The 56935-nt window shown below is 71.8% G+C and carries 52 protein-coding genes (2 of these 52 only partly in view); 33 read left to right on the top strand and 19 right to left on the bottom strand.

Annotated elements, in window-relative coordinates; genetic code table 11:
• Nucleotides 1-379, top strand: the 3' portion of a protein-coding gene (locus ACFWEE_RS15965) for a MarR family winged helix-turn-helix transcriptional regulator (protein ID WP_386889538.1). The gene continues 128 nt to the left of window position 1, outside the view; only the last 379 of its 507 coding nucleotides appear in the window; its start codon lies beyond the left edge, outside the window; its stop codon occupies nucleotides 377-379.
• Nucleotides 380-437: 58 nt separating this feature from the next.
• Here ACFWEE_RS15965 and ACFWEE_RS15960 read toward each other — a convergent pair whose 3' ends face one another.
• The gene (locus ACFWEE_RS15960; protein ID WP_386889537.1) at nucleotides 438-1202 is read right to left on the bottom strand and encodes an IclR family transcriptional regulator; all 765 of its coding nucleotides are present in this window, start codon (nucleotides 1200-1202) and stop codon (nucleotides 438-440) included.
• 575 nt (nucleotides 1203-1777) lie between these two features.
• Here ACFWEE_RS15960 and ACFWEE_RS15955 point away from each other — a divergent pair.
• The 6 genes from ACFWEE_RS15955 (at nucleotide 1778) to ACFWEE_RS15930 (ending at nucleotide 8030) form a co-directional block, all read left to right on the top strand.
• On the top strand, nucleotides 1778-3409 hold the full coding sequence (locus ACFWEE_RS15955) for a sensor histidine kinase (RefSeq protein ID WP_386889536.1): 1632 nt from the start codon (nucleotides 1778-1780) through the stop codon (nucleotides 3407-3409).
• Nucleotides 3406-3813 (top strand): roadblock/LC7 domain-containing protein, encoded by a 408-nt coding sequence (locus ACFWEE_RS15950; RefSeq protein WP_275491019.1) that lies wholly within the window; start codon nucleotides 3406-3408, stop codon nucleotides 3811-3813. Before ACFWEE_RS15955 ends, ACFWEE_RS15950 begins: the two co-directional genes overlap by 4 nt.
• Complete coding sequence (locus ACFWEE_RS15945) at nucleotides 3810-4181, top strand: DUF742 domain-containing protein (protein ID WP_386889533.1); 372 nt, start codon at nucleotides 3810-3812, stop codon at nucleotides 4179-4181. The genes ACFWEE_RS15950 and ACFWEE_RS15945 overlap by 4 nt, the downstream gene beginning before the upstream one ends.
• On the top strand, nucleotides 4162-4776 hold the full coding sequence (locus tag ACFWEE_RS15940) for an ATP/GTP-binding protein (RefSeq protein WP_386889532.1): 615 nt from the start codon (nucleotides 4162-4164) through the stop codon (nucleotides 4774-4776). The genes ACFWEE_RS15945 and ACFWEE_RS15940 overlap by 20 nt, the downstream gene beginning before the upstream one ends.
• A 247-nt stretch (nucleotides 4777-5023) precedes the next feature.
• Nucleotides 5024-6532 (top strand): cytochrome P450, encoded by a 1509-nt coding sequence (locus ACFWEE_RS15935; protein ID WP_386889530.1) that lies wholly within the window; start codon nucleotides 5024-5026, stop codon nucleotides 6530-6532.
• A 151-nt stretch (nucleotides 6533-6683) separates the two neighbouring features.
• Entirely contained in the window at nucleotides 6684-8030 is a 1347-nt protein-coding gene (locus ACFWEE_RS15930) for a 6-phospho-beta-glucosidase (RefSeq protein WP_386889529.1), read from the top strand.
• Here the strand turns inward: ACFWEE_RS15930 and ACFWEE_RS15925 are convergent.
• From ACFWEE_RS15925 to ACFWEE_RS15915, 3 genes are all read right to left on the bottom strand, one after another.
• Entirely contained in the window at nucleotides 8012-11722 is a 3711-nt protein-coding gene (locus ACFWEE_RS15925; protein ID WP_386889527.1) for a DUF4132 domain-containing protein, read from the bottom strand. The two genes, ACFWEE_RS15930 and ACFWEE_RS15925, sit on opposite strands and share 19 nt — an antisense overlap.
• Nucleotides 11723-11871: 149 nt before the next feature.
• Nucleotides 11872-12336 (bottom strand): hypothetical protein, encoded by a 465-nt coding sequence (locus ACFWEE_RS15920; protein WP_386889526.1) that lies wholly within the window; start codon nucleotides 12334-12336, stop codon nucleotides 11872-11874.
• The gene (locus ACFWEE_RS15915; protein ID WP_386889525.1) at nucleotides 12330-12788 is read right to left on the bottom strand and encodes an ATP-binding protein; all 459 of its coding nucleotides are present in this window, start codon (nucleotides 12786-12788) and stop codon (nucleotides 12330-12332) included. The genes ACFWEE_RS15920 and ACFWEE_RS15915 overlap by 7 nt, the downstream gene beginning before the upstream one ends.
• Nucleotides 12789-12996: 208 nt before the next feature.
• Here ACFWEE_RS15915 and ACFWEE_RS15910 point away from each other — a divergent pair, with 208 nt between their 5' ends.
• From ACFWEE_RS15910 to ACFWEE_RS15900, 3 genes are all read left to right on the top strand, one after another.
• Complete coding sequence (locus tag ACFWEE_RS15910; RefSeq protein WP_386889523.1) at nucleotides 12997-13857, top strand: helix-turn-helix domain-containing protein; 861 nt, start codon at nucleotides 12997-12999, stop codon at nucleotides 13855-13857.
• A complete protein-coding gene (locus ACFWEE_RS15905) occupies nucleotides 13857-14093 on the top strand; it encodes a DUF397 domain-containing protein (RefSeq protein ID WP_386889521.1) in 237 nt (78 codons plus the stop codon). Before ACFWEE_RS15910 ends, ACFWEE_RS15905 begins: the two co-directional genes overlap by 1 nt.
• Nucleotides 14094-14173: 80 nt before the next feature.
• Nucleotides 14174-14620 carry a YchJ family protein gene (locus tag ACFWEE_RS15900; RefSeq protein WP_386889519.1) on the top strand — a complete coding sequence of 149 codons (447 nt, stop codon included), beginning with the start codon at nucleotides 14174-14176 and terminating at the stop codon, nucleotides 14618-14620.
• Nucleotides 14621-14672: 52 nt separating this feature from the next.
• On the opposite strand, the gene ACFWEE_RS15895 is transcribed toward ACFWEE_RS15900, so the two are convergent.
• Both ACFWEE_RS15895 and ACFWEE_RS15890 read right to left on the bottom strand, forming a co-directional pair.
• The gene (locus tag ACFWEE_RS15895; RefSeq protein WP_386889517.1) at nucleotides 14673-16769 is read right to left on the bottom strand and encodes an MDR family MFS transporter; all 2097 of its coding nucleotides are present in this window, start codon (nucleotides 16767-16769) and stop codon (nucleotides 14673-14675) included.
• Nucleotides 16770-16824: 55 nt separating this feature from the next.
• On the bottom strand, nucleotides 16825-17661 hold the full coding sequence (locus ACFWEE_RS15890; RefSeq protein ID WP_386889516.1) for a hypothetical protein: 837 nt from the start codon (nucleotides 17659-17661) through the stop codon (nucleotides 16825-16827).
• 80 nt (nucleotides 17662-17741) lie between these two features.
• Here ACFWEE_RS15890 and ACFWEE_RS15885 point away from each other — a divergent pair, with 80 nt between their 5' ends.
• Nucleotides 17742-18992 carry a cytochrome P450 gene (locus tag ACFWEE_RS15885; RefSeq protein WP_386889514.1) on the top strand — a complete coding sequence of 417 codons (1251 nt, stop codon included), beginning with the start codon at nucleotides 17742-17744 and terminating at the stop codon, nucleotides 18990-18992.
• Between the two features lie 47 nt (nucleotides 18993-19039).
• On the opposite strand, the gene ACFWEE_RS15880 is transcribed toward ACFWEE_RS15885, so the two are convergent.
• From ACFWEE_RS15880 to ACFWEE_RS15865, 4 genes are all read right to left on the bottom strand, one after another.
• Nucleotides 19040-20266 carry an acyl-CoA dehydrogenase family protein gene (locus ACFWEE_RS15880; protein WP_386889512.1) on the bottom strand — a complete coding sequence of 409 codons (1227 nt, stop codon included), beginning with the start codon at nucleotides 20264-20266 and terminating at the stop codon, nucleotides 19040-19042.
• A 4-nt stretch (nucleotides 20267-20270) separates the two neighbouring features.
• Nucleotides 20271-20744 (bottom strand): SCP2 sterol-binding domain-containing protein, encoded by a 474-nt coding sequence (locus tag ACFWEE_RS15875; RefSeq protein WP_386889510.1) that lies wholly within the window; start codon nucleotides 20742-20744, stop codon nucleotides 20271-20273.
• Between the two features lie 114 nt (nucleotides 20745-20858).
• Complete coding sequence (locus tag ACFWEE_RS15870) at nucleotides 20859-21122, bottom strand: hypothetical protein (RefSeq protein WP_386889508.1); 264 nt, start codon at nucleotides 21120-21122, stop codon at nucleotides 20859-20861.
• A gap of 197 nt (nucleotides 21123-21319) precedes the next feature.
• A complete protein-coding gene (locus ACFWEE_RS15865) occupies nucleotides 21320-22540 on the bottom strand; it encodes a helix-turn-helix domain-containing protein (RefSeq protein WP_386889507.1) in 1221 nt (406 codons plus the stop codon).
• 812 nt (nucleotides 22541-23352) lie between these two features.
• Between ACFWEE_RS15865 and ACFWEE_RS15860 the strand changes: the two genes are divergently transcribed.
• From ACFWEE_RS15860 to ACFWEE_RS15850, 3 genes are all read left to right on the top strand, one after another.
• The gene (locus tag ACFWEE_RS15860; protein ID WP_386889505.1) at nucleotides 23353-23928 is read left to right on the top strand and encodes a hypothetical protein; all 576 of its coding nucleotides are present in this window, start codon (nucleotides 23353-23355) and stop codon (nucleotides 23926-23928) included.
• 159 nt (nucleotides 23929-24087) lie between these two features.
• On the top strand, nucleotides 24088-25626 hold the full coding sequence (locus tag ACFWEE_RS15855; RefSeq protein ID WP_386889503.1) for a DUF6801 domain-containing protein: 1539 nt from the start codon (nucleotides 24088-24090) through the stop codon (nucleotides 25624-25626).
• A 21-nt stretch (nucleotides 25627-25647) separates the two neighbouring features.
• Complete coding sequence (locus ACFWEE_RS15850) at nucleotides 25648-26238, top strand: hypothetical protein (RefSeq protein WP_386889501.1); 591 nt, start codon at nucleotides 25648-25650, stop codon at nucleotides 26236-26238.
• Nucleotides 26239-26358: 120 nt separating this feature from the next.
• Here the strand turns inward: ACFWEE_RS15850 and ACFWEE_RS15845 are convergent, their stop codons facing one another.
• On the bottom strand, nucleotides 26359-27291 hold the full coding sequence (locus tag ACFWEE_RS15845) for a hypothetical protein (RefSeq protein ID WP_386889499.1): 933 nt from the start codon (nucleotides 27289-27291) through the stop codon (nucleotides 26359-26361).
• A 940-nt stretch (nucleotides 27292-28231) separates the two neighbouring features.
• On the opposite strand from ACFWEE_RS15845, the gene ACFWEE_RS15840 reads away from it, so the two are divergent.
• The 14 genes from ACFWEE_RS15840 (at nucleotide 28232) to ACFWEE_RS15775 (ending at nucleotide 41894) form a co-directional block, all read left to right on the top strand.
• The gene (locus ACFWEE_RS15840; RefSeq protein ID WP_386889497.1) at nucleotides 28232-29227 is read left to right on the top strand and encodes an ABC transporter ATP-binding protein; all 996 of its coding nucleotides are present in this window, start codon (nucleotides 28232-28234) and stop codon (nucleotides 29225-29227) included.
• Nucleotides 29224-30084 (top strand): MlaE family ABC transporter permease, encoded by an 861-nt coding sequence (locus ACFWEE_RS15835; RefSeq protein WP_386889495.1) that lies wholly within the window; start codon nucleotides 29224-29226, stop codon nucleotides 30082-30084. The genes ACFWEE_RS15840 and ACFWEE_RS15835 overlap by 4 nt, the downstream gene beginning before the upstream one ends.
• Nucleotides 30085-30087: 3 nt before the next feature.
• A complete protein-coding gene (locus ACFWEE_RS15830) occupies nucleotides 30088-30891 on the top strand; it encodes an ABC transporter permease (RefSeq protein ID WP_327179132.1) in 804 nt (267 codons plus the stop codon).
• Nucleotides 30891-32204: an MCE family protein gene (locus tag ACFWEE_RS15825; RefSeq protein WP_386889493.1), complete on the top strand. Its 1314-nt coding sequence runs from the start codon at nucleotides 30891-30893 to the stop codon at nucleotides 32202-32204. Before ACFWEE_RS15830 ends, ACFWEE_RS15825 begins: the two co-directional genes overlap by 1 nt.
• Nucleotides 32201-33232, top strand: a complete 1032-nt coding sequence (locus ACFWEE_RS15820) for an MCE family protein (RefSeq protein ID WP_386889492.1) — start codon at nucleotides 32201-32203, stop codon at nucleotides 33230-33232. Before ACFWEE_RS15825 ends, ACFWEE_RS15820 begins: the two co-directional genes overlap by 4 nt.
• Nucleotides 33229-34248, top strand: coding sequence for an MCE family protein (locus ACFWEE_RS15815; protein WP_386889490.1), 1020 nt, complete (start codon nucleotides 33229-33231; stop codon nucleotides 34246-34248). Before ACFWEE_RS15820 ends, ACFWEE_RS15815 begins: the two co-directional genes overlap by 4 nt.
• 2 nt (nucleotides 34249-34250) lie before the next feature.
• Nucleotides 34251-35453 (top strand): MCE family protein, encoded by a 1203-nt coding sequence (locus tag ACFWEE_RS15810; RefSeq protein WP_386889488.1) that lies wholly within the window; start codon nucleotides 34251-34253, stop codon nucleotides 35451-35453.
• The gene (locus ACFWEE_RS15805; protein WP_386889487.1) at nucleotides 35450-36607 is read left to right on the top strand and encodes an MCE family protein; all 1158 of its coding nucleotides are present in this window, start codon (nucleotides 35450-35452) and stop codon (nucleotides 36605-36607) included. The genes ACFWEE_RS15810 and ACFWEE_RS15805 overlap by 4 nt, the downstream gene beginning before the upstream one ends.
• On the top strand, nucleotides 36604-37872 hold the full coding sequence (locus ACFWEE_RS15800) for an MCE family protein (protein WP_386889485.1): 1269 nt from the start codon (nucleotides 36604-36606) through the stop codon (nucleotides 37870-37872). The genes ACFWEE_RS15805 and ACFWEE_RS15800 overlap by 4 nt, the downstream gene beginning before the upstream one ends.
• Nucleotides 37869-38390, top strand: coding sequence for a hypothetical protein (locus ACFWEE_RS15795; protein WP_386889483.1), 522 nt, complete (start codon nucleotides 37869-37871; stop codon nucleotides 38388-38390). The genes ACFWEE_RS15800 and ACFWEE_RS15795 overlap by 4 nt, the downstream gene beginning before the upstream one ends.
• Before the next feature lie 119 nt (nucleotides 38391-38509).
• Nucleotides 38510-39175 (top strand): hypothetical protein, encoded by a 666-nt coding sequence (locus ACFWEE_RS15790; RefSeq protein ID WP_386889553.1) that lies wholly within the window; start codon nucleotides 38510-38512, stop codon nucleotides 39173-39175.
• A gap of 56 nt (nucleotides 39176-39231) precedes the next feature.
• Entirely contained in the window at nucleotides 39232-39762 is a 531-nt protein-coding gene (locus tag ACFWEE_RS15785) for a hypothetical protein (protein WP_386889481.1), read from the top strand.
• Nucleotides 39763-39814: 52 nt separating this feature from the next.
• The gene (locus tag ACFWEE_RS15780; RefSeq protein WP_386889479.1) at nucleotides 39815-40600 is read left to right on the top strand and encodes a hypothetical protein; all 786 of its coding nucleotides are present in this window, start codon (nucleotides 39815-39817) and stop codon (nucleotides 40598-40600) included.
• A gap of 19 nt (nucleotides 40601-40619) precedes the next feature.
• A complete protein-coding gene (locus tag ACFWEE_RS15775; protein WP_386889478.1) occupies nucleotides 40620-41894 on the top strand; it encodes a hypothetical protein in 1275 nt (424 codons plus the stop codon).
• 57 nt (nucleotides 41895-41951) lie between these two features.
• Here ACFWEE_RS15775 and ACFWEE_RS15770 read toward each other — a convergent pair whose 3' ends face one another.
• Nucleotides 41952-42218 (bottom strand): hypothetical protein, encoded by a 267-nt coding sequence (locus tag ACFWEE_RS15770; RefSeq protein ID WP_386889476.1) that lies wholly within the window; start codon nucleotides 42216-42218, stop codon nucleotides 41952-41954.
• Between the two features lie 235 nt (nucleotides 42219-42453).
• Nucleotides 42454-43518: an ATP-dependent DNA ligase gene (locus ACFWEE_RS15765; protein WP_386889475.1), complete on the bottom strand. Its 1065-nt coding sequence runs from the start codon at nucleotides 43516-43518 to the stop codon at nucleotides 42454-42456.
• Nucleotides 43519-43594: 76 nt separating this feature from the next.
• On the opposite strand from ACFWEE_RS15765, the gene ligD reads away from it, so the two are divergent.
• On the top strand, nucleotides 43595-44623 hold the full coding sequence (gene ligD, locus ACFWEE_RS15760) for a non-homologous end-joining DNA ligase (RefSeq protein WP_386889473.1): 1029 nt from the start codon (nucleotides 43595-43597) through the stop codon (nucleotides 44621-44623).
• Nucleotides 44620-45786 (top strand): ABC transporter permease, encoded by a 1167-nt coding sequence (locus ACFWEE_RS15755; protein ID WP_386889472.1) that lies wholly within the window; start codon nucleotides 44620-44622, stop codon nucleotides 45784-45786. The genes ligD and ACFWEE_RS15755 overlap by 4 nt, the downstream gene beginning before the upstream one ends.
• 12 nt (nucleotides 45787-45798) lie before the next feature.
• Here ACFWEE_RS15755 and ACFWEE_RS15750 read toward each other — a convergent pair whose 3' ends face one another.
• Entirely contained in the window at nucleotides 45799-47985 is a 2187-nt protein-coding gene (locus ACFWEE_RS15750) for a DEAD/DEAH box helicase (RefSeq protein ID WP_386889471.1), read from the bottom strand.
• Between the two features lie 296 nt (nucleotides 47986-48281).
• Between ACFWEE_RS15750 and ACFWEE_RS15745 the strand changes: the two genes are divergently transcribed.
• Both ACFWEE_RS15745 and ACFWEE_RS15740 read left to right on the top strand, forming a co-directional pair.
• Nucleotides 48282-49076 (top strand): VOC family protein, encoded by a 795-nt coding sequence (locus ACFWEE_RS15745; RefSeq protein ID WP_386889470.1) that lies wholly within the window; start codon nucleotides 48282-48284, stop codon nucleotides 49074-49076.
• Between the two features lie 117 nt (nucleotides 49077-49193).
• Nucleotides 49194-49448: a WhiB family transcriptional regulator gene (locus ACFWEE_RS15740; protein WP_386889468.1), complete on the top strand. Its 255-nt coding sequence runs from the start codon at nucleotides 49194-49196 to the stop codon at nucleotides 49446-49448.
• Nucleotides 49449-49492: 44 nt separating this feature from the next.
• Here the strand turns inward: ACFWEE_RS15740 and ACFWEE_RS15735 are convergent, their stop codons facing one another.
• From ACFWEE_RS15735 to ACFWEE_RS15715, 5 genes are all read right to left on the bottom strand, one after another.
• A complete protein-coding gene (locus ACFWEE_RS15735; protein ID WP_386889467.1) occupies nucleotides 49493-50386 on the bottom strand; it encodes a chitosanase in 894 nt (297 codons plus the stop codon).
• A gap of 132 nt (nucleotides 50387-50518) precedes the next feature.
• Nucleotides 50519-52198, bottom strand: a complete 1680-nt coding sequence (locus tag ACFWEE_RS15730) for an ABC transporter family substrate-binding protein (protein ID WP_386889466.1) — start codon at nucleotides 52196-52198, stop codon at nucleotides 50519-50521.
• 103 nt (nucleotides 52199-52301) lie between these two features.
• On the bottom strand, nucleotides 52302-54395 hold the full coding sequence (locus tag ACFWEE_RS15725) for a dipeptide ABC transporter ATP-binding protein (RefSeq protein WP_386889465.1): 2094 nt from the start codon (nucleotides 54393-54395) through the stop codon (nucleotides 52302-52304).
• Nucleotides 54392-55315 carry an ABC transporter permease gene (locus ACFWEE_RS15720; protein WP_386889552.1) on the bottom strand — a complete coding sequence of 308 codons (924 nt, stop codon included), beginning with the start codon at nucleotides 55313-55315 and terminating at the stop codon, nucleotides 54392-54394. The genes ACFWEE_RS15725 and ACFWEE_RS15720 overlap by 4 nt, the downstream gene beginning before the upstream one ends.
• A gap of 13 nt (nucleotides 55316-55328) precedes the next feature.
• Entirely contained in the window at nucleotides 55329-56312 is a 984-nt protein-coding gene (locus ACFWEE_RS15715; protein WP_386889464.1) for an ABC transporter permease, read from the bottom strand.
• 404 nt (nucleotides 56313-56716) lie between these two features.
• On the opposite strand from ACFWEE_RS15715, the gene ACFWEE_RS15710 reads away from it, so the two are divergent.
• Nucleotides 56717-56935, top strand: partial view of a hypothetical protein gene (locus tag ACFWEE_RS15710; RefSeq protein WP_386889463.1) — the start only. 3183 nt of this gene lie beyond the right edge of the window; the window shows 219 of its 3402 coding nt (coding positions 1-219); its start codon is at nucleotides 56717-56719; its stop codon lies off the right edge, out of view.

The raw sequence follows: 56935 nt of genomic DNA, 5'->3' as shown, positions 1-56935 counted from the left end.
CGCCCCGCTGCGCGCCGCCGGACTCAACCGCGCGGAGTTCGACCTGCTCGGCGCGGTGCGCCGGACGGGCCGTGAACTCACCCCCGGTGAACTGGCCCGGGAGACCTTCTCCTCCGGGGCCGCCGTCACCAAACGGCTCCGCGCCCTCCAGGAGCGTGGTCTCGTCGAGCGCCGGGGCGACGACCGGGACCGCAGGGTCACCTACGTCGGCCTCACCGAGGAGGGGCGCGGCCTGGTCGACCGGCTGCTGCCCCAGCAGCTCGCGTACGAGCGCTCGGTGCTGGCCGGTCTGGACGAACCGGCGCGCGACCGGCTCAGCGCCCAGCTCAGCGAATTGCTGGTGCAGTTGGAGGGACGCCTCGGCGGTGCCGGGCGCTGAGCCGCCCCGCTTCATTCCCGATCGCCGGTGCCTGTGCTGTCCGCCGGTCCCGGTGCGGTCAGCCGGTGGCGGGCTGCTCCAGCGCCGCCGCCGACTGCCGCAGCCGCACCGCGTGTTCGGCCAGCTCGGTCTCGTCGCCCCGGTCGGCGGGGACCGAGGCCACCAGGGCGATCCGGTCGCGCGGGCCCGAACCGGCGAGCGGCACCGCGACGGCGTTCATGCCCGGCGCCGACTCGCCGCCGCTCAGCGCGTACCCCCGGTCACGGACCCGGTCCAGCTCCGCGAGCAGCGCGGTCCGCGAGACGGTGGTGCGCGCGGTGACCGCCTCCAGCTCCTCGTCCGGATAGAGGGCGTCGACCTGTCCGGGCGTCATCAGCGCGAGCAGCATCTTGCCCCCCGCCGTCGCGTGCGCCGGGTGGGTCAGCCCCGTCCCCGGCCGCACCCGCACCGGGTGCGGTGACTCCCGCCCGTCCGTGACGATGATCCGGTCCCCGATCAGCGCCACCGCCTGCACGGTCTCCCCGGTGCGCCGGACCGCGTCGTCCAGGACACGGGCCACCCGCTCCCGGACGGCCGTACCGAACCCCGCGGGGCGGCCCAGCCGCATCAGCTCCGGCCCCGCCGAGTAGCCCCGCCCCGAGGCGTCGCGCCCGGCGAACCCCCGGCCCTCCAGCGTGGCGAGCACCCGGTGCGCGGTGGAACGCCCGACGTCCAGCAGTTCGGCGGCCTCGCTGACGGTGAGCGTGTCATGGGTGAGGAACAGCCGCATCAGCCGCAGACCGGTGTCCAGCGACTCGATGGTGTAACCCGGCGCCGATGCCATGGGGTGCCCGCTCTCATCCGGTTCTCGCCGCGGGCGTGCGGAGGGCGCGACCGGCCCCATCGGCCGTCAAGCCGGGCGACTTTGCCCGCCACCCTTCCGCGGGGCGCGAATACGCCCCTTTCGATCCACTTCGAGTGTGTGTGCGTACGTACTGCTCTGCGGGACGGCCGGGGGAGGCCTCCCGGCGGCGAGCTTAGGGCCTCTCCCGCGCATCCCGTCGCAGCCCCCGCCGCGTTGGTCGCGAAAGCGCCGGGTCGCCCGGGGTGATTACGGTCGGTTCCCGTGGCGCTCCGTACGTCTTCGTACCACTGTGCGGGACGGAAGCCTCATTTCCCGCCCGCCCGACGTGATTCGTCACTGTCCGCGCACGTCCGGAAGCGTTGAGTGCGAAAACTGGCGAGTGTATTACCACCGGAGTCCGTGCGCAGGGCGTTGGGTGAATGTGCCGACCCCCTGTTCTGATCTGGCTAAGCTCACGCGCAGTGAAGCCGAGTTGGCAGCAATTCGCGCACATGTTCATGAGTGTCAGCACCTGTGGGCATACATCCCGGAATCAACCGCCAGAGGGTTTTTAGATGGTCCGTGTTGAATCACCACCGACCGACCGACGGATCCCCGTCGTCCGTGTACTCCTCCTGCCCGTCGCGCTGGTCGTCGGCGCCTCCGCGCTGGGCGTCACCCTGGTCACGGACGCCGCGCGGATACCACTCGCCGTGAGCGGCGCGCTCGGCGCCGTCGTGGTCGGTGCGCTCGCCGTCGCACTGAACAGGCGACGGTGCGAGACACGCGTCCTGCGCGCGAAGTACGAACAGCGCATCGCCCAGCTCGAATCGCGCATCGCCGCACACGACGAGGAGACCGTGCGGCTCACCAAGGAACTGATGCCCTCCGCCATCAGGATGCTGCGGGCGAGCAACTCGCCCGAAGAGGTCATGCGGGAGGTGGTGGACGGGGACGAGTCCTACCGCAACCTCCCCAAGGCGCTGCGGCGCCTGGTCTACACCGTCCTGCAGATCATCGACGACGAGGAGGCGCGGCGTGACTCCGCGCAGCGCGCCTTCGTCAGCGTCGCCCGGCGCGTGCAGGCCATCGTCCACCGCCAGGCGAGCGAACTGCGGGAGATGGAGGATCACTACGGGCGCAACCCCGAGGTCTTCGACGACCTGCTCCGCATCGACCACGGCACCGCGCTGATCGGCCGCCTCGCCGACTCCATCGCCGTGCTCGGCGGTGCCCGCCCCAGCCGTCAGTGGCCCAAGCCCGTACCGCTGTTCAGCGTGCTGCGGGGTGCGATGTCCCGCATCCTGGAGTACCAGCGCGTCGATCTGCACTCGATCGCCAAGGTCGCCATCGTCGGCACCTCGGTCGAACCGCTCATCCACGCCTGCGCCGAACTCCTCGACAACGCCACGCGTTACTCCCCGCCGCAGACCCGGGTGCACGTCACCGCGGTCGAGGTGCAGACGGGCATCGCGATCGAGATCGAGGACGGCGGCGTCAGCCTCAGCGAGGAGGCCCGCGCCCGGGCCGAGAACATGCTCGCCCAGGCCCAGGCCGGCATCAACATGAACGACCTCGGGGAATCCCCGCGCCTCGGCATGGCGGTCGTCGGCCGGCTGTCGCGCATGTACCAACTCCAGGTATCGCTGCGCCAGTCCGCGTACGGCGGCGTCCGGGCCGTACTCATCGTGCCCCGGGACATGATCACCACCGGACCCGCGCCCGGCATCGCCCACGGCATCGGCGCCACCTCGCGGCCCACCAGCTCGCTGGACATGTCGCAGCTCCAGCACGTCGTACCGCCCGCGGGAAAGCGGAAGGCCAGGGCCGCTGCCACCGGTCCGGTGCCCTCGGCAACCGCCTCGCCGGCCGCGTCCGCGCGCCCGGCCGCGCCCGCGGCGGCCATGGAGGACGAGGTCCCCGTGGTGACCGAGTGGACCGAGAACGGCCTGCCCCAGCGCCGCAGCCGGGGCCGCGCCCCGCTCGGCTCGCACAACCTCCCGCAGCAGGCCCCGGCACCGGTGACGGAAGGCGCCCCCGCGGCGCTCAACGGCGCCGCCCCGCACACCGCCGGCCGCGCGGGCGGCGAGGAGAAGCCCCCCGGCCTCTGGCTGGAGGCATTCACCAAGGCCGTCAACGGCGTGCCGCACGACCCGAAGAACGGCGAAGACTCTGACGACGCGTGGGACAAGGGAGACCTCAAGTGATCCAGCAGCGGGGAAACATGGACTGGATGCTCAAGGAACTGGCCGACGACGTTCCGAGCATCCACCAGATCGTGGTGCTCTCCTCGGACGGTCTGCGCATCGCCATGCACGGCGGAGACCCGGACGTCGGGGACCGGCTGGCCGCGGCCTGCGCCGGGCTGCAGAGCCTGGCCGCCGCCGTCGCCTCCGAAATCCCCTACAGCGACGGCCTGATGAAGCTCGTCGTCATCGAGGTGACCGGCGGGTTCTTCTACCTGATGGCGGCCGGCACCGGCGCCTACCTCGCGGTCCTGGCCGGTGAGACGGTCGACGCCGGGCTCGTCGGCGCGCGGATGCGCGACATGGTCGTCCGGATCGGGGCCCATCTGACCAGCCCGCCGCGCCACGACGGGCAGGCCGGATGAACGCTCCCCGACGGGAACGCCGCAATGCCGATCCGGCGCTCAACGATCCCGAGCGCCTGTACGTCATCACCGGCGATCTTGACGGCAGCGAGCGGGCGGCGCTCGACCTGGTCACCATGGTCGTCGCCCAGGCGGAACCCTCACCGACGTTCCGGCCCGAGCAGGCCGCGATCCTGCGGCTCTGCCAGGCACCCCTGTCGGTCGCCGAGATCTCCGCCTATCTCGGCCTCCCGTTCAGCGTCGTCACCTCACTCCTGACCGAATTACTCGCGACCGAACTGATCGAATCGCGCGCACCCATCGTCCGCGCCACTCTCCCCGACAGGTCCCTTCTCGAAGCGGTGATGCATGGACTTCAGAAGCTCTGACACGATCACCGGCCCCCGTACCGAGGACGTCCTGCCCACCACGGCCACCGCCGCGGTGAAGGTCGTGATCGTCGGTGGATTCGGGGTCGGCAAGACCACCATGGTCGGTTCGGTCAGCGAGATCCGGCCTCTGACGACCGAAGAGACCATGACGCAGGCCGGCGTCGGCGTCGACGACAACGCGGGGGTGGAGAGCAAGACCGCCACCACCGTCGCCATGGACTTCGGCCGGATCAGCCTCAGCGAGGAACTGATCCTCTACCTGTTCGGCACGCCCGGCCAGGAACGTTTCTGGTTCCTGTGGAACGGCCTCTTCGAGGGCGCTCTCGGCGCCGTCGTCCTGATCGACACCCGGCGCCTCGAAACCAGCTTCGACGTCATCGGACGTCTGGAGGAGCGCGGGGTGCCGTTCGTCGTCGCCGTCAACACCTTCCCCGACGCCCCGCACCATCCGGTCGAGACGTTGCGGCAGGCGCTGGACCTGCCCGACGAAGTCCCCATGATCGACTGCGACGCGCGGCTGCGGGCGTCCAGCCGGGACGTGCTGATGACGCTCATGCGCTACCTGCACAACCTGGCCGTACCCCTCGCCTGACCTCCCCGGGCGGCCGGTCGGATCATCCGGACGGCCGCCCCCGCGACCGAGCCGCGCGGCACCGGGGGTGTCCGGCGGATCCGGCAGGCCGCGGCGCGGCTCCGGTACGGCGCGTCACCCCGACGCGAAGCACCGGACCGGGCGTGCGAGCCCGCCGTGACCCGCCGGACACCCCCCTTCGGTCCGTGTCCCCTCCCCGCCCGCGCGGCCCCCGCGCGACCCCGAAAGCCTCATCACTGGAGCCACTGTGACAACCCCCTTCTCCCACGAACCCGGAGCCCCGGCGGGAGCCGTCCCGCCGCCCGGATGCCCCGCCCACGGCCTCGGTCCCGGCGGGCTGCGCCGCTACTACGGCGCCGAGGTGGAGAACGACATCGTCGGGCTGAACGAGAAGCTGCGCGCCGAACACGGCAGCGTCGCCCCGGTGCTGCTCCACGGTGACGTACCCGCCTGGCTCGTCCTCGGCCACAGCGAGAACCTCTACGTCACCCGGACCCCCTCGCAGTTCTCCCGCGACTCCCGGCGCTGGCGCGCCCTGCAGGACGGCAGCGTGGGCCCCGAGCACCCGCTCGCGCCGATCTTCACGTACCAGCCCGTCTGCGTCTTCGCGGACGGCGCGACCCACGAACGCCAGCGCGGCGCGATCACGGACAGCATGGGCCGGATCGACACCCGCGGCGTGCGGCGCCACATCAACCGCTTCAGCAACCGCCTCGTCAACGACTTCTGCCTCAAGGGCACCGCCGACATCGTCAGCCAGTTCGCCGAGCACCTTCCGATGATGGTCATGTGCGCGATCTTCGGCATGCCCGAGGAGTACGACGACCGGCTGGTGCAGGCCGCCCGCGACATGACCCGGGGCACCGAGACCGCCGTCACCAGCAACGCGTACGTCGTCGGCGTGCTCACCCGGCTCGTCGAGCGCAGGCGGGGCGCCCCGCAGTCCGACTTCGCCAGCTGGCTCGTCGAACACCCCGCCCGGATGAGCGACATCGAGGTCATCGAGCACCTCCGGCTGACGCTCATCGCGGCGTACGAGTCCACCGCCAACCTGATCGCCAACGTGATCCGGATGGTGCTGACCGACCCCCGCTTCCGGGCGCGGCTCAGCGGCGGCCACATGACCGTCCCCGAGGCGGTCGAGCAGACCCTCTGGGACGAGCCCCCCTTCTCCGCGGTCTTCGGCCGCTGGGCCGTCGGCGACACCGAGCTGGGCGGGAAGCAGATCAAGGCCGGCGACGCCATGCTCATCAGCATCGCGGGCGCCAACAGCGACCCCGCGGTACGGCCCGACCTCAGCGCCTCCATGGAGGGCAACCGCGCCCACCTCGCCTTCAGCGGCGGTCCGCACGAGTGCCCCGGCCAGGACATCGGCCGTGCCATCGCCGACGTCGGCGTGGACGCGCTGCTCATGCGGCTGCCCGACCTCGAACTCGCGGTGGACGAGAACGAACTGCGCTGGATGGGCAACATCATGTCGCGCCATCTGACCGAGCTCCCGGTCCAGTTCGCGCCCAGCCCGCAGCAGGAGATCGACGACGAACCCATGACGTCGATGGCCGCCCGCTCCGCCCCCCGCAACGACTGGGAGATCTCGTCGCCCTCGCCGGGCGCCCCCGGCCGGCCGGCGGGCGGGCAGGAGACCGCCGAGGCCCCGGCCGAAGGCGCCCCGGCCCCCGCGATCCCGGAGCAGCGCACCCAGAGCACCACGGGCCGCCTGTGGCAGGCCGTCTCCAGCTGGTGGAAGGGGTACTGACCGACGTTCACCGGGGCGTCCGGCGCCCGGGCGCCCCGGCGAACGCCCCGCGCCGAGCGGCCCCCCGGCGCGTGGGCGCGGTCGGAGTCCCGGCCCGCCGTCCCCCGCGTCCCGGCGGGCCGGGGAGCCCGGCCCCGTACCATCGAGCAGCGTGAAGCTGACAATTCTTGGCGGTGGCGGATTCCGGGTTCCCCTGGTGTACGGGGCACTGCTCGGCGATCACGCCGAAGGCCGCGTCTCCCGGGTCACCCTCCACGACACGGACCTGGACCGCCTCACGGCCGTCGCCCGGGTGCTGGACGAACAGGCCGGGGGAGTGCCGGACGCTCCCGCGGTCCTGGCCACCACCGACCTCGACGAGGCCCTGAAGGGCGCCGACTTCGTCTTCTCGGCGATCCGGGTCGGCGGCCTGGCCGGCCGCGCGGCCGACGAGCGGGTGGCCCTGGACGCGGGGGTGCTGGGGCAGGAGACGGTCGGGGCGGGCGGCATCGCGTACGGGCTGCGCACCGTTCCGGTCGCCGTCGACCTCGCCCGCCGCATCGCCCGGCTCGCCCCGGACGCCTGGGTCATCAACTTCACCAACCCCGCGGGCATGGTGACCGAAGCGATGTCCCGGCACCTGGGGAACCGGGTCGTCGGCATCTGCGACACGCCGGTGGGCCTCGGCCGCCGCATCGCCCGGGTCCTCGGCGCCGACCCCGACCACGCCTGGATCGACTACGCGGGCCTCAACCACCTCGGCTGGGTCCAGGGCCTGTACGTGAACGGGCGGAACGAGCTTCCCCGGCTGCTCGCCGACGACGCCCTGCTCGGCTCCTTCGAGGAGGGCAAGCTCTTCGGCACCGACCTGATCCGGTCGCTCGGTGCCGTGCCCAACGAGTACCTGCACTACTACTACTTCAACCGGGAGGCGGTCCGCGCCTATCAGCGGGCCGAGCTGACCCGCGGCGCCTTCCTCCGCGAGCAGCAGCAGGGCTTCTACGCGCGGATGCGTGAACCGGGCACCCCGGCCCTGGCCACCTGGGACCGCACCCGCGCCGAGCGCGAGGCGACCTACATGTCGGAGAACCGCGAGGTCGCGGGGGCCGGGGACCGCGCCGCGAGCGACCTGGAGTCCGGCGGCTACGAACAGGTGGCCCTCGCCCTCATGCGGGCCGTGTCCCGCAACGAGCGCACCTCGCTCATCCTCAACGTCCGCAACGCGGGCGTCCTTTCGGCGCTCGACGCGGACGCCGTCGTCGAAGTCCCCTGCCTGGTCGACGCGAACGGCGCCCACCCGGTGGCGGTGAGCCCGCTTCCGTACCACGCGGCCGGGCTCGTCACCTCGGTGAAGGCCGTCGAACGCGCCGTCCTCGAAGCGGCCGACAGCGGATCGCGCTCCGCCGCCGTACGGGCGTTCGCGCTGCACCCGCTCGTGGACTCCGTCAACGTCGCCCGCGAACTGGTCGACGCCTACACCCGGGTCCACCCCCAGCTGGCCTACCTCGACAAGCCCTGACCGGCCACCGTGGCGGTCCGGCCCGGCGCCCCGGCCGGACCGTCGGGGGCCGGACCGCCGTCCGCCGGGGCGCGCCGGACACCGCCGAGCGCCGTCAGGTCCGCGAGCGCCTCGGACGCGGTCACCGGGTCCAGGCCGCCGAAGAGGTGGGTGTACGTCCCGTGGGGCCAGTGGTCCCCGGGCCGCTCGCCGAGCCAGACCGCCTCCAGCCGCTGGTCGGGAAAGGCCTGCGGAGAGCCGGCCACGATGCCCTCGTAGAACCCGACGACGAGGTACAGCTCCTCGCCGAGGCGTTTGGAGATCCACCCCACCACCCCGGCGTCCTGCGGCGCGCCCCGCTCCCAGCCGCGCCGCTCCAGCCCCAGCACCTCGACGGTGGGCACGGTGACGCCCTCGAACCGGGCCAGCCGGTTGCCCGTCCGCTCCTCGTCCGTCAGGGCGAAGACCGGGCGCTCCAGCTGGGGGAACGGCTGGGACAACTCCCGGCGGGCGAAGAGCGTGGACCACGCGGCCCGCTCGTCGCCGAGGCGGAGCGGATGGGCCAGCCGCACGGACGCGTCGGCGGGCAGCACGTACCCGTCGTCGCGCACATCGGCGAACGTCCGGTCCTCCGCGACCCGGAAGGCGGTCGTGGTGCCCCGCGACTCGCTCAGCCACACCAGCCGCCGCACCAGATGACCCACCAGCGGATGGGCGACGAACAGCTCCTGGAACTCGCGCGCCGTCCAGCACCGGCCCGAGACCATCGCGGCCTCCAGCCGCTGCACCTGCCCGGAGGCGACCGCGCGTACGTCCTTCTTCAGCGCCAGGAACCGCTTGCGCGCCGCCGAGGCCAGCTCCCCGTCGTCCCGGGCCGCCGGGGCCGGCAGGTCCCTGCGGCGGTTCCCCGCCCCGTCCAGGACGTACGCGCCGAGGCGCTCGTCGAAGCCGACGGTGAAGCGGCGCGGGCCGTAGTCCACGACCGTCGAGCCGTCCGCGTCCAGCCCGAAGTCCGGCACCAGGCGGTCGGACAGCTGCTCGGCGGTGAGGCCCAGAACCGCGGCCACCTCGGCGATCTTCTCCTGGGCGCGCGTCTTCAGGGCCTTGAACTTCACCCGCTGACCGATGCCGTGCAGATGGAGCAGGGCCACCTCGCTGCCGATGGCCGCCAGCACGTCCAGCCCCTCGACCGCCCGGTGGTGCGCGCCCTCGCCCGGCCAGGCGCGGATGACCGGCGTGAGCCGCCGGACGGTCTCGTCGTCCCCGACCTCGCCCAAGGCGTACAGCGCCCAGGACTCCCTGGCCGGCAGACGCGCGTCGAGCCACTGCTCGAAGACCGCCCAGGCGAACCCGGCGAGCGAGGCGGGCGCGGCGGCCTCGCGCAGCGCCGCGACGCCCGGGTAGACCTCGCCCGGCCGGCAGAGCGCCAGCATCGTCAGGGCGTTGCGCACCACCTCGGCGGGCAGGGCCTCGCCGGTCCGCGTCAGGAGCTGCGGAAGCAGCCCCGGCTCCGCCCAGTTCGGCAGGACCGGCAGCTTCGCGGGCAGCGCGTGCTCCAGCGGATCGGCGACCAGCAGCACCTCCACGGAGCGCAGCGCGTCCGCGCCGTACCGGGCGGCGGCCTCACGCACCGTCGCCTCGCCGTGCACCGCCGCTATCTGGAGCAGCGCCCGCTCGGCCGCCCGCCGCGGGGCGCCGGGCTTGCCGACCGCGTCCGGCACCAGGAACACCGCGGCGGCGGCGCCGTGGCGCGCGAACCAGGTCCGGGTCGTCGCGGCGGTGGACTTCAGCCGGGCCGCCCAGTCCGCCATGTGACGGGCGACGGCCGCGTCGGCGAACGGCAGGAACAGCTCCGCCATGGTGCTCGGCTGGCGGGGGACCGTACGCAGCAGGAGCGGCAGCGCGTCGATCCCGAAACGGGCCACGATCGGCCTGAGGGTGTCCGCCCCGTCCCACAGGTCCGTCGGCGCCCAGGTGGCCAGGGCCGGTGCGATCCGCTCCACCGGCGCGTGCAGGAAGATCCATGCGGGCCGCAGCCCGGTGCTGCCCAGCCCTTCGAGCTGGGAGGAGATCACCTTCTCCCAGTCGCCGCCGTGCTGCGGGCGGGTGTACCAGGTGGAACAGCGCGCCCACGCCTCCTCCTCGCCCGGCAGCCAGCGCAGCTCCGGCGCGGGGAGCGCGGCCCCGCCGGTGCTCACCGGGGTGGCCGCGCCGGTGCGCGGGCGGGTCCACGGCGGCCGGGTGAGCACGGAGGGCAGGGAGGCGAGGGACGCCTCCGGGAAGCGGGACACCGGGTTCAGCAGCGGGCCGACGACCTCCGCCAGATCCGCGGGCAGCCCCGGCAGCAGGGCGGACACCAGCGGACGGTGGGTGTTGATGTGGGCGTGCAGCAACTGCCGCGAGGCACGCGACCTCGTGGCGGTGTTGTACCGGACGTCGGCGGAGAGCAGCCGCAGGGCCCGCACCGGGTAGCGGCGCATCGCGTCGAGCAGCGCCGCGCGGACCTGCTTCAGCTCCTTGTGGTGGAGCAGGACGTTGAACGCCTCGTCCGTGGGGAGTTCGGCGAGCGCGGCGGAGACCGCCTTGACTCCCTCGGCGTAGTGGTTGCCGTGGTCGAGGTACTTCCGGAGCATCGGCGCGACGGCCGTCCCGATGCCGTCGGCGAGCGTCGCGATCACGGCGAGGGTGTGGTCCGGACGGTACGACAGCCGCGCCAGCTGGTCGGCCGACGTCAGCGAGCAGAGCACCATGCGCTGCAGGACGTAGTGGTCCTCGGCGAGCACGGCCGGCTCCGACAGGAGGGCGTCGACCCACTCCCGCTCGCTCGGGGCCAGGAAGGCGGCGGCGATCCGCTGGTGGCTGTCCCGGCGTGCCGCGCCGAGCGCCGCCACGACCGCGCGGTAGGTCTCCTCGTCCGCCGCGGCGATGTGGGCGCGGGCCCGCGCCGCCACGTTCAGCGAGCCGTGGTGCCAGTGCAGGGACGAGGAGAGCGAGACGCGCTTGAGCGCGCCCTTCACCCGCCGCCCCAGGGCGTGGTAGCTGTGCGCCTTGATGGTCTGGAGCTCCTGGGCCGCGCGGGCGGCGAACGGCAGCCCGTGGTCGTCCACCCAGGTGTCCACCCAGCACGAGGGGGCCGTCTCGCCGAGGGAGACGACGGCCGCCAGCGCGGCTGCCCCGACCGGGGAGGGGCTGCCGGCGAGGTGGGCCCGGGTGGCGTCCACCAGGTCCGGGTCCGAGCCCGGCTCGGTGAGGATCAGCTCGATCCAGGCGGCTTCCCCCGCGATCCGCTCCCCGACCTGCGCCAGAGCCTCCTCGCCGGGCCGGTTCAGCGGCCGGACGCAGCCGCCGCGCCGGGTGTGGAGCACCCGGCGCCAGCTCAGCGGGAGTTCGAAGGTGTCCTCGTCCGGCAGCGTGGCCGCCGCGTCCGCACCCGCCGCAGCGGTTTTGCGCGCGCCGGCCGTCTCGCAGGATTCCGCGTACCCCGGCGCCGTCGGCGCGGACGCGCTCGCCGCCACCTCCTCGTACCCCTTGCGTTCCTTCTCCGCTATGGTCCTGCGCACGTGGGCGTGCGCGGCCTCCTCGGAGGCGTACTCCTTCGTCCGGGTGCGCCCCTCCGACCCGCAGCGGCCGTACCGCACGGTGACCGCGACGCCGACCGCCCCGGTCTCCCAGAACTTCGACGCAGTGCCCTCGACCAACTCCCAGCGCCGCATCCGCCCCGCCCCCTCAACCCCAGTACGGCCCGCCGAGCGGCGGGTCTCCCGATCGCTGTCTTCATTCTGGAACCGACCACTGACAGTGCCGTTCGGCGGCGGACCGCCGCCCGGGACCCACGGACCCGCGGACCGGGCCGGGGGAGCCCTCAGGGCGCGGTGACCGCCCGCCGGTGGCCCGGCGGCCCCCAGCTCGGCGTGACCCCGGCCACCTGGCACACCATCAGGAAAAGCGGAATCGGGGGCGTGTAGGGGGTGCGGCTGTCCTGCCCGTGGATGAGCCGGGGTCGTGGCACCGGTACGAAGCCCCCCGCGGCGTAGGCGACCGGCTCGGGCCAGTCCAGGTCCTGGTCGGAGCCCGCGGGCACGATCCACCACCACACGTCGGCCGCCTCGAACACGCAGCCGGTGCGGGGGAGGTGCGACATCAGGTGGAAGCCGTGCCGGGCCGGGACGCCCACCGCGTCGTACCCCAGGCTCGCGCACAGCTCCGGCGGCAGCGGCAGCCGGGCCCGCGCCAAACCCGCGCCGCTCCCGCCCCCGGCGGTGTCGCCCTCGACGGTCCGGGGAGCGTGACGGCCCCCGCGCAGCCGGACCAGCGCGTCCCTCAGCACGGCTGCCCCGCACCGTGCGCCAGCTCCGACCAGACGACCCGCCCGGACGCGTCCTCCGCGTCGTGGGAGCCCCACGCCTGGCTCAGGGCGTCGACCAGGAACAGGCCCCGGCCGTGCTCGTCGTCGGAGGAGGCGCGCAGCCTCGGGCCTCCGGTGAGCCGGCCCTGGTCCTGGACCGCTATCCGCAACAGATGGTCCAGACGCCGCAGTTCGCAGACGACCAGCGCGCTCGCGGTGTGCACCACGGCGTTGGTGACCAGCTCGGAGACGACGAGTGCGGCGGTGTCGCGCAGGTCGCCCCGGAGCTTCCAGACCGCGAGTCTCTCCCTGGTCAGCCTGCGCGCTCCGGCGGCCGACGCCGGTCTGGCCGGCAGGGCGAAGCGGAAACGGAGCGCCTCAGTCCCGGAAGGGGAGCCCGCGGGCCGGGGGATGAGCGCACTGCCAGGTGCCACGACCGAATCCTCACAGTGGGGTGCCGCGTCATGTCCGGACCTCGGCGCATCGGGAGAGGGGCGGACGTGACCAAGTGAATTGGTTTCGCCAACTCTCCCCCTGACGCGGACACTTGGCAAGGGGCACTCTGAAAATTGCAGAGTGCCCGTGTATTTGTCGTCACCCGCATGGCACACTGCTGACAGAAGAGACCATCGGAGGTCCGAAGTGAGCGAGCCTCGGTCAGCCCCGACCGTGGGGCAGGTCGTCCTCGGCAGGCGCCTGCAGGACCTGCGGGAGCGTGCCGGGCTCACCCGCGACCAGGCGGCCAAGGTGCTCCGCGTCGCGTCCGCCACGGTCCGCAGGATGGAGACGGCCGAGGTCGCCCTCAAGATCCCCTACGTGCAGGCCCTGTTGCGCGCCTACGGGATCGGCGAGGAGGAGAACGACGCCTTCGTCGAGCTCGCCGAAGAGGCCAACAAGCCCGGCTGGTGGCAGCGTTACCACGACGTACTGCCCGACTGGTTCAGCATGTACGTCAGCCTGGAGGGTGCGGCGAGCCTGCTGCGCATGTACGAACCGCACTTCGTGCCCGGTCTCCTCCAGACCGAGGACTACGCCCGCTCCGTGATGCTGAGCGGCGCGGTCGGCCAGTCCCGGCCCGAGGACATCGAGCGGCACGTCGCCCTGCGCATGGAGCGGCAGAGCCTGCTCGCCAAGGCGGACGCGCCGAGGCTCTGGGTCGTCATGGACGAGACGGTGCTGCGGCGGACGGTCGGCACCCCCGAGGCCATGCGCGCGCAGATCGACAAGCTCCTCGAAGCCTCCGAACAGACGCACATCACGCTGCAGATCGCGGAGTTCGCGACCGGCCACCACCCCGGGACCTACGGTCCGTTCGTGCTCTTCCGCTTCGGCATGCCCGAACTGCCCGACATGGTCTTCAGCGAGTACCTGACCGGCGCCGTCTACTTCGACACGCGCCCCGAGGTGGCTTCCTACCTCGAAGTCATGGACCGCATGGCGGCCCAGGCCGCGACTGCACGACGCACGAAGGACATCCTCCGGGATTTCCGCAAGGAGCTGTGATGAGCGACATCTACAACGGCATGCCGGCCACCGCCCTCGGTGCCGAGGGCTGGTCCAAGCCCTGGAGCGGCGGCAACGGCGGCAACTGCGTCGAGACCATGAAGCTGGCGGACGGCAGAGTCGCCGTCCGCCAGTCCGCGGACCCCGACGGCCCGGCGCTCATCTACTCCACCGGCGAGATGGCCGCCTTCATCCAGGGCGCCAAGACCGGTCAGGCCGACTTCCTGCTGACCTGACTCGACCCCGACCCGACCCCGACCCGAACTGACCCGACCGGCGACCACGGGCGCACGTCGCGACCGGCGACAATGGACGCATGTCACGACGCACCGCCCGCCGGAAACCGCCCGCCCCCTCCGCCCCGCGCATCACCCCGGACGCCCCCTGCCCCTGCGGGCTGCCCGCTCCGTACGGTGCCTGCTGCGGCCGGTACCACGCGGGCACGGCCGCCGCGCCCACCTGCGAGGCGCTGATGCGGTCCCGGTACGCGGCCTTCGCCGTCCGGGACGCCGGCTACCTGCTGCGCACCTGGCATCCGGCGACCCGGCCGCCGGCCGTCGAGTTCGACCCCGGCACCCGCTGGGAGCGGCTGGAGATCCTGGACACCACCGAGGGCAGCGCCTTCCACACGACGGGCACCGTCACCTTCCGCGCCCACTGGACCGAGGGCGGACGGCCCGGCAGCATGCACGAGCGGAGCACCTTCGTCCGCCACGAGGGGGCCTGGGTCTACGAGAAGGGCGTGTTCCCGGACGACGAGTGAGTGCGAGTCCCCAGGAGTGCGCCCGGCGGGTTCCGTCCGGCGCCGGGCGCGCTCAGACCGCCGTGCCCACCGGGGTCGGCGCGTGGTTCCGGGGGGCCGGGGCGAGTTCGGCCGCCAGGTCCTCCGCGAGGAGCTGCTTGGCGATGACGTCGACCGCCGCCCTCAGCTGCCGGTCGTCGGGCCGGGCGCCGTCCTCCTCCAGCCGTTCGTTGAGCCACCGGGCCCAGGCGGAGGTGATCGTGGCGGCCTCCCGACGGCCCGCCGCGGTGTGCTGGAAGAGGCGTCCGTCTCCGGTCAGATAGCCCTCGTCGATCATCCGGTCGAAGACCGGCACCAAGACCTCCGGGGGCAGCCGGTGGCGGGTCGCGATCAGCCCGAGACCGGCGTGCCCGACCATCCGCGTGAACAGGTCGACCTGCATGACGGCCCAGGCGCCCGCCATGTCCAGCCGGGTGTCGGACGCGTCGACGATCCGCCGTGCCGTGTCCGGGCGGGCACCCTGGAGGATCTTGGCCACCGCGAACTCCAGGACCCGGTCCGGGTTCCCGCTCGTGGGCTGCGCGAAGCCCTCGCCCATGTCGGTCGAACCGGCCCGCGCCGAGTCCCGCAGCTTGACCTCCTTCAGGAAGAGCGCCACCACGAACCCGATCAGCGCCACCGGCACCGTCCAGAGGAAGACGGTGTGGATGGTGTCCGCGTACGCCTGCGCGAGCGGTGCGGACTGCGCGTCGGGCAGGGCGTGCAGGCTCACCGGGTTCTGCGAGGCCGCGGTCAGCGTCGCGGGATCGCCGCCCGCCCGCGCGGCCTCGGCCACCCCCTGCCGGAGGTTCGGCCCCAGCGAGTTGGCGTAGATCGTGCCGAAGACCGCCGTACCGAAGGAGCTGCCGAGGGTACGGAAGAAGGTCACGCCCGAAGTGGCCGTACCCAGGTCCGCGTAGTCCACGGTGTTCTGCACCGCGATCGTCAGGACCTGCATCGACAGGCCGATGCCGAGGCCGAGCACGAACATGTAGACCGACTCCAGGAACACCCCGGTGTCCGGGCCCATCAGGGACATCAGATAGAGCCCGGCGGCCATCACCAGTGACCCCACGATGGGGAAGATCCGGTACCGGCCGGTCCTGCTGACGGTGTTGCCGCTGAAGATCGAGGCGATCAGCAGACCGATGACCATCGGCAGCGTCCGGACGCCGGAGATCGTCGCCGAGTTCGCGTCCACGTACTGGAGGTACGTGGGCAGGAAGGTCATCGCCCCGAGCATCGCGAAGCCGACGATGAAGCTCAGGATCGCGCAGACCGTGAAGACCGGGTTGTGGAAGAGCCGCATCGGCAGCATCGGTTCCTCGGCCCGGCTCTCCACCCGCACGAACAGGGCGAGCGCGACGAGGCCGCCGACGAAGAGGCCGATGATGACGGGGGAGCCCCAGGCGTACTCGTTGCCGCCCCAGCTCGTGCCGAGGATCAGCGCGCTCGCGCCGATCGCCACCAGGGCGATGCCCAGGTAGTCGATGACCGGGCGGCCGGCGGCCCGCACGGACGGGATGTTCCGGGCCGCCGCGATGACCACCAGGATCGCGATCGGCACGTTGACGTAGAACGCCCAGCGCCAGGTCAGATGGTCGGTGAACACCCCGCCGAGCAGCGGGCCGACGACGGTCGACACTCCGAACACGGCCCCGATCGCACCCTGGTACTTGCCGCGTTCGCGCAGCGGGATCACGTCGGCGATCAGCGCCATCGACGTCACCATGAGGCCGCCCGCGCCGATGCCCTGGAGCCCGCGCCAGATGATCAGCAGCAGCATGTTGGAGGCCAGGCCGCAGAGGAACGAGCCGGTGATGAAGACGATCGCCGAGACCTGGAAGACGAGCTTGCGCCCGAACAGGTCACCGAACTTGCCGACCAGCACCGTGGCGACCGTCTCGGCGAGCAGATAGGCGGTGACCACCCAGGACATGTGGGCCGCGCCGCCGAGGTCCGAGACGATCGTGGGGAGCGCCGTGCCCACGATCGTCTGGTCCAGCGCCGCGAGGAGGATCCCGAGCACGATCGTCGCGAAGACGATGTTGCGGCGGCGAGGGTCGAGGACGGGCGGCGGCGCGGCGGTGGTCGGCGCCACGGAAGCGCTCTCGCTGCTGGCTGTGGTCACCCTCGCACCCTCACACCGGCCCCGTACGCCCGCATGCCGGACGGAGCCGGACGAGTCAGCCGAGCACGGCCGCCACCGACTCGGCCATCCGGCTGACGAACGCCTCCCGCACCTCCTCGGAGACCCGGTCGAGCGAGAGGAACGGGTTGAGGTCCTCCAGCTCGACCAGGAGGAGCCCGCCCTCCACCGTCCGGCAGGCGTCCACGCGCTGGATGCCGTGGCTGAGGGTGTTCCACTCCACGAACGTACGGGCGAACTCCAGGTCCGCCGCGCTCGCCTCCCACGGCTCCAGCACCCAGCGCCGGTCCGGGTCGGGGGCGTACAGCGCGTACTGGAAGGCGTGGTCCACGAAGTAGAAGGACACCTCGTGGCGGAAGTCGATCCGGGGCTGCACCAGCAGGGTTCCGTCCTCCGCCGGGTCCAGCCCGGGCCGGGAGACGAAGCGCAGCCCCTCGGAGTCCGCGCCCAGCTTCGGCTTCACCGCGTACGACTCCGCCTCGGGCAGCCGCCCCAGATCGGCGGCCCGGTCCACGGTCGGGATCACCGGCAGCCCGGCCCGGTCCATGTCCACGAGGTACTGCTTGCCCGCCATGTCACCGCTGCCGTCCAGCGCGTTGTACACCGGTGTCCCCAGCTCCAGCGCCCGCCGCCGGAACGCCTCGTACGCCTCGGGGTAGTGCAGCACCGGCCCGCTGTTGCGCACGATCACGCCGTCGAAGCGGTCCAGCAGCGCCGCCGCGTCCCGGGGATGGCAGAGCGCGAGGTCGAAGCGGGCGCGGAGGCGGGAGGTGAGGAAGATGTCCTCGTCGCAGTAGCGCCTGCCGCGCGCCTCGTACGCCAGGTCGGTGACGAAGAGGACGGACGGGCGGCGGGCGCCGGAGATGAGGGTCATCGGTCTTCCCCAAGGGTGACGGAGCGGGTGGTGGATCAATAGCCTGGACGCCGATGACCGTTCTCGACCGAGGAGCGCACATGTCTTCCGCCCCGCGCGAGTCGCACGCATCGCCCGCGTCGCCACTGCCGGACATTCTCTCGCCCGCCTTCGCCGCCGACCCCTTCGGGGCCTACCGGACCATGCGTGAGCAGGCCCCGCTGATCCGGCACGAGGCGACCGACAGCTACCTCGTCTCCCGGTACGAGGACGTGGAGCGGGTCTTCCGCGACAAGGCCCACGAGTTCACCACCGAGAACTACGACTGGCAGCTCGAACCCGTCCACGGCCGCACCATCCTCCAGCTCAGCGGCCGGGACCACGCCGTGCGCCGCGCGCTGGTCGCCCCCGCCTTCCGCGGCTCCGACCTCCAGGAGAAGTTCCTGCCGGTGATCGAGCGCAACGCCCGCGAACTGATCGACGCCTTCCGGCACACCGGCGAGGCCGACCTCGTCACCGACTTCGCCACCCGCTTCCCCGTCCTGGTCATCGCCGACATGCTCGGCCTCGACCGGGCGGACCACGACCGCTTCCACGGCTGGTACACCTCCGTCATCGCCTTCCTCGGCAACCTCGCGGGCGACCCGCAGGTCGCCGCGGCGGGCGAGCGGACCCGGCAGGAGTTCGCCGCGTACATGATCCCGGTCATCCGGCGGCGCCGGGAGGAGCCCGGCGACGACCTGCTCTCCGCGCTCTGCGCCGCCGAGGTCGACGGGGTGCGCATGAGCGACGAGGACATCAAGGCCTTCTGCAGCCTGCTGCTCGCGGCCGGGGGCGAGACCACCGACAAGGCCATCGCCTCGGTCTTCGCCAACCTCCTCGCCCACCCCGACCAGCTCGCCGCGGTCCGCGCGGACCGCTCACTGATCGAGCGGGCGTTCGCCGAGACACTGCGCTTCACCCCGCCCGTCCACATGATCATGCGCCAGACGGCGACGGAGGTGGAGCTCAGCGGCGGCACGGTCCCGGCCGGGGCGACGGTCACCTGCCTGATCGGCTCCGCGGGCCGCGACGACGCCCGCTACCGCGACCCGGACCGCTTCGACCTCTTCCGTACGGACCTCACCAGCACCACCGCCTTCTCGGCCGCAGCCGACCACCTGGCCTTCGCGCTCGGCCGGCACTTCTGCGTCGGCGCGCTGCTCGCCAAGGCCGAGGTCGAGACCGGTGTCGGTCAACTCCTGGACGCGATGCCCGACCTGCGCCTCGCGGACGGCTTCACCCCGGTGGAGCGGGGCGTCTTCACCCGGGGGCCGGAGTCACTGCGGGTGCGGTTCACGCCGACCGTGTGAAACAAGAGGGCTCCGGTGGCGGGGCCGTGCCACCGGAGCCCGGTCGGTCAGCGGATGTGCCGCCCGGTGATGGCACGGGCGATCACCAGCCGCTGGATCTCGCTGGTGCCCTCGAAGATGGTGTAGATCTTCGCGTCCCGGTACATCCGCTCCACCGGGTGCTCCCGGCTGTAGCCCGCGCCGCCCAGGATCTGTACGGCCTTCTCCGTGGCGGCGACCGCGAGTTCGCCCGCGCGCAGCTTCGACATGGAGCCCTGTCCGGCATCGAAGGCCCGGTCGTTGCGGGCCATCCACGCGGCCTGCCAGATCAGCAGCCGTACCGCCTCGATCTCGGTACGGATGTCGGCCAGCGCGAACGCGATCGACTGGTTCTCCACGACGGGGCGGCCGAACGCCTCCCGCTGACCGGCGTACTCCAGGGCGTATTCGTACGCGGCGCGCGCGATGCCGAGCGCCTGGGCGCCGACGGTGGGGCGGCTGACCTCGAAGGTCGCCATCGCCGCCTGGCCCCTGGACGGTTTACGGGCCGCGTCGCCCTCGCGGGCGCGGGCGAGGCGGGCGTCCAGCTTTTCCTTGCCCCCGAGCAGGCAGTGGCCCGGCACCCGTACGTCGTCCAGGAACAGGTCGGCGGTGTGCGAGGCACGCAGGCCGAGCTTCTTGACCGTGCGGCCCGCCTCCAGTCCGGGGGTGCCGGGCGGCACGATGAAGGCGGCCTGACCCCGGGCGCCGAGCCCCGGTTCGACGGAGGCGACGACGACGTGGATCTCGGCGATCCCGCCGTTGGTGATCCACGCCTTCTGGCCGGAGAGCACCCACTCGTCCTTGGCCCCGTCGTACCGCGCCCGGGTGCGCATCGCCGAGACGTCGGAGCCTGCCTGCGGTTCGGAGACGGCGAAGGCGGCCACCTTCGGGTCGTCCTCGTCGCCGTAGCACTGCGGGACCCACTCGGCGAGCTGGTCGGGGGTGCCGGAGGCGAAGATCCCGGCGACCGCGAGCGAGGTGCCGAAGAGGGCCATGCCGATGCCCGCGTCGCCCCAGAAGAGCTCCTCGTTGGCGATCTGGAGGGAGAGGCCGGTCGGGTCCCCGTACATGTCGGCGAGCGACTCGAATCCGTACAGCCCGATCCGCGCGGCCTCCCGGATGACGGGCCAGGGAGTCTCCTCCCGGGCGTCCCACTCGGCCGCCGCGGGGCGCACCACCTCGGCGGCGAAGCCGTGCACCCAGTCGCGCAGATCCCGCTGTTCCTCGGTCAGGGCGAGGGAGAAGAAGCTCATCGGATCACGCCTTCGGGATGTCGAAGTAGCGGGTGAGGCCCGCGGCCAGACCGACGTCCCCGGCGATCTTCAGTTTGCGCATCATGAACATGGTGACCGGATTACCGTTGCCGGAGACCAGCTTGAGGAACTCGGCGTCGCCCACCACCAGCGTGGTGCGCGGTTCGGCCGCCGAACGGCCGTGTGTGACCGAACAGTTGCCGTCGGCGATGGCCGTCTCCCAGACCTCCTCGGGCTCACCGGTGATCTTCCAGCGGATCAGGGCCTTGAGCTCCCCGGCCGCGTCCGGCCGGAACTGCTGCCGCATCCGGTCGAAGACCGCGTGGAGTATCCGTGTCCGGAGTTCGCCGTGCATCACCTCGCCGAGCTGCTTGACGGACAGCCCCTTGACGATGCGGGCGAACTCCTCGGGCGAGACGGCCGAGAAGTCGAGCCGTGACAGCTCCTCGGTGAGCTCGCCGCTGCTGTGGTCGGCCACGCCAAATCCTTACTCCGGAGTAAACTTACTTTTGAGTAAGGTAAGGCCGTCCGTGTGGGGTTCGCAAGCCGCCGTCGGCAGGTGGGTGTCCGTGCGCGCGGGCGCGGGCGGTCGTCAGCGCCAGGGGCCCGGACGGACCGTCAGCCCCGGATGGTGAGCGGCGAGCACCTTGTTGGCGCGCGCCAGGTCTTCGAGTGCCTGTTCGCGGTCGGCCTGGTCCTCGACGCCCAGCAGCGGGCCGCGGAACCTGCGGACCTCGCGCGCCGCGCAGTCGGCGTCGAACTCGGCCTGCAGCACGTGTGCCGGGACGCAGGCGCCGATCAGCGCCGCGACGCTGTCCGGAATCGGAACGGGTACGAGGAGGTGTGAGGCGGGCATGGGGGTTCCCTCTCGGTCGGTCGGCAGGAGGCGCTACGGTCGTGGTCGCCCCGAAGGGCATCCCGCGTCTCCTGTGTACGGCACGCGGGTCCGGGTTTCTCGCCGGAACCGCTCTGTTGCCGCAACCGTTTGGGACTGACCGGCTATTTCCCCTTACTCAGGGGTAATTTGACTCGTCGCGCGGTTTGTGGTGGTTGTCACCGCCGTGGGGTGCCCTCGCCGCCGCGGGAGCGGAGGCGGAGCGCCCGCAGGACGGCCTCGGTGGAGAAACGGCTCTCGGGGTCGACCAGTTGCTCGCCGAACAGGGACTCCAGGCTCCGCATCCGGTAACGGACCGTCTGCGGGTGGACGTCGAGCAGTTCGCCCATGTGCGCCGCGGTGCCCCGGGTGTCGAGCCAGATGCGCAGCGTCTCGATCAGCCGCTCCCGGCGGGTGGCGCTGAGGGCGGAGACCGGGGCCAGCTCCCGCTTCGACAACTGGTCCAGCAGGGCCGTGTCGGAGAGCAGCCACAGGGTGATGAGGTGGTCCTCGGCCAGCACCAGCGGGGCGTCGTCGATCACTTGCGTGTCCACCAGCTCAAGGAGCCTGCGGGCCCAGCGGATCGAGTCCGGGGCGTGGGACGGCGGCACGGTCAGGCCGACCGCCGCGTGCGCGCCCAGCAGCGCGTGGTCGAGCATGCGTCTTCGCGCGTCGTCGATCGGGCCCGGGATGAGCATGTTGGGCTGAGGGTCCGTCAGGTCGGCCAGTACGTCGCGGTCCAGCGCGAGACGCCCCAGGTCGGGGGAGGGGCGCAGGGCGACCAGGGTCACCTCCTCCGGCATGGTCCAGCCCGTCTGCTCGCAGAGTTCGGCGATCGCGCTGCGGGGGGCCGGGCGGCCGGTGAGGATCAGGTGCAGCAGGCGGCGGCGGAGCGTCTCGGTGTGGTCGTCGGTGGCGGCCCGGACTTCCAAGTACCCCTCGCGGGAGAGGGATTCGAGCTCGTCGACATAGGTGAACAGGGCGTCCGCGAAGGTCAGCATCATGGTGGGGGAGAGGTTGTAGCGGCGCCCCACCTTCTTCGCCCTGCGTAAGGCGATACGGGCACCGAGGCGGTAGGCCCCCTGGAGCTGGTCGAGCCCCCTGCCCTCGTACGCCTCGAACCGGCCGAAGCGCCGGCACATCTCGTCCCGCAGCGGGGTGGGCGCGGACGGTCGCGCCACCTGTTCGACGAAGACGGAGATGCTCTGTTCCAGGCCGACCCGGATGCCCTCGCCGTGCGGGCTGTCGAGGAGCCGCGCGTACTCCGGGTAGGCGCGGGTGACCTCCAGGCCTATCTCGCGGATGAGGCTCGGGAGTTCGGGGCGGACGATCGCGGCGAACTCCTGGGGCAGTGGTCCCAGAGGTTCCCCGAGGTCCGAGGGCTGCGAGACTGCCGGCATGTTGCTTTACCCCTAGCTCTCCCGTGCCCCGACGGCGGCGAGCAGGGGGAGAGCGCTCCCACGTGCCGCCAGGTGCTTACCCGATGGAATCTTGAACATAGAGCACGTCCGAGCGTGTGGACACCGGTGCGACGACGGGAAGTACGCGGAGTGACTATGCCGGTGGCGACTTTGAGCCACGGGTGGCCCGGAATCCGTCAGTCCTCTTCCCGGAAGGGCTCGGACTCGACTCCGCGCGGGAATGCCACCACCGCCCGCGTGATAGCGCACACGAGCCGCAATTCCGCGGTGCTTTACCCGAACGGGAGAGATCCGAAGGCGCCGGCCCGCATTCTTCGGCGGCCCGTACGAATTCCGTCCGCGCGGCGGTCCGGACCGATCAATCATCAATCATCGCTCACGGGTGCGCCGCGCCGAGGCGCCATCAGGTCGTGCCTCCCGCTGACCGGTATCCCGCTCTGACATGGGAAGTTGTGAGCAACCGGGGTCCGGGACGGGCCGGTGGGCGCTGGTTACACGATCTCGCGGACCGCACGATTGCTCACTTCGCGACAAGAACCGGGCGGCACGCCGTCGGCGCTTGCTCGCCGACCAATAAAAGACCGGCCGAAAAACACTCTTCCGGAATTTCTTCAGCAAGGCTGTTGCGGAGGCACGTTACCCGCCCGTAGCGTCATCGGCGAACGCAAGCGGTCGAGCGGCCCGTCAGGGCGGGCCGCCACTTCACACCACCCTTGTCCCCCCGGATTACCGCCTCTTTCCGCGGACGAGTATGTCCGGATCGGGATACTCTCCCCCGAAGGGAATCCATCGTGAACACCCTTGCCCGCAGAGCCGCCGTCGTCCTCGCCGCCGGTGGCGCCGCCCTCGGCATGACCGTCTCGTCCGCCTCGGCCGGTGTCCAGGCACCGTGGACGGTCACCCCGTCCGGCGCCTACTCCGCCACCGCGTCCAGCCCGACGCTGAGCGTCCCGCTCGCCACGCTCATCTGCACGTCCAGCACCGCGACCGGCAACCTGGCGTCGAGCACCACCAACACGGTCGGCACCATCGGCACGATCAACTTCACCGGCTGCAACCTGGCGGGGCTGAGCTTCACCGTGACGATGAACGTCACGCCGTGGAACATCAACGCCACGTCCAAGAGCGGCAGCATCGTGACCGGCAACGTCAGCAACGTCTCGGCGAAGATCGCCGGCGTCGGCTGCACCGCGACCTTCGCGGGCACGGTCAACGGCACCTACAACAACACCACCTGGGTGCTGGGCCTGAACGGCACCGGCACGCTCAAGGCCACGGCCGCGAACTGCCTCGGCCTCATCAACGTCAACGACGCGGCTGCCTTCACGGGGAACTACCTGGTGAACACCCACCCGGTGATCTCCTAGTACTCCCACGGCACATGAGCCTCCGGGCCGACGGTGAGCAGCGACCCTGCCACCGTCGGTCCGGATCGTGCGTTCTGCGATCGGCCGGCGATGTCCGGCGGGCGAGGACCGCTCCGGAGCGGGCAGCATTCCACACTCCCAGCGAAAGACAGGGCCAGGATGAGCGAGAAGACCTCGGCGACCGCCTCGCGGCGATCCGTACGTCTGGCGTCCGTCGCGGCCGTCGCCACCATCGCCGGACTGCTGAGCGGTCCGGGGTCGGCGGCCGACGACGTGGACGCCAGTGCCGTGGTGACGTACGACTGCGATCTGCCCTCGGGAACGGTCCAGGTGCCGTTGGAGGTGCGGGGGACGTTTCCGGCCACCGGCGAGGTGGACGTGCCGATGTCACCCGCGGGCGTGAGCATGACGGCCGACTTCGAGGCCGCCGACCTTGCCCCGCTGTTGCCGGAGGGGGCCACCGAGGTCGTCAGCACCGCGACGCTCGACGTGGACGTCGTGCAGAACGACCAGACGGCCCAGGCGCAGTGGGCCCAGTTCGTCGCGCCCGCCACGCCGCTGGCCGGCGACGAGAACGGGAAGGTCCGGCTCGCGCACACGGGCGAGGTCCCCTCGGTCACCGTCAGCGCGGCCGGGGACGTCACCCTGACGGCAGGGCGGTTGACCCTCGGACTGGGCGTCCCGGCCCCTGAGGGCGAGGAGACGCCGGCCGAACCGGTGACCCTGACCTGTGACCGCTCCGAGGGGGAGGCGGGCCTGCTGACGACGGTCCAGGTACCCGACGCGGGCACGCCGGAGACGCCGGACCCGGGCGGGGAGACCGACCCCGGGGAGGGCGGTGGGGAAGACCCGGGCGACCCCGGGGAGGAGCCCCCGGTGGAGCCTCCCGTGGACGGGTCGGCCTTCTGCCCCGCGGACATGCCCCTGGGGGACCTGGACACGAGCGACGTCGACCCGATGCCGGCGGGCGCGCCACCGATCGTGATGAACTCGCCGTTCCCTCAGAAGGTCTGTGGGTACGCGGCGGGGTTGGCGACCGTCAAGAAGCTCAACGGATCCATGATCATCAATGATCCTGAGAAGAAGCCGGGAATGATCACCGCGACCGCCAACAGACGGACCACCGTCCGGATGCCGACGGCGGAGGGCGGCTACTACGTACAGCTCGACTCGACCGCCCGCATCGACCTTCCCGATGCCGAATCGACGTTCCTCGCGTTCGGCTTCCAGCCCGTCTCCGCCAAGGTGTCGTTCGATACCGGACCCATGACCATCTCCACCGGCTCGGTGATGCCGGTCGGGGAGATGATGAGCAACTTCGCGGTGGCCTCCTTCACCCAGTCGATGAGGTTGCACGACGTGAAGGTGAACGGTGTCCCCCTCGACGTGGGATCCGACTGCCGGACCTCGAAGCCGTACAAGGTGGTACTCCGCGGTGATTTCACGAAGGAGCCGCGCTACCTGAACGTGCTCATGGGCGGTGCGCTCAACGGAACACTGGACATTCCCGCGTTCTCCGGTTGCGGTACCGGCGGTGAGGATCTGGACGCGTTGTTCACCGCGTCGATCTCCGGGCCGGGAAACACCATCGCGATGAACCAGGCCAACATGTGCGTCCCGGACGCGGACCCGGAGTACTGGAACTGCCCGCCGCTGCTCCCCGGGCTGCCCGGAAGCCCCACGCCCGTCGTCGGCTGATCCCCTGAGGAGAACCGCACCATGAGAAGACGCAGGATGAACGCAGGCATGTTCGTGGCCGCGCTGTCTGCGGCGATGGCACTGACGACGACATCCGGGTCGGCGGCCTCTTCCGCCTCCTACGCGGTGACTCCGGGGGGCGCTTTCTCGGGACACGGCGTACCCGCGACCTGGGCTTGGCCCGCGATGTCGTTCTACTGCTCCGCGACCGACGTGGCCGGATCCTTCGTACCGGCGCCCGTCGGAAGCGTGGTCGGAACGGTGAGCTCCGTGGCGTTCAGCGGCTGCACGCTCGCCGGCATCGCCTACAGCGTCACCCTGACGTCGGGCGCCCGGCCGCTCACCGTGACCGGGGCCGTGCCAGGCCGGCCCACCTGGGTCGGCGTCTCCGTGAGCGGGCTGGCCTTCCGCATGACGGGAACCGGCTGCACGGCGAATTTCGGGGGCAGTCTGACCGGCCACTACGAGAACGACACCGGAGACCTGGTCGTCGACGGCTCCACCATGACGGTGAGCGCCGCCAACTGCCTGGGCCTGCTTCAGGCGGGCGATCCGACCGATTTCGACGCCGACTACGCCGTCACCCCGCACCAGACCATCCAGCTCGTGTGACGGGAGGACACGTACGACAGTGGGGCCACCCCCGAATCGGGGGTGGCCCCACTGTCGTACGGCCGTGCGGGAGGGGCAGGGCTGTCCTGACCAGGCCCGGCCCGATCAGGACGAAGGACCCTACTTCACGGCCGAGTGCCAGTACCGGGAGAGGTCCTTGCCCGCGTTCGGAGCGGCGGAGCCCGGGTCGTTGATGGTGACGACGCTCGTCTGCGCGTTGTTCAGCGTCACGCTGTTGGTGCCGGACGCGGCGGGCAGGCCCGTCTTGAGGTTGACGGCCCAGTTGAGCAGCCCGAGACCGCAACCGCTGGCGCCGGGGGCGGCGAAGGTGGTGTCCGACTGGGTGGCGCCCGTGAGGCTGATGCGGCCCAGCACGCCCTCGGGGTTGTCGGAGCCGTCCCCGTTGAACTGGGAGGAGCCGATCGTGGGCAGCGTCGCGTTCTTCGGGCGCAGCAGGATCGGGGCGGACGAGCTGCCGATGTAGCAGTTGTCGCCCAGCAGCGGGTTGGTCAGGTGGATGCGGACGGGCAGGGTGATGATCGGTGTGGTGGTGCCGAGGCCGGCCAGGAGCTGGAAGTCCGAGGGGTTGTTGACGGACTCGATGGTCGCCGTCACCCGGTTGAGGTTGACGTCGGCGAGGCTGTTGCAGATGCCGGTGATGACGAAGATGTCGCTCGGGCACATCAGCCCGAGGAGGCCTCCGGGGATGTCGGCGGGTGCGGCGACCAGCGCGCCCCCGGCCGGCGAGACCGCCGTCGACGTGTTGTTGGGGTGGGTCACCACGCCGAGCTGGAGGTCGCTCGCGCCGAACGGGACCACCGTGTTGCCGAGCTTGATGGTGCCGCTCGCGGAGTGCGAGGAGACGCAGACCGCGGTGTCGGTGGCGCCGTCGGCGGCCAGCATGGCGGCCGAGTCCACCGGGCACCGCGTGAAGGACGCCCAGTTGCCGTTGAGGGTCGTGGCGGCGGTGGCGGATCCCATGGACGCGAAGGCGCCCAGCGCGGTGAGGCCGGCCAGCAGTCCCATGCGCGTCCGGTTCGAAGTGGCTCTCATGTCATCCCCTTTGACGGCAGCCGCCGTACGGGCGGCGGCATGCGCGGAGTTGCTCGGAAAGCGCCCCGGAACGGGCGCCGAGAACGGGCGGTGCGTCCGCCGAGGGAAGCGGCTCCGGCGGCGACGAGAATCGCTACGGTGAAATGAGCGGTGAATCGGTGGGATCTGCTCCCGAGTGGCTCCGCTCTTATCACCGAGCCGTGACGTTACTGGCGGGTCACACCGGTGCACAATGGCGGCGTTTGACAATCCTCGAAGGCGGCCTTGTTCTCGTGCCCGGGTGAGTGCTTATCCGGCCATTCTTGTCAGATGGTGAGCGGACAGCGTGTCCCGGGAAATGCGGAGCCCGGGTTTCCGTTTGTGCGGGTCGCCCGGCCGGCGCATACCGCGCAGGGCGGGTGTGACGTGCGGGGATGCGGCCGGAGGGCGGGCCGGGCGAGGGGGAAATTGTCACCCGTGAACAGTTCTGACGGCCGGACTGCTCACTTCTCGCGCAGAAATACGGGGCCGTAGGTTTGGCCGGGAAAACTTGGACGACGTGTATTGCCTGCCAGGTTACTCGCCCGTAGCCTCGCCCCGTGAGCACCCGGCGAAGTGTGCGGGTCTCCGCCTTCACGTGCGGGATCGGAAAGACGGAGCGGCCCGCCGCACCGTCCTTCCCTCCCGGGAGCCCGCCGCCCCGCCACCCCCTGCGGCCCGGACTCCCGCCCCTCGGGGGCACCTCGACCCCGGCTCCCCGGGGCGGGGATTCCCCGCCTGCGCCGTCCGTGGTGAGTACGCAGCAAGGAACAAGATTGCCACCGGGTTTTGTCACTCGATGACAAGTGTGCCGATCTTTGGCCTCTTGACTGTTCGAGGGCTTGTCCTCGTGGCGTCCGTGAACTTAACGTGCGCCCCTCGGCGCATTTCTGTCACTTCGTGAGTGCATGCAGGAGGTGGGATGGGAATCGAAGTCGTCGTCGAAGGCCTTACCAAGTCTTTCGGCAGACAGAACATCTGGCAGGATGTTTCACTCACGCTTCCCGCCGGTGAGGTCAGCGTCATGCTCGGGCCGTCCGGCACCGGGAAGACCGTGTTCCTGAAATCCATCATCGGGCTCCTCAAGCCCGAACGGGGACGCGTCCTCATCAACGGTGTCGACATGGTGAACAGCCCCGAGCGGGACATCTACGAGACCCGCAAGCTCTTCGGGCTCATGTTCCAGGACGGCGCCCTGTTCGGCTCGATGTCCCTCTTCGACAACATCGCCTTCCCGCTGCGCGAGCACACGCGCAAGACGGAATCCGAGATCCGTCGCATCGTCATGGAGCGCATCGACATCGTCGGCCTCCTCGGGGCGGAGGGCAAGCTGCCCGGGGAGATCTCGGGCGGCATGCGCAAGCGGGCCGGCCTCGCGCGCGCCCTGGTCCTGGACCCGCAGATCATCCTCTGCGACGAGCCGGACTCCGGCCTCGACCCGGTGCGCACCGCCTACCTCTCGCAGCTCCTGATCGACCTCAACGCGCAGATCGACGCGACGATGCTGATCGTCACCCACAACCTGGACATCGCGGCCACCGTCCCCGACAACATGGGGATGCTCTTCTCCCGCAACCTCGTCACCTTCGGCCCGCGCGAGGTGCTGCTCACCAGCGACCTGCCGGTGGTCTCCCAGTTCCTCTCCGGCCGCCGCGAGGGGCCCATCGGCATGTCCGAGGAGAAGGACGCCGCCCTGCTCGCCGCGGAGGCCTCCGACGGCCACGGCCCCGGCGGCCACGCGGGCCAGGGCCCGCGCGGCGTCGTCCCGCAGCTCGAACCCTCGCCCGGGATGCCCGTACGGCAGGGCGCCCTGCGCCGCCGCGAGCGGGTCGCCGCGATGATGCACCAGCTGCCGGTCGCCGCCCAGCACGCCATCCTGCGCAGCCAGACCGCGCCCACCGGCGGTGCGCGCCCGTGACCGCCGAGATACCGGTGCGGCCGGCCGAACCGCCGCAGAAGCCGCCGCCCGCATCCGTACCGTCCCCGCAGCCCGTGCGGAGGCAGCCCGCGCGGCTGCTCGCACCGCTGCGGGAGACCGGCAAGCTCTTCGCCCTCGGGATCGCGGTGACCCGGGCCGTCTTCCGACGCCCCTTCCAGGCGCGGGAGTTCATCGAGCAGTTCTGGTTCATCGCCAGCGTCACCATCCTGCCCGCCGCGCTCGTCTCCATCCCGTTCGGCGCGGTCATCGCCCTCCAGGTCGGCTCGCTCACCCAGCAGCTCGGCGCCCAGTCCTTCACCGGCGGCGCCAGCGTCCTCGCGGTCATCCAGCAGGCCAGCCCGCTCATCGTCGCGCTGCTCATCGCGGGCGCCGGCGGCAGCGCGATCTGCGCCGACCTCGGCTCCCGCAAGATCCGCGAGGAGCTCGACGCGATGGAGGTCATGGGCGTCTCGCCCGTACAGCGCCTCGTCGTCCCGCGCGTGCTCGCCACCATGTTCGTCGCCCTGCTCCTCAACGGCCTGGTCTCGGTCGTCGGCACCCTCGGCGGCTACTTCTTCAACGTGATCATGCAGGACGGCACCCCCGGCGCCTACCTCGCCAGCTTCTCCGCGCTCGCCCAGCTCCCCGACCTGTGGATCAGCGAGTTCAAGGCCCTCGTCTTCGGCTTCCTCGCCGGGATCGTCGCCGCCTACCGCGGCCTCAACCCGCGCGGCGGCCCCAAGGGCGTCGGTGACGCGGTGAACCAGTCCGTCGTCATCACCTTCATGCTGCTGTTCTTCGTGAACATGGTCCTCACGGCGGTCTACCTCCAGATCGTCCCCGCGAAGGGGAGCTGACCGATGTCCATGCTCAGCTGGCTCGACCGCTCCGGCGACCAACTCAACTTCTACGTGCGGGCTTTGATATGGATCCCGCGCACCCTGCGCCGCTACACCAAAGAGGTGCAGCGCCTCCTCGCCGAGGTCGCCTTCGGCAGCGGCGGTCTCGGGGTCATCGGCGGAACCATCGGCGTGATGATCGCCATGACGCTCTTCACCGGGACCGTCGTCGGCCTCCAGGGGTACGCGGCCCTGAACCAGATCGGCACCTCCGCCTTCACCGGCTTCATCTCCGCCTACTTCAACACCCGTGAGATCGCGCCCCTGGTGGCCGGACTCGCACTCTCCGCGACCGTCGGCGCCGGCTTCACCGCCCAGCTCGGCGCGATGCGGATCAACGAGGAGGTCGACGCGCTGGAGGCGATGGGCGTCCGCTCGATGCCCTACCTCGTCACCACCCGGATCATCGCGGGAGTCGTCGCCATCATCCCGCTCTACGCGATCGGGCTGCTCTCCTCGTACGTCGCCTCCCGGTACGTCACCGTCCTCTTCAACGGCCAGTCCGAGGGCACCTACGACCACTACTTCAACCTCTTCCTCTCCCCGGACGACGTGCTGCTCTCCGTCCTCAAGGTGCTGATCTTCAGCGTCCTGGTGATCCTCGCCCACTGCTACTACGGCTTCCGCGCCGAAGGCGGCCCCGCAGGGGTCGGCATCGCGGTGGGCCGCTCGGTGCGCAACGCGATCGTGCTGATCAGCGTCACCGACTTCTTCCTCTCGCTCGCCATCTGGGGCGCCACGACGACCGTGAAGGTGGCCGGCTGATGAACGCGCGGACGGTAGGCCGCAGAGCCGCCGGGGTCACCTTCCTGCTGGTGCCCGCCGTGCTGGTGTGGGTCTCGGTCTCGGTGTACCAGAAGGACTTCCAGGACGACGCCACCGTGACCGTACGCACCGGCTCGGTCGGCAACGAGATGCACGACAACGCCGACGTGAAGCTGCGCGGCGTCGTCGTCGGCCAGGTCCGCTCCATCGCGGCGGATGGCGACGGGGCACGGCTCACTCTCGCCATCGACCCGGACAAGCTGAGCCAGGTCCCCGCCGATGTCACCGCCCAGATGCTGCCCACCACCCTCTTCGGCGAGCGGTTCGTGGCCCTCGTGCCACCGCAGGTGTCCTCCGGAGAGCCGCTGCGCGCCGGGGCGGTCATCCCGCAGGACCGCTCCAGCAACGCCATCGAGCTGGAGCAGGTACTCGACAACGTCCTGCCGCTGCTCACCGCCGTGAAGCCGGAGAAGCTCTCCGCCACCCTCACGGCCGTCTCCCAGGCGCTCGAAGGGCGCGGCGACAAGCTCGGCGACACCCTCGTCGCCCTGGACGCCCACCTGAAGAAGCTCAATCCCCAACTCCCCACGCTCAACCGGGACATCCAGGAGCTGGTGAAGGTCAGCTCGGTCTACGCGGACGCGGCCCCCGACGTCGTCGACGCGCTCACCGACTTCACCACCACCAGCGGCACCATCGCCGACGAGCAGGCCGAACTCGCGGGCCTGTACGGGACGACGACCGCCTCCGCGAGGGACGTCACCGCCTTCCTGCGGAAGAACAAGGACAACCTCATCCGGCTCTCCGCCTCCGGCCGTCCCACCCTCGAACTCCTCGCGGAGTACGCCGACGAGTACCCCTGCACCCTTCGCACCATGGCCGGCATGGTGCCCGCCATGGACAAGGCGCTCGGCAAGGGCACCGACCAGCCCGGCTTCCACGTCACCCTCAAGACCGTCCCGTCCAAGGGGAAGTACGTCGCCGGGCGCGACACCCCGAGCTACACGGCCACCGGCGGCCCGCACTGCTACACCGTTCCGTACCTGGGCGCCGCCGCGCCCACCGCCGAGACCCTGGTGGCGGCGGACAGCGGCACGGACACCGGCGCCGGCTCCGCGGCGGGCGAGCGCACCGGCTCCGACGCCGCTGCCGCCGGTGAACGCTCCCTCGGCGTCGCCAACTCCCCCGAGGAGAGCGCGCTCGTCAACGAACTCGTCGCTCCCACACTGAAAGTCCAGCCGCAGGACCTGCCCGACTGGAGCAGCGTGCTCATCGGTCCGGCCTTCCGCGGTGCGGAGGTGAAGCTCAAGTGAAGCGCCGCTCCCTCGCGGGACCCCTCACGAAATCGATCGTCTTCGTCCTGGTGACGACCCTGGCGACCACCGTGCTCGCCCTCTCCATCGCCAACACCGGTGTGGGAGACACCACGTCGTACAAGGCCCGGTTCACCGACGCCACCGGGCTCGTCGTCGGCGACAGCGTCCGCATCGCCGGGGTCAAGGTCGGCCAGGTCGAGTCCATCGGCCTCGCCGACCGCCGGGTCGCCGAAGTCCGGTTCGCCGTACGCAAGGGGCGTACGCTCCCCGCCTCGGTCACCGCGTCCATCAAGTACCTCAACATGGTGGGCCAGCGCTACATCGACCTCGACCAGGGCGCCGGACCCGTCGGCCGGAGCTTCGCGGCCGGGGCCACCATCCCGCTCGCCCGCACCACCCCCGCGCTCGACCTGACCCAGCTCTTCAACGGCTTCCAGCCGCTCTTCGAGGGCCTCTCGCCGCCCGACGTCAACGAGCTGGCCGGCTCCATCGTCCAGGTGCTCCAGGGCGAGGGCGGCACGGTCGACAGCATCCTCAGCCACGTCGGCTCGCTCACCACGACCGTCGCCGCCAAGGACGAGGTCATCGGCGAGGTGATCAAGAACCTCAACGAGGTGCTGAAGACCGTCAACGACCGCGAGGCGGGGTTCACCGAACTGGTCGACACGCTCCAGCAGCTGGTCACCGGATTCGCCGGGGACCGCAAGCCGCTCGGTGAGGCGGTCACCGCGATGGGCGCCCTCACCACCGTCACCGCCGACCTCTTCGAGGACGGACGGGCACCCCTCAAGGACAGCATCAAGCAGGTCGGCCGGCTCTCCGGCCAACTCGCCGACGCCACACCGGAGATCGAGAACTTCCTGGCGAAGACCCCGGCCAAGATGGAAGCGATCACCCGCCTCACCTCCTACGGGTCGTGGATGAACCTCTACCTCTGCGAGGCCAAGGTCTCCGGGGTCACCACCAGCGACGGCAGCACCCCGCCCACCGGCATCGCGATCACCGAACCGAGGTGCACGGCGTGAACATCACCCCCATCAGGGAACGCAACCCCGTCGCCGTCTCGGTCGCCGGGCTCGTCGTCCTCGGCCTCGTCGGGTTCGCGGCCTTCCACGCCGACGCGCTGCCCCTCGTCGGCGGCGGCACGACCTACACCGCCGACTTCTCCGAGTCCGCCGGGCTCTCCGACGGCGACGAGGTCCGCATCGCGGGCGTGAAGGTCGGCGAGGTCACCGGTGTCGCGCTCGACGGCGCCAAGGTCAAGGTCACCTTCCGGGTGAAGGACGCCTGGATCGGGGACTCCAGCACCGTCGGCATCGCCATCAAGACCCTCCTCGGCGACAAGTACCTCGCCGTCGACCCGCTGGGCACCACCTCCCAGGACCCGTCCCGCCGCATCGGGGCCGACCGCACCACCTCCCCGTACGACGTCACCCAGGCGTTCGACGGACTCGGCGAGACCTTCGACGAGATCGACACCGACCAGCTCGCCGCGAGCTTCGACGCGATCTCCGACACCTTCAAGGACTCCCCGGCCCACGTCCGCAGCGCCGCCGAGGGCCTCTCCGCGCTCTCCCGTACGGTCTCCGCGCGCGACGCCGAACTCGCCACCCTGCTCAAGGCGAGCAAGCAGCTCACCCGGACCCTCTCCACCAAGGAGAGCTCCTTCGAGACGCTGCTGAAGGACGGGAACCTCCTGCTCGGCGAGATCCAGGCCCGCCGGGACTCCATCCACCAGCTGCTCACCGGCACCAAGAACCTCGGCATCCAGCTCACCGGCGTCGTGCGGGACAACAACAAGCAGCTGAAGCCCACCCTGGACGCGCTCGGCAGGGTCACCGCCGTCCTGGTGAAGAACGAGGACAGCCTCGACAAGGTCCTTTCGATGGCCGGCGACTACAACCGGCTCGTCGGCAACACCCTCGGCAACGGCCGCTGGCTCGACACCTACGTCTGCGGGGTCGTGCCCAGGAACTACCTGCCGGCCGACGCGACCCCGGCCACCGGATGCATGCCGCCCAAACAGGAAGGGGGCAGCTGAAGATGAGACTCACGCGCGTCATCGGCATCGGCGCGGGACTCGCGGTCGTGGCCGTCGCGGCGACCTCCGGCGTGATGGCCCTCGACCAGGAGGGCACCACCACCGTCACCGCGTACTTCGACCGCGCCACCGGCGTCTACGCGGGCTCCGACCTGCGCATCCTCGGCGTCAAGGTGGGCAGCGTCACCGCCGTCGAACCGCGTGGCGAACAGGTCCGGGTCACCCTCCGCGTCGACAAGGACGTCCATGTCCCCGAAGGGGCGCACGCGGTGCTCGTCGCCCCCAGCCTCGTCGCCGACCGGTACATCCAGCTCGCGCCCGCCTACACCGGCGGCGCCACCCTCCCCGACGGAGCGGTGCTCCCCGCAGAGGGCAACGCCGCACCCGTCGAGGTCGACCAGCTCTACGCCTCCATCACCGAACTCTCCACCGCGCTCGGCCCGGACGGCGCCAACGCGAACGGGGCGCTGGCCCGGCTCCTCGACACCGGGGCCAAGAACCTCGACGGCAACGGCAAGGCCATCGGCGACTCCATCGAGGAGTTCGGCAAGGCGACGAAGACCCTGGACAAGAGCAGCACGGACCTCTTCGACACCCTGTCCTACCTCCAGTCCTTCACCACCATGCTCAAGGACAACGACGGCGAAGTCCGCTCGGCGGAGCAGCAGTTGAACTCCGTCACCGGCTTCCTCGCCGAGGACAAGGAGAACCTGAGCGCCGCCCTGTCCGAACTCGCCACCGCCCTCGGCCAGGTGAAGACCTTCATCGAGGACAACCGCGAATCGCTCAAGACCAACGTCGACGCGCTCGTCCCGCTCACCCAGGTCCTCGTCGACCAACGGGCCTCGCTCGCCGAGTCCCTGGACACCCTCCCGCTCACGGCCGGCAACCTCGTCAACGCGTACGACCCCGTCAACCGCACCCTGGACGGACGGGCCAACCTCAACGAGCTGAGCATGGGCGGCTACTTCCCCGACCAGCCCTCGTCCGGCGCCCCCGCGACCGGTACCACGGCATCCGGCAGCGGCGGCGCCGTCACCCTGAGCGGACTCGCCGCGGTGGACGCCACCCGCCAGGCGGAACTGCCCGTCCTGCCGCTCCCCGCCGTCGGCACCGTCTACGGCACGCCCGAGAAGACGGCCACCGGCACCGACCGGTCCGGTACCGACACGTCCGGTACCGAAGAGAAGGAGGCCGGCCGATGAGCAGGGCCGCGTACCGACCCAGGGGACGGGTGATCGCCGGGGCGGCCGGAGTGGCCGCGGTGGGCGTCGCCCTCGTCCTCGTGGTCACCCAGGTCGACGCCCCGTCGTTCAACGGGATCGAGCAGCTCCCGCTGCCCGGCGGCGCCGACCTCGGCGACCACCCGTACGAGGTCACCGCCGAGTTCGCCGACGTGCTCAGCCTCGCCCCCCAGTCCTCCGTCAAGGTCAACGACGTGGCGGTGGGCCGGGTGACCGACATCGCGCTCGGCCGGGACGGCTGGACCGCGAAGGTCACCATGCGGATCAACGGGAACGTCGACCTCCCCGCCAACGCCCTCGCCCACCTCGAACAGTCCAGCCTTCTCGGCGAGAAGTTCGTCCAGCTCTCCCCGCCCGCCGAAGGCAGGGCCGAGGGTGCCCTCGCGGACGGCGACCGCATCCCGCTCGACCGCACCAACCGCAACCCGGAGGTCGAAGAGGTCCTCGGCGCGCTCTCCCTGCTCCTCAACGGCGGCGGGGTCAGCCAGCTCAAGACCATCACCACCGAGCTGAACAAGGCGCTCACCGGACAGCAGCCGGAGATCCGGTCGATGCTCCAGCGGGTCGACACCCTCGTCACCGACCTGGACGCCCACAAGGAGGACATCACCCAGGCCCTCGACGGCGTCAACCGGCTCGCCGCCACCCTCGCCACCCGCAAGCAGGACGTCGGCACCGTCCTCACCGGCCTCAGCCCCGGCCTCAAGGTCCTGGAGGAGCAGCGCGGCCAGCTGCTGACCATGCTGAGCTCGCTCGACACCCTGTCCACCGTCGCCGTCGACACGATCAACAAGAGCAAGGCCGACATGATCGCCGATCTCAAGGCCCTCGCGCCCACCCTCAAGGCGCTCGCCGACTCCGGCGACGCGCTGCCCGACTCCCTCCAGGTGCTCGCCACCTACCCGTTCACCGACGAGATCCTCCGCGGCGTCAAGGGCGACTACCTCAACGTCTACCTGGACATGACCGCCGCCCCCGGCACCCGGATCATCCCGCCGTACGACCCGAACGCGACGGCCACCCCGAAGACCCCGGCGGCGGAGACGGCGTCCCTCGCCTCCCTGCCCCTGCCGCTTCCCTCGGTGACCGCTTCGAGCGCAGGGAGCAGCCGATGATCACCACGGCCATCCGCCTCAAGAACATCGCCTTCCTCGTGATCTCGGTGCTCGTCCTCGCCTTCCTCGGCGTCCGCTACGCCGGCCTCGGCCACTGGGTCGGACTGCGCGACTACTACACCGTCACGGTCCAACTGCCGCAGACCGGCGGGCTCTTCACCCACTCGGACGTCACCTACCGGGGCGTCTCGGTGGGCCGGGTCGGCCCCATCGAGCTCACCGACGACGGTGTCGAGGCCGAACTGCGCATCGACAACGACTCCCCGCCCATCCCCGACAGCCTCACCGCGGTCGTCGCCAACCTCTCGGCGGTCGGCGAAGAGTACGTCGACCTGCGCCCCACCCGCTCCACCGGCCCGTTCCTCGGCAACGGTTCGGTGATCGACCAGGCCGACACCACCATCCCCGCGCCCCCCACCGACGTACTCGTCAGCGTCAACGACCTGGCCTCCTCGGTGGACCTGGAATCGCTGCGCACCGTGGTCGACGAGTTCGGCACCGCACTGGCCGGCCGGGGCGAGGACCTCCAGGTCCTGCTGGACACCGGCAGCGAGTTCGTCGACGCCGCCGACAAGGCGCTCCCCGCCAACATCAAGCTGATGCAGGACGGCGAGACGGTCCTGCGCACCCAGGCCGAACAGGGCGACGCGCTCAAGGGCTTCGCCGACGGGGCGAAGGACCTGGCCGCCGAACTCAAGGGCTCCGACAGCGACCTGCGCAGGCTGATCGCCGCCACCCCCGGCGCCGCGACCCAGCTCAGCGCGCTCATGCGCGATCTGGACCCGGGCTTCGGTGTGGTGGTCGCCAACCTGCTCACCACCTCCGAAGTCGCCGTCACCCGCCAGCGCGGCATCGAGGAACTGCTGGTGAAGCTGCCCGCCGTGGCCGCCGCCGGAGCCAGCGTGGTGGACGAGGACGGGGCACGGTTCGGCATGGCCGTCACCTTCTTCGAACCGCTGCCCTGCACCGCCGGGTACGGCGACACCGTCCACCGCAACGGCCTCGACACCACCCCGGGACCCGCGGTCAACACCAAGGCGCGCTGCACCGCGTCCCCCGGCACCGGCATCGAGGTCCGGGGCCCGGCCAACGCCCCGAAGGGCGGCGCGGTCCCCGACCCGGTGAAGCCGGTGACGACCCTGACCGGCTCCGCGGCGGACACGCTCCTGCCCGGGGCGCTCTCGTCCGGCTCCGCCTCCGCCACCTCCGCCACGGACCCGTCCACCACCATGGCCGGGCTGCTCGGACTGGGAGGAGGAGCGTGAGCGCGCGGGCGAAGAACCTCACCGGTTGGGCGGTCCTCCTCGCCGCCGTGCTCGTCTGCGCGCTGGGCGGCTGGTCGTACGCGGCGGCCCGGGGCGACGACTCGGTCTCGTACGCCAAGAGCCGGGACGCCGCCCTGGCCGCGGGCCGGAGCCAAGTGGCCCGGCTGAACAGCATGGACGGCACCGAGGCCGCGAAGATCGACGCCGGGCTCGACGGCTGGCTGGACGTCACCGCCGGACCGCTCCACGACCAGCTGAAGAGCACCCGCGCCAAGGACGCCGCCGCGTTCCGGAAGGCCGGTACCAGCGCCAAGGGCACGGTCACGGACGCGGCGCTCACCGCCCTGGACGAACGCGTCGGGACCGCGGCACTGATCGCCACCGTCGAGGTGAAGGTCACCCCGCGCACCGGAGCGGCCGGCACCGAACGCAAACGGTTCGAGGCCGCCCTGGAGCGTACGGCCGACGGCTGGAAGGTCAGGGCGCTCACCGCGATCCCGGTCGGAGCGGCCACATGAGCGCGGCGCGGACGGGCACGGCGGCCCCGCACGACAGCGGCGAGTACGAAGGCGGCGAGGACGACGGCGACGAGCGCGGCAGCGGAGAGGCGGCGGCGGTGGGCGTGACCGGTCAGGACGTGGAGGAACGTTCCGAGGAGGCGCCCACCGCCACGGAGCGGGACGCGGCCACGGATGAGGAAGCGGCCAGCGAAAAGGACGCGGCCACGGTGCGGGACCCCTCCACGGACGGGGCCGATCCTGTCGAGGACGGCGGTGCGCCCGGGGCGTCGTCCGCCGGTACGGGGGCCCGCCTGCGGCGCCTCCTGGCGGGCGTCCTGGTCGTCCTGCTGGTCGCCGCCGGAACCGGTCTCTTCGTGCGCGGCCTGCAGATCCGGGACACCCCCGCCACCGTCAACCGGGCCCTGACCGACACGGCCGCCACCGACCGCGTCACCGGTGACGTCAGCAGCGCCCTCGCCACGGTCTTCTCGTACGCGCCGGGCACCACCACCGCGACGAAGGCCTCCGCCCAGCACCTGCTGGCGGGAGCGGCGCTCCAGCAGTACGCGGCGCTCTTCGGGCAGGTCGAGAAGCAGGCGGCCGACCAGAAGCTGACGCTCACCACCAACGTCGTGCGCGCCGGGGTCACCCGGCTCACCGGCGACAGCGCCCACCTGCTGGTCTTCCTGGACCAGGTGTACGAGCGCGAGGGCAAGGCCGCCACCACGGCCGCCGCCCAGCTCTCCATCACCGCCCAGCGGCGGGACGGCGTCTGGCAGATCGTCGACATCACCTCCAGGTGACGAGGCACAGCGACACGGTGCCGGCCCGCACGGGGGCCGGCAGGGGAGAGGCAGCGATGGCACGGGCAATCAGGACGACGAACCCGCTGGTGCGGGCGGCGAGTGCGCTGGCGCTCGTGGCGGCGGTCGCGGCGGGCTGGGGCGGCTGGTCCTGGTACACGGCGGCGCACGACGACTCCGCCTCGTACGCGCAGGCCCGCGACGACGCCCTCGCGGCGGGCGAGCAGGCCGTGCAGAACATGAACACGCTCGACCACTCGCGGCTCCAGGAGGGACTGGACAGCTGGGAGGACTCCACGACCGGAGACCTTCACCAGCAACTCGTCGACGGACGCGACGCGTTCGTGAAGCAGATCGAGACGGCGAAGACGAAGAGCACCGCCCAGGTGCTCTCCGGCGCCGTGACCGAACTCGACGAACGGGCCGGCAAGGCAAGCCTGATGGTGGCCCTGCGCGTCACCGTCACCGCGCCGGAGGGCGACCCGGCGGTGAAGGAGAGCCGGATGCTCGGCCAGCTCACCCGGACCTCCCAGGGGTGGAAGCTCAGCGCCCTCGGCCAGGCCCCCGTCGGCAACACCGCCGGCTGACGCCGCACCTCCCGCCACCCCGCCCCGCCCCGCCCCGAGAGGAACCCCGGACATGTCGACGACCCGTCACCTCGTGAACCGGCAGCGCAGACTGGCCACCGTCGCCGCCGACCGCGCCGCGGCGCCCCACCCGACTTCCCCGCAAGCCGGGGAAGGGGACGACATGGCCGTCGCCGAAGCGGACGCCGGTGGTCCGCGGGACGGTGATCCGACCGGTGACCCGGAGCCGTCCGACGCCGCCGACGAGGACGGGCGCCCCCCGGCCCGCCGCTCCCCGGCCGACGCGGAGACCGAGGCCGAATCCCCGGCACGCCCCACCCGCCGCCTCCGCATCAGCCTCCCCGCCCTCCTGTGCGTACTCACCGTGCTGCTCGGCGTCTTCGCCGCCTGGGCGTTCACCTCCGCCGCGGCCCTGCGCGACGATCCGAGCCGCCGGAACACCGCGCTCACCGACATCGCCCGCACCAGCGAGGTCAAGGGGCAGATCACCGAGGCGGTCGGCGCCGTCTTCAGCTACGACTACGCGTCCACCGAGAAGTCCGACCGCGCCGCCAAGACGTATCTGACCGGCAAGGCGGTGCAGCAGCACCAGGACATGCTCGCCGAGGTACGGGAGCAGGCCCCCAAACAGAAGCTCGTCCTCACCACGACCGTCACCGAGAGCGCGGTCGAGCGGCTCGACGGCGACCGGGCGAGGCTCCTCGTCTTCGCCGACCAGAGCAACACCCGCACCGGCGCCAAGGAGGAGACGACCTACGCCGCGGCCATGTTCGCCGTGGACGCGGTCCGCAGCGACGGCCGCTGGCGCATCGCGGCCATCGACACCTTCACCCAGTGACCCGGGGAGAGACGGACAGATGAGGTTCAACGGCTCCATGCGGCGCGGCATCACCGGCACGGCCACGGCCGTCGCCGCGATGGCGGCGCTCACCGCCTCGCAGGCACCGGGTTTCGCGGGTGCCGCGCACCAGGAGGAGGCGAAGAACGTGGCCACCGACGAGGTGGTCTGGACGCACGTGCCCAACGACGACTCGTACCACACCGAACTGCCGCCCCTGAGGTCACCGGCCCCGCTGACGCCGCCGGAACCGGGCGTGCGGCAGACCCCCGCCGTCGTCCGCGCCTGGGCGGAGGCGGGCATCCCGGCGACCGTGTTCGCGGCCTACCGCAGGGCCGAGGCCACCGTCGCCCGGACCGACGGCGCCTGCCGTCTGCCGTGGCAACTCCTCGCCGCCATCGGCAAGGTGGAGTCCGGACACGCCGCCGGCGGCCGGGTGGACAAGGCCGGTACGACCCTCTCGCCGATCCTGGGACCCGTCCTGAACGGTGCCGGGTTCGCCAACATCCCGGACACCGACAACGGCGCCTACGACGGTGACCGCACCTTCGACCGGGCCGTCGGGCCGATGCAGTTCATCCCGTCCACCTGGGCCCACTGGGGCCAGGACGGCAACGGCGACGGCCTCCGGAGCCCCAGCAACGTCTACGACGCCACGCTCGCCGCGGGGCGCTACCTCTGCGCGGGGCCCCGCAACCTCTCCGTCGGCGCCGACCTCGACCGCGCGATCCTCAGCTACAACCACTCGGACACCTACCTGCGCACGGTGCTGTCCTGGATGGCGTACTACGGCGACGGAGCCCACCCGGTCCCGGACGGCCAGGGCCCCCTGCCCACCAGCCCCGGCGCGGGCGGCCCCACCGAACCGTCCGCACCGGTCGGCGGCCCCGGCACCATCGTCATCGGCCCCCAGCCCTCCGGCAGCCCCCGCCCGTCCACCTCGCCCACCCCGTCCGGCTCGCCCGACCCGGGCACCACCCCGGACCCGAGCACGACGCCGGACCCGGGCGCCACCCCGGACCCCGGCACCACGCCCGATCCGAGCACCACGCCGGACCCCGGCCCGACACCGGACCCGACCGACACCGGGACGCCCGAGCCGACGGACTCACCCACGACGGACCCCACGGACCCGGCCACCACCGACCCCACGGACCCGGCCACGACCGACCCCACCGCCCCCGCCACCACCGACCCCGAGCCCGGCTGCACCGAACCGGCGGCAGACCCCTCCGCCGGCCCCGAGCCCACCGGCGACCCGTGCGCCACCCCGACCGAGGGGGCGTCGGAGTAGAGGCAACGGCCGGAACCGGCCCGGGGCACCGTTGACCCGCGGCGGTACCGTCGCGGGTCACGGCCGGCCGAAACGGCGCCGCGTCGCCTCGTCGGCCGGCAGGAACGTCTCCAGGTGCAGCCCCTCCAGGGCGGCATCGGTCGCGGTGCTGAGGGTGGCGGACGTGCTGAAGAACCGGAGCGGGGCCCCGTCCACCTCGATGCCGAGGGTGATCACCGGTCCCGCCGCCGGAGCCGGGGCCCCGGAGGCTTCGAGGTACCCGGCGACCTCCGCGGCGAGCGCCCGGTGCCGCCGGTCGTGGGTGCGCTCGGCGCGGTGGCTCACCTGCCGCAGCAGGTGGCCGCCCCACTCCGCGCGATTGGAGTTCCCCGGCCTCACCGCCGCGCGGGAGCGGCAGGATCGCCCGCCTACCAGGCGATCCTGCCGCTCCGCACCGACCACGCGACCTCCATGGTCGCGCTGGTCGAAGGCGTGGGGGAGGACCATCGCGCCGCCGACAAGATCCGGCGGCTGTTCCCGCCCCAGGACGCTCCCCGGCAGCGGGGCATCCGCGACCGCCTCACCCGCCCACCGACAGCACCTCGGAGAGGTCGTACCGCACCACTTCCTCCAACTGCCCGTAGGTGCAGCCGGAAGGGGTGCGGTCGGGGCGCCAGCGGCGGAACTGCGTGGTGTGCCGGAACCGGTCGCCCTCCATGTGGTCGTACGCCACCTCGCAGACCCGCTCCGGGCGCAGCGGCACCCAGGACATGTCCTTCTTCCCCGACCAGCGGCTCGGTGCCCCCGGCAGCCGGGCGCCCTCGTGCGCCTCGGCGTCCGCCCATGTGCCCCAGGGGTGTTCGGTGGCATCGGTCCGCAACGGCCCCAGCTCCTCGGCCAGTTCGGCCCTGCGCTTCATCGGGAAGGAGGCGCAGACGCCGACGTGCTGGAGCGCGCCCCCGTCGTCGTACAGCCCCAGCAGCAGCGAGCCGACGACCGGGCCGCTCTTGTGCTCGCGGTATCCGGCCACCACGCAGTCGGCGGTCCGCTCGTGCTTGATCTTGAACATGGTGCGGGCGTCGGGCCGGTAGGGCAGGTCGAGCGGTTTGGCGACGATGCCGTCCAGTCCCGCGCCCTCGTACTGGTCGAACCACCGCCGCGCGACCTCCCGGTCCGTGGTGGCCGGGGCCAGGTGGACCGGCGGCACCGCACCCGCGAGCGCCGCCTCCAGTACGGTGCGCCGGTCCGCCTGCGGGGTGTCGAGCAGCGACAGGTCGTCCAGGGCCAGTACGTCGAAGGCGACCAGGGACGCGGGGGTCCGCTCGGCGAGCGTCCGTACCCGGGACTCGGCCGGGTGGATGCGCTCGCTGAGCCGGTCGAAGTCGAGACGCCCGTCGTGCGCGAGCACGATCTCCCCGTCGATCACGCAGCGCGGCGGCAGCGACTCCAGGACCGCCGGGACCAGCTCGGGGAAGTAGCGGGTCAGCGGCTTGCCCGTACGGCTGCCGATCACCACCTCGTCGCCGTCGCGGTGCACGATCGCCCGGAAGCCGTCCCACTTCGCCTCGTACTGCATGCCCGGCGGGATCGTGGCGACGGACTTGGCGAGCATCGGCTTCACGGGAGGCATCACCGGCAGGTCCATGGTCCGATTCTGCGCGGAACCCCACCGCCCGTCATTCGATATGCGGCATTTGCGTACCACGCCTACGGTGGCCGTCATGGGAGCTGCCGTGGAACTCGACGTGGACGGGCGGCCGGTGCGTCTGTCCAACCCCGACAAGGTGTACTTCCCGGAGAAGGGCTACACCAAGAGGGACGTGGCGGAGTACTTCCTCGCCGTGGGCGACGGCATCACCCGCGCGCTGCGCGACCGGCCCACCACCCTCCAGCGCTTCGTGGACGGGGTGGAAGGCGAGTTCTTCTACCAGAAGCGGGCGCCGAAGAACGTGCCCGACTGGATTCCCACCACCCGCATCTCCTTCCCCAGCGGCCGGCACGCCGACGAGATCTGCCCCGCCGGTCTCGCGGCGGTCCTCTGGGCCGCCAACCTCGGCACCCTCACCTTCCACCCCTGGCCGGTGAGGAACACCGACACCGACCACCCCGACGAGCTGCGCATCGACCTCGACCCGCAACCCGGCACCGACTACGCCGACGCCGTCGAAGCCGCGCACGAACTCCGCATCGTCCTGGAGGAACACGGGCTGCGCGGCTGGCCCAAGACCTCCGGCGGTCGTGGCATGCACGTCTTCGTCCCGCTGGTCCCCGAGTGGACCTTCACCGAGGTCCGCCGGTCCGCCATCGCGGTGGGGCGGGAACTGGAGCGGCGGATGCCGGACCGGGTCACCACCGCCTGGTGGAAGGAGGAACGCGGCGAGCGGATCTTCGTCGACTACAACCAGACCGCCCGGGACCGGACCATCGCCTCCGCCTACTCCGTACGCCCCTTCCCGCATGCCCCCGTCTCCGCCCCGCTGCGCTGGGAGGAGATCGACGACGCCGAGCCCCGTGACTTCGACATCAGGACCATGCCCCAGCGGTACGCGAAGGTGGGCGACGTCCACGCCGACATGGACCAGCACGCCTTCCGCCTCGACCTGCTGCTGGAACTCGCCGCGCGCGACGAGCGGGAACACGGCCACGGCGACCTGCCCTATCCGCCGGAGTACCCCAAGATGCCCGGCGAACCGAAGCGCGTGCAGCCCAGCCGCGCCCGGCACGACGAGGAAGCGGAGACCGACGGGTGAGCGGAGAGCGCACGCCACCGGAGGGAGCCGACGACGGCGGGGGAGCCACCCCCGGCGCGGGGGGAGCCACCCCCGACGGCGCGGGGGGAGCCACCGCGGCGCCCGGCCGCGCCCCGCACGGCGCCCACGGCCGCCCCTCCACCGCGCGCGACACGTGGCACGCCTTCAAGGAGTCGCCGTACTTCCCCGCGACCGTGCTGCTGTTCATCCTCGCCGCCGCCGCGGGCCTCTTCGCCGGTTCGTACACCTACGCCATGGCCAACCCCACCCCCCACCGGATCCCGGCGGCCGTCGTCGGCCGGCCGGCCTCGCCGACCGGCACCGCGTTCGTGACGGGGATGGAGAAGGCCCTGAACACCTCCCTGGTCCTGCACGCGTACGACACGACGGCCGAGGCCGACGAAGCGCTCCAGGAACAACGCGTCTTCACCATCCTGCGCGCCGGGAACGACCGGGTGCACCTCGACGTCGCTGGGGCCTCCGGCGCCTCCGTGGCCCAACTCCTCGCCGAGGCGGGGGAGAAGGTGGGCAAGGAGATCGGCGTGCCGGTCACCGTCCGCGACGTCAAACCGCTCCAGCCGGGCGACCCGCGCGGACTCGCGCTCTTCTACATCTCGCTCGCCGCCGTCATCCTCGGCTTCGTCGGCGCCATCCAGCTCAGCGTCCACGCCCGCACCCTGACCCCGCTCGAACGCATCCTCTTCACCGTCGCCCACGCTCTGTTCGGCGCCTTCGCCATCGCCGCCGTCGTGGACTGGGGACTCGGCGCACTGGACCTGCCGTTCCTCCAGTCCTGGCTGATCCTGGCGTTCACGATGTTCACCAGCGCCATGGTCTTCACCATGTTCAACACCCTCATCGGACGGTGGGCGATGCTCCCGACCTGGGGCGTCATGGTGCTGCTCGGCAACCCGTCGTCCGGCGGCGCCGTCTCCTGGCCGCTGCTGCCGTCGCTGCTCGGCCACATCGGCCGCTGGCTGCCGCCCGGCGCCTCCGTCAACGCCCAGCACACCGCCGTCTACTACGGCGGGCACCAGTTCGTCTTCCCCTACCTGGTGCTCGGCGTCTGGGCCTTGGTCTCCTGCGCCGTGTTCTGGACCTGGCGCCACCGCCACCCCGGCGGGCGGCCGAAGGAGCCCGAGCACGCCGCTGCGTCCGGCTGAACGTCCCGGGGCTCAGTCCGCCGCCGTCCCTGCCGCGAGGCGCAGCTGCTCCTCCTCCACGATGAGCCGGGCCAGCGCCCCGTCCGACACGTCCACGGCCTCCGGCACCGCCTCGGCGAGATCGCTGCGCCGGGCGTACGCGTCGAACGCCCGGTCCTTGCGGGCCAGCAGCGCCATCATCCGCTGGTCGACGCTGTCCGCCGTGAGCAGCCGGTGCACCCGGACGCCGCGTATCTGGCCCATCCGGTGCGTCCGGGCCACGGCCTGGTGCTCCAGCGTGGGCTTGATCTGCGGCTCGCAGAGGATGACCACGGACGCGGCCTGCATGTTCAGCCCGGTGCCGCCCGCCTGGATCTGGCTCAGCAGCACCGCGTGACCGCGCGCCGCCCCGAACGCGTCCACCAGCTCCTGCCGACGGCCCGCCGCGAGGTTCCCCGCGACCGGCCCGAACACCTCGTCGCCGAGCGCCGCGCGGACGGTCGCCAGCACCTCGCGGAAGTACGAGAACACCACCACCTTGTGCCCGTTCCCGGCCGCCTCGGCGACGAGCTCCCGCAGCCGCGCCAGCTTCGTCGACGCCTCGGGCACCGCGTACGCCGCCCGGCGCATCCGCATGAAGTGGCCGTCGTCCACCGCCGCCCGGTAGGCGCGCAGATCCTCCTCGCTGAACTCCACCCACTCGTCGGCCCGGACCAGCGCGGGCAGTTCGGGAAGGACGTCCTCCTGGTTGCGCCGGAGATAGGCGGGCGCCACCGCGCGGCGGAAGGCCGGCGAACCGGCGGCGCCGTGCGCGGCGCCGACCGAGGGCGCGAGCTCGGGGCGGAGCAGGCGGATCAGACTGCGGAACTCCGCCACCCGGTTCTCCATCGGCGTGCCGGTGAGGAAGAGGACGTGCTCGGCCCGGTCCGCCCATGCCGAGACCGCCCGAGCCCTGCGGGTGCCGGGATTCTTCACGTAATGCGCCTCGTCCACGACGAGCATGGCCGGCCGCACGCCCGCCGCGTCCGGCAAGGCGTGGAGTGCGTCGAACGTCGTGAGCGCGACCCCGCCCGAGCGGCGCCACTCGCCGAACGCCTCGTCCCGGGCGGGGCCGTGGACCGGCAGCGCACCCAGCGTGGAGCGGGCGCGGAGCTCGCGCGTCCAGTTGACGAGCACGCTCGCCGGGCACACCACCAGGAAGTGGGTTTCGCCGCCCGCCGCCAGATGCGCAAGCGCCGCGATGGCCTGCACCGTCTTGCCCAGCCCCATCTCGTCCCCGAGCACGACCCGTCTCTGGGCGAGCGCGAACCGGGCCCCGAACGACTGGTATCCGCGGAGCGACACCCGTAACAGCGTGTCGTCCAGCCGCAGTCCGCGCACCCGGTCCGCGATCGCGGACGGCAGGAACCCCTCGGCTGCCTCCCGGTCCGGGCCGGTGCCCGACAACTCGGCGAGCAGACCGTAGTACTCGGCCGACCGGAGCTCGAAGTCGACCCAGGCCGACGCCTCCGGTTCGTCGGCCCGCAGCAGATCGACGCAGACCTGGCCGAAGAGGAGCGGGAGCCGCTGACGCTCGGCCTCCGCCAGCACCGTCCGCACGGTCTCCACCGCCGCCGCGACCCGGCGGCGCGCCTCCCGGCCGAGGAAGAGGGGGCGCAGCCGTCCTCGGGCCGGTGCCGCCGAGGCCACCGGCTCCGCCAGCCGCCCGATCAGGCGCACCGCCGCCTCGCGGGCCCGCCGCGCGTCGGGGCCCGCTCCGACCAGGCGGTGCAGGGCCACCACCAGGGCCGTGGTGGCGGGATCCGGGGCGTCCGCGTCGAGCCGGACCGCGACCGCGTCGCGGACCGCGTGCGCCAGCTGTTCGGCGGCGGCCAGCGCCTGGTCGGCGGTCTGCGCCCCGACCCCGGGCAGCCGCCGGAGCTCGTACCTGCTGCTCGTGCGCACCGCGCCGACCGTGCGGAACCCGGCCTGTTCGAAGGCGGTGATGCGCAGCCGCCCCTCCGTCACGTCGCGGAGCCGGGCGACCGGGATCGCGTCCAGCTCCCGGCCGACCAGGGAGCCGACGAGGGGGTCGAGCGCGGAGCGCACGGCGTCCAGCGCGCGGTCGTGGTCGGCGGGCACCGCGCGGGCCGCCGCCAGCAGCGCGTCCGCGTCCGCGAGCAGCGGCCGGACCGCCCTCCTGGCGCCCGCCCCGGTGCCCGTGGCGCCGTCCTGTGGCATGTACGTACGTCCCTCTGTCCCGCCGCCCCGCCCGTGCCGGGACACCGCGCGGTGGTCCCGCGGGCCCCCATGGTTTCACGCGCGCCCGGCGGGAGGGTCTCCACCGCCCCGGCCACGGACAGCGGATCGTGCGGGGCCGGGCGGTCCTCGTCCGCCCGGCCGTCCGCGGACTGCGGCGCCCGGCCACCGGTGGCAGACTCGAATGGCCAGGGAATCCCCTGCGCGACACCACGTCCACGACCTGCACCGACGAGACAAGCGGGCGTCAACGGGCCCCGCTGGAGGAGCGCAGCGCCATGCTCGACCCGACCTTCGTCCCGGGTGCCCCGAACTGGATCGACCTCGGCACACCCGACCTCGACGGAGCCACCACCTTCTACCGGGGCCTGTTCGGATGGGACCTGGTCCCCGGCGGCCCCGAGACCGGCGGCTACGGGATGTACACCCTGGACGGCCGGACCGTCGCCGGGGCGATGACCGTCACCGACGAACAGGCCAAACCGACGTGGTCGGTGTACTTCCAGTCGCCCGACGTGGACGCGACCGCCCGCGCGGTCGAAGCCGGGGGCGGAAACGTACCGTTCGCGCCGATGGACGTGCTGGAGTACGGGCGGATGGGCGGGTTCACCGACCCGGCGGGCGCCTACTTCGGGTCCTGGCAGCCCAAGCAGAACCCCGGGCTCGGCGCGACCCAGGTGCCGGGCACGCTCATCTGGTCCGAGCTCTACACCCCGCACGTGGAGGCGGCGAAGGCGTTCTACGGAAGCGTCTTCGGCTGGGACGCGGAGGCCACGGAGTTCCCCGGCGGTACCTACACGATGATCCGCCCGGCCGGTGCCGGAGGCGACGAGGCCGCGTTCTTCGGCGGGCTGGTCGCCCTCGACGAGGTGCCGAGCGAGGCGCGGTCGGGCCCGCACTGGCTGCCGTACTTCTCGGTGGACGACGTCGACGTGGTGCTGGGCGACGCGGTCCGGCTCGGCGGGGCCGTCACCCTGGGGCCGATGGAGATGGAGAAGGTCGGCGTGATGGCCAACGTCACCGACCCGTACGGGGCTTCCTTCGCCGTCATCAAGCCCGCGCCGATGGACTGAACGCGCCCGCGTCCCCGCCTCCGGCCCCGCTCTCGCTCCCGGCTCCCGCGCGGACCGCGGGCGTGGCCGGAAGAACTCGTTCAACGGATGTTTATTGACGCTCGGCATGCTGGGCGCATGCTGATCAACACCACCACCGAGGACGCGCTCGCCTGGCAGGAATCGGCCCTGTGCGCCCAGACCGGTCCCGAGTTCTTCTTCCCCGCGCCGGGAAGCTCGACGCGCGAGGCGAAGCGGCTCTGCTTCGCCTGCGAGGGCCGGGTCGCGTGCCTGGAGTACGCCCTCGCCAACGACGAGCGCTTCGGCGTCTGGGGAGGCCTGTCGGAGAACGAGCGCGACCGGCTCCGCCGCTCCGGCCGCGCGAGCGCCTGACCGGGGAGCCGCGGAGCCGCCGGAGCGCCCTGCCGAGGCGGGCGTCAGGCGGCCGGGATGCGGAAGGTCTTCCCGTACACCCGCCACTCCAGCGGGGTGGCCAGCTTGAAGTTGCCCGCGTCCAGGAACGTCATCTGCATGGTGTCGATCCGGGAGGTGTCGCGCCCCTTGCGCTTCGCCAGGATCGCCTTCTTGCTCGCGTCCAGGAAGATGTCGAGGTACTCCTCCTCGTCACCGCCCTCGGCCACCGTGTCGGCGTCCGCCAGCGCGGCTTCCCGGATGCCGTAGAAGCCCGTGGCGCTGTCGTCGGGCCCGTGCAGCACCATCGCGTCGTAGTAGATGTACTGGCCGAGGGGCCCCAGCCCGTCGAGCTTCGCCTGCCGCACCGCCGGCTCGAAGTAGAGACGGTCGCGGGTCTCCTCCTGCGCGGTGCGGAAGGCCTCGTCCTGCGCGGCCAGCTTCCAGGCGTCGGTGAACCCGGGGTCCAGGCCCTCGTGCGACCCGCTGCCGTTCACCTTGCGCAGCGCCGGGAGGAAGGGCGCCAGCGGATTGTCCGGGTGCGCGGCGGTGTAGCGCTCCACGAGGTCCAGCATGTCGCTGGTGCCCGAGCAGAAGCCGACGATCCCGGCCGTGTATCCCAGGCCGTCCCCGGTGTCCTCGATCGCGCCGTACCGGCTCCGCCAGTCGAGCGTGGAGCTGTTCGCGCTGGAGACCAGTTCCGAGGCGATCTCCTTCATCGCGGGGTCGGACAGTCCCGGGGGCTGCTCCGCGATCTCCGCGTCCTCCTCGGCACGGATGTCCGCCGCCGACTGCTTCTCGTTGCTCGCCGACGGCTGCCCGGTGTCGGAGGGGAGTTCGTCGCCGGAACTCCCGAACACGAGGGAGAGGACGATGATGACCGGGACGCCGATGACGGCGAGACGTATCGCGGGTTTCACGCGGCACAGTCTAGGGCGGTTCACAGGAACCTCATTGATCCCCCCTGACCCGGCTCCTCCCCTGGTCCGCCGGGGCGCTTCCGGGGGGTCGGCCCCTCCGGAAGCGCCCGTCGTGGCAGGGGCCCGGGCCGCCTACTTCTGCCAGCCGACCGTCTCGGGGAGCGGGTTGTGGAAGATGGTCGCCCCGGCGTTGACGAGACCGTTCTTCACCGCGTACGTCGACGGGCCGCTGAACAGCGGCAGGAAGGCGTACTCCCGCAGCGCCTTCTGCTCGACCTCGTTGACCGCCGCCACCTGCTCGTCCAGGTCGGCGATCTCGGTGGTGGCACGGATCTCGGCGTCCAGGGCGGGCGAGCCGGCACCGGTGAGGTTGGACTCGCGGTCCGAGCAGTAGAAGTCGCAGAGGTACCGCGCGCCGAACGGGTCCATCGAGCGGTTGCCCGACAGGAACAGGTCGAACTTGCGCTCGCTGAGGATGTCGGCGAAGTCGGCCTCGTCGGCCTTCTTGACGACGAGGCGGACGCCGACCGGCTTGAGCATCGCCGTGAAGGCACCGGCGAGAGCCTTGTCCAGCGGGTCGTCGCCGAGGAGCGTGTAACCGACTTCGAGCTTCCGGCCGCCCTTCGCCCGGACGCCGTCCGCCCCCGCCTTCCAGCCCGCCGCGTCGAGCGACTTCTTCGCCTCCTCGGGCGCATACGTCAGCACGGAGGAGAGATTGTCCCGGTAGCCCTTCTGGAAGCTGTAGAGCACGGCCGAACCGGGCAGCGGTTCGGAGTAGTCCAGCCCCTGGAACTGGATCTTCGCGATCTGGGCGCGGTCGATGCTCTCCTCGATCGCCTTGCGGACCTCCTGGTCCGCGAGGACGGTGGACTCGGTATTGAAGTACAGGGAGTACTCGAAGGGGCTGCCGCCGCTGCGGATCTCGCTCCCCTTGAGCCCCTTCACCTGGTTGAGGCTCTCCGCGTCGACGGCGGAGGCGAGGTCGATCTCGCCGTTCTTGAACGCGTTGACCGCGGCGGTCGACTCCAGGTTGACGTAGACGCGCTTGTCGAGCTTGCCCTTCTTCCCCCACCACTTCGGGTTGCGGACGAAGGTGATGTTGCCGGAGTGGGTGTCCCAGGAGCCCACGGTGTACGGACCCGCGCCCCACTCGGGGTGCGCCTTCTTGACGTAGGCGTCGTTGAAGTGGGCGACCGTGGCGGCCCGGGGGTGCAGGAAGGTGGTGAACAGGCTCGACCAGGAGGCGTTGACCCCCTTGAAGGTGATGACCGCCTGCTTGGCGTCCGCCCCCTTCTCGACCGAGGTGATCTGGTCGTAGCCGTTCGTGGAGAGGGGCGCGAACCTCTTGTCCGAGCCGTTGTTGGCCTTCCAGGTCGCCGCGATGGCGGTCCAGTCGATCGGCGTGCCGTCGTTGAAGACGGCCTTCGGGTTGATCGTCAGCGTGACCTTCTGGTTGCCGCCCTCGACGGTGACCCGCACGTCGCTGTAGTAGTCCGGGTTGTACTGCACCTCGCCGGTCGGCGAGTAGGTGATCGCGTCCGCGTTGTACCAGGCCCAGACCCGGGCGGCGGTCAGGGTGGAGTTGACGTTGAAGGGGTTGCCCTGGTCGTCGAAGGTCCCGACCGTCGTGTACGTACCGCCGTCCTTGATCTTGTCGTACGGCTGCGGGTTGTAGTCCGCGGCGCCCGAGGCCGCGGCCGGGACGTTCTTCTCGTCGGACCGGGGGGTGTCCTTCCCGGAGGAGGAGCAGGCGGTTGCGGTGACGGAGAGGGCGGCGATCAGGGCGAGCGGCATTGCCAGTCGTGCGCGCATGGCGGGACGGTTCCTTCGGAGTCGGGGGTGGGGGAGTCGGGGCGGAGGGACGACGAGGGGCCGGTCGGGCCGGCCGGTGCGACGGACCGGGGCCGTGACGTGCTCAGACGGCGTGACAGGCGTAGCTGTGGCCGGGCCGCCCGGCCACCCGCGCCGGTGCGGGGCGTTCCGTACGGCAGCGCTGCCGTACACCCTCGTCGGCCAGGCGGTACAGCGGACACCGGTCGACGAAGACGCACCCCGCGGGCAGCCGGGCGGCGCTCGGCTGCTCGCCCTCCAGCACGACGCGCTCGCGAGTGCGCTCCCGCCGGGGGTCCGGCACCGGGATCGCCGACAACAGGGCTTTGGTGTACGGGTGTTGCGGGTCCGCGAAGAGACTTTCGGTGTCCCCGGTCTCCACGACGTGGCCGAGGTACATCACCGCGATGCGGTCGGAGACGTACCGGATCACGGCCAGGTCGTGCGCGACCACCAGGTAGGCGACCCCGAGTTCGCGCTTGAGCCGTGCCAGCAGGTTGATCACGCCGGCCTGTACGGAGACGTCGAGCGCGGACAGCGGTTCGTCCAGGACCAGCAGCTTCGGTTCCGTCGCCAGAGCCCGCGCGATACCGACCCGTTGGCGCTGACCGCCGGAGAGCGTGGCGGGGAAGCGGTCGCCCACCGCCGCGTCCAGGCCGACCAGGCCCAGCAGTTCGGAGACCCGGGCGCGGATCGTCTCCCGGTCCCGCCGGATCGCCCGCAGCGGTTCGGCGAGCAGTTCGGAGACGGGGAGCCGCGGATCCAGCGCCCCGAGCGGGTCCTGCATGACGATCTGCACGTCGCGTCGCACCTCCCGGACCGCCGCGGCGGAACCGAGGGTGGCGAGGTCCCGTCCGGCGACCTCGACGCGACCGCCCTCGGGCCGTCGCAGCCGGAGGATCTCCAGCAGGGTGGTGGTCTTGCCGCTGCCCGACTCGCCCACCAGGCCCAGCGTTTCGCCCGCCCGGAGCTCGAACCCGACCCCGTTGACGGCGTGCAGGGTGCCGACCCGGCGCTTGAGGACGGTGCCCTTGGTGACGGGGAAGGTCTTGACGAGATCCTCCACGCGCAGCACGACCTCGCCCGTGCCCGGTGTGCCGGAGGACGGAGTTTTGGGGGGCGGGGCGACGGGGGTGACGCCCCCGGCCGGGTCCAGGGTGCCGCCGTACGTCTCCTCGGCGCGCAGGCAGGCCACGTCGCCGTGCCCGGAGACGTGCCGCAGGGAGGGTTCGTCGGCGCGGCAGGCGTCGAGCGCGACCGTGCACCGGGGCGCGAAGGGACAGCCCGGGGGGAGGCCGACCAGGGCGGGCGGCTCCCCGGCGATCGGGACCAGGGGCCGGTGCACCCCGCTGTCCACGGTCGGCACCGCGGCCAGCAACCGCGCGGTGTACGGCATGGCCGGGCGCCGGAACAGCTCGTCGACGCCCGCCCGTTCCACGATGCGGCCCGCGTACATCACCGCGACCTCGTCCGCGTGGCCCGCGACGACCCCGAGGTCGTGGGTGATCAGGACGAGCCCGGCGCCGGTCTCGCGCTGGGCGAGGCGCAGGACGTCGAGGATCTGGGCCTGCACGGTGACGTCGAGCGCGGTCGTGGGCTCGTCGGCGACGAGGACGGACGGCTCGTTGGCGATCGCCAGCGCGATGACGACGCGCTGGCGCATCCCGCCGGAGAACTCGTGCGGGAAGGACGCGGCCCGCTCGCGGGGGTCCGGGATGCCGACGAGGTCGAGCAGTTCCACGGCCCGCTCCCGGGCGGCCCGCTTCGAGAGGTTCTGGTGGACCCGGAGGGCGTCGGAGAGCTGCCGGCCCACGGAGAAGATCGGGGTGAGGGCGGAGAGCGGGTCCTGGAAGACCATGCCGATGGACCTGCCCCGGACGCCGGACAGCTCCTTGTCCCCGAGCCCGACCAGGTCCCGGCCGCCCAGCAGCACGTGGCCCCGCAGTTCGGCTGCGGGCGGGAGCAGGCCCATGATGCCCATCGCGGTGGCCGACTTCCCCGAGCCGGACTCGCCGACGATCCCGAGCGTGCGGCCCGGCAGCAGGTCGAAACCGACCCCGCGCACCGCCTCCACCCGGCCCGCCTCGGAGGGGAAGGAGATCCGCAGATCCCGCACCGAGAGCACGGGGGTGGCGGCCGTGGGCGGCACGGGCCCGGGCAGCGGAGTGGTGAGGGTCATCGTCGGCCTCCCGCCGCACCGGTCGCGGACGTGGGATCGAGGGCGTCCCGCAGCCCGTCGCCGACGAACGTCATCGAGACGGTCAGCAGCACGACCAGGCCCGCGGGGAAGGCGAAGAGCCAGGGCGCGCTGGTGACGGCCCCGGCCCCGTCCGCGAGCATGGTGCCGAGCGAGACGTCCGGGGTCTGGACACCGAAGCCGAGGAAGGACAGCGCGGTCTCGCTGAGCACGGTGGCGACGACGCCGAGCGTCAGGTTGACGATCAGCAGCGAGCCGAGGTTGGGGATGATGTGGCGCAGGATGATGCGCAGCGGCCGGACCCCCATGAACTCCGCCGCCGTGACGAAGTCCCGCTCGCGCAGGGAGGTCGACACCGACCAGATCACCCGGGCCGTGGACATCCAGCCGAACACCGTCAGCACGAGGATGAGGACCCGCCAGTCGCCGGCCAGCCGGTGCGAGACCAGGGCGAGGATGAGGAAGCTGGGGACGATCAGCAGGAAGTGGATGACGGCGAGCGTCGCCTTCTCGGTCCGGCCGCCGAAGTACGCGGCGCTGGAACCGATGACCGCCGCGACGACGACGGTCAGCACCGACACGCTGACCGCGATGACCAGGGAGCGCCTCAGGCCGTGCACGGCGGACGCGTAGATGTCGTTGCCGCCCTGGTTGGTACCGAACCAGTGGGCGGCGCTCGGGGGTTGGGTGAGCGCCGCGAAGTCCGCGTCGGAGTACGCGTACGGGGTGAACAGGCCGCCGAAGGCACTGAAGAGCACCAGGGCCACGAAGATCACCACGCCGAGGACGGCGAGCCGGTTGCGCAGGAACCGTCGCAGATGGAGCCGGGCCAGGCCGAGGTGCCGGCCGTCCTTCGCGGGGACCGCCGTCGGCGGAGACGGTGCGGTGGTGCCCGTCGTCAGGTCTGCCGCCACGTCAGCTCACCCGCACTCTCGGATCGAGGAAGACGGTCGCGATGTCCGCGAGGATCGCTCCGATCGCGGTCAGCGCGGCGGCGAAGGCGGCCGTGGCGACCGCGCCGTGCACGTCGTTCTTGCTGATGGTCTGGATGAAGTAGCGGCCCATGCCGTTCCAGCCGAAGATCGTCTCGGTGATGACCGCGCCGGTGAAGAGGGCCGGGACGCTGAACGCCACGGAGGTGGCCGTGGGGATGAGGGCGGCCCGCAGGGCGTGCCGCCGGACGGCCTGGGCCCTGGTGAGGCCGGTGGCCCGGGCGGTCCGCACGAAGTCGGCGTCGATGGTGTCGAGCAGCAGCGAGCGCTGCGTCAGGTGGTAACCGACGTAACCCATCAGGGTCAGCGTGAGCGTCGGCAGGACGAGATGGAGGAGGCGGTCGCCGATCGTCGGCAACACCCCCTCCACGTCGGGGGAGTTCTCCCCGGCCACCGGGAGGAAGTGCACGCCCGCGTGCTGGTTGAACCAGATGGCGACGAAGACCACCGCGAGCGCGGCGACCGAGGTGGGCACGTTGAACACCGCGATGGACACGGCCTGCGAGACCCGGTCCGCCCAGCCGTACTGCCGGGAGGCGGTGTACACCCCCAGCCCCACCCCGACCACCACGGACAGCACCGTCGCGATGAGGACCAGCTCGGCGCTGACCAGGGACCGGTAGCCGATCTCCCCGTTGACCCGGACGCCGGTGGGGGACTTGCCCCAGTCGAAGTGGAGCACCACCGAGGTGAGCCAGTCCCACCACCGGTGCACCACCGGCACCCGCGGGTCCAGGTTGTACGGAGCGAGGGCCCGGTCGATCTGCGACTCGCTGCGCGCGGGGCGCAGCTCCCTGAAGTTCGATCGCGGATCGAGGAACCAACTGGCCAAGAAGTAGGTCGCGTTGGTGGCCACGGCGATCATCAGCAGCCAGCCCGCGCTTTTCCGGATCACATGGCGGAGCATGCGCACCGCCTCCGTGGCCCGTGGGGCCGAAGCGGAGCGGGTACGCCGGGGGAGGGGGGAGCGGGCATGGGCGTGGGGGCCTTCTCGGAGGGCGTGGGGGGCGGTGCGCCGAGGTGCGGGCGTCAGTCTGGTCCGGGCTTCCCGGGAGCGCCAGTGTTTCGGTGGTTCTGCCACGATCCCGAAACGCCACCGTAGTAATCACACTGGAACTCCGGGCGATGTGGGCGGACTTGGACGGTGGTGCGTCCACCGTCCCGGCGCCCTGGCCGGGTTCGGCGATGCGTACGACCCTGGCGTCGGGACGCGTGCGGCCCCGGTTTCCGGGACGCGTACGAACCGCCCGGCCGCGTCACGGTCCGTAAAAGGATGGCGAGGAATCGGTGGGTGGGCGGCAGAATCCCCCCATGACCGAGACCCGTCCCCTCGTACTGGCCTGCACCCTGCTCGACCGTCTCGACCCGCTTCCGTACCCCGCCCGCATGAGGGAACTGGCACGCCGTGCGCGGAAGTTGGCCGACGCCGGTGTGCTGCGGCCGGTGCTGGAGGAGCTGGAGGACGGCGAACCGTACGAACGCGGCGTGGCCGTCCTCGCGGCGGCGGCAGGCGGCGACCGGGAATGGGTG

This window comes from Streptomyces sp. NPDC060184, assembly GCF_042728795.1.
GTDB lineage: Bacteria > Actinomycetota > Actinomycetes > Streptomycetales > Streptomycetaceae > Streptomyces.
The sequence above is the reverse complement of the archived record's forward strand: the minus strand, read 5'-3'. Positions and strand labels throughout refer to the sequence as shown.

Bases quoted from the DNA above. Each gene is read 5' to 3' on its own strand.
- ACFWEE_RS15725 (WP_386889465.1), bottom strand. From the start codon at position 54,395: ATGACCCTCACCACTCCGCTGCCCGGGCCCGTGCCGCCCACGGCCGCC.
- ACFWEE_RS15825 (WP_386889493.1), top strand. From the start codon at position 30,891: ATGAACGCGCGGACGGTAGGCCGCAGAGCCGCCGGGGTCACCTTCCTG.
- ACFWEE_RS15775 (WP_386889478.1), top strand. From the start codon at position 40,620: ATGAGGTTCAACGGCTCCATGCGGCGCGGCATCACCGGCACGGCCACG.
- ACFWEE_RS15955 (WP_386889536.1), top strand. From the start codon at position 1,778: ATGGTCCGTGTTGAATCACCACCGACCGACCGACGGATCCCCGTCGTC.
- ACFWEE_RS15745 (WP_386889470.1), top strand. From the start codon at position 48,282: ATGCTCGACCCGACCTTCGTCCCGGGTGCCCCGAACTGGATCGACCTC.
- ACFWEE_RS15925 (WP_386889527.1), bottom strand. From the start codon at position 11,722: ATGCGGCGCTGGGAGTTGGTCGAGGGCACTGCGTCGAAGTTCTGGGAG.
- ACFWEE_RS15880 (WP_386889512.1), bottom strand. From the start codon at position 20,266: ATGAGCTTCTTCTCCCTCGCCCTGACCGAGGAACAGCGGGATCTGCGC.
- ACFWEE_RS15945 (WP_386889533.1), top strand. From the start codon at position 3,810: ATGAACGCTCCCCGACGGGAACGCCGCAATGCCGATCCGGCGCTCAAC.
- ACFWEE_RS15810 (WP_386889488.1), top strand. From the start codon at position 34,251: ATGAGACTCACGCGCGTCATCGGCATCGGCGCGGGACTCGCGGTCGTG.
- ACFWEE_RS15940 (WP_386889532.1), top strand. From the start codon at position 4,162: ATGGACTTCAGAAGCTCTGACACGATCACCGGCCCCCGTACCGAGGAC.
- ACFWEE_RS15905 (WP_386889521.1), top strand. From the start codon at position 13,857: ATGAGCGACATCTACAACGGCATGCCGGCCACCGCCCTCGGTGCCGAG.
- ACFWEE_RS15740 (WP_386889468.1), top strand. From the start codon at position 49,194: ATGCTGATCAACACCACCACCGAGGACGCGCTCGCCTGGCAGGAATCG.
- ACFWEE_RS15750 (WP_386889471.1), bottom strand. From the start codon at position 47,985: ATGCCACAGGACGGCGCCACGGGCACCGGGGCGGGCGCCAGGAGGGCG.
- ACFWEE_RS15900 (WP_386889519.1), top strand. From the start codon at position 14,174: ATGTCACGACGCACCGCCCGCCGGAAACCGCCCGCCCCCTCCGCCCCG.
- ACFWEE_RS15830 (WP_327179132.1), top strand. From the start codon at position 30,088: ATGTCCATGCTCAGCTGGCTCGACCGCTCCGGCGACCAACTCAACTTC.
- ACFWEE_RS15865 (WP_386889507.1), bottom strand. From the start codon at position 22,540: ATGCCGGCAGTCTCGCAGCCCTCGGACCTCGGGGAACCTCTGGGACCA.
- ACFWEE_RS15870 (WP_386889508.1), bottom strand. From the start codon at position 21,122: ATGCCCGCCTCACACCTCCTCGTACCCGTTCCGATTCCGGACAGCGTC.
- ACFWEE_RS15855 (WP_386889503.1), top strand. From the start codon at position 24,088: ATGAGCGAGAAGACCTCGGCGACCGCCTCGCGGCGATCCGTACGTCTG.
- ACFWEE_RS15730 (WP_386889466.1), bottom strand. From the start codon at position 52,198: ATGCGCGCACGACTGGCAATGCCGCTCGCCCTGATCGCCGCCCTCTCC.
- ACFWEE_RS15840 (WP_386889497.1), top strand. From the start codon at position 28,232: ATGGGAATCGAAGTCGTCGTCGAAGGCCTTACCAAGTCTTTCGGCAGA.
- ACFWEE_RS15890 (WP_386889516.1), bottom strand. From the start codon at position 17,661: ATGACCCTCATCTCCGGCGCCCGCCGCCCGTCCGTCCTCTTCGTCACC.
- ACFWEE_RS15765 (WP_386889475.1), bottom strand. From the start codon at position 43,518: ATGGACCTGCCGGTGATGCCTCCCGTGAAGCCGATGCTCGCCAAGTCC.
- ACFWEE_RS15800 (WP_386889485.1), top strand. From the start codon at position 36,604: ATGATCACCACGGCCATCCGCCTCAAGAACATCGCCTTCCTCGTGATC.
- ACFWEE_RS15785 (WP_386889481.1), top strand. From the start codon at position 39,232: ATGGCACGGGCAATCAGGACGACGAACCCGCTGGTGCGGGCGGCGAGT.
- ACFWEE_RS15960 (WP_386889537.1), bottom strand. From the start codon at position 1,202: ATGGCATCGGCGCCGGGTTACACCATCGAGTCGCTGGACACCGGTCTG.
- ACFWEE_RS15850 (WP_386889501.1), top strand. From the start codon at position 25,648: ATGAGAAGACGCAGGATGAACGCAGGCATGTTCGTGGCCGCGCTGTCT.
- ACFWEE_RS15885 (WP_386889514.1), top strand. From the start codon at position 17,742: ATGTCTTCCGCCCCGCGCGAGTCGCACGCATCGCCCGCGTCGCCACTG.
- ACFWEE_RS15780 (WP_386889479.1), top strand. From the start codon at position 39,815: ATGTCGACGACCCGTCACCTCGTGAACCGGCAGCGCAGACTGGCCACC.
- ACFWEE_RS15805 (WP_386889487.1), top strand. From the start codon at position 35,450: ATGAGCAGGGCCGCGTACCGACCCAGGGGACGGGTGATCGCCGGGGCG.
- ACFWEE_RS15715 (WP_386889464.1), bottom strand. From the start codon at position 56,312: ATGCTCCGCCATGTGATCCGGAAAAGCGCGGGCTGGCTGCTGATGATC.
- ligD (WP_386889473.1), top strand. From the start codon at position 43,595: ATGGGAGCTGCCGTGGAACTCGACGTGGACGGGCGGCCGGTGCGTCTG.
- ACFWEE_RS15845 (WP_386889499.1), bottom strand. From the start codon at position 27,291: ATGAGAGCCACTTCGAACCGGACGCGCATGGGACTGCTGGCCGGCCTC.